At 70.5% G+C, this 54571-nt stretch carries 55 protein-coding genes (1 of these 55 cut by a window edge); 30 read left to right on the top strand and 25 right to left on the bottom strand.

Annotated features, from left to right (window positions below; all coding sequences use genetic code 11):
• Both ychF and LADH09A_RS10305 read left to right on the top strand, forming a co-directional pair.
• Positions 1–797, top strand: the 3' portion of a protein-coding gene (ychF, locus tag LADH09A_RS10310; protein WP_238644657.1) for a redox-regulated ATPase YchF. The gene continues 289 nt to the left of window position 1, outside the view; 797 of the gene's 1086 nt are visible here — the last part of the coding sequence; its start codon lies beyond the left edge, outside the window; it ends in the stop codon at positions 795–797.
• A 35-nt stretch (positions 798–832) separates the two neighbouring features.
• Entirely contained in the window at positions 833–1459 is a 627-nt protein-coding gene (locus LADH09A_RS10305; RefSeq protein ID WP_238644656.1) for a hypothetical protein, read from the top strand.
• Between the two features lie 56 nt (positions 1460–1515).
• Here LADH09A_RS10305 and LADH09A_RS10300 read toward each other — a convergent pair whose 3' ends face one another.
• Positions 1516–2019 (bottom strand): hypothetical protein, encoded by a 504-nt coding sequence (locus LADH09A_RS10300; protein ID WP_238644655.1) that lies wholly within the window; start codon positions 2017–2019, stop codon positions 1516–1518.
• A 210-nt stretch (positions 2020–2229) separates the two neighbouring features.
• Here LADH09A_RS10300 and LADH09A_RS10295 point away from each other — a divergent pair, with 210 nt between their 5' ends.
• Complete coding sequence (locus LADH09A_RS10295; protein WP_238644654.1) at positions 2230–2625, top strand: hypothetical protein; 396 nt, start codon at positions 2230–2232, stop codon at positions 2623–2625.
• 173 nt (positions 2626–2798) lie between these two features.
• Positions 2799–3029 (top strand): hypothetical protein, encoded by a 231-nt coding sequence (locus LADH09A_RS10290; protein WP_238644653.1) that lies wholly within the window; start codon positions 2799–2801, stop codon positions 3027–3029.
• 282 nt (positions 3030–3311) lie between these two features.
• On the opposite strand, the gene LADH09A_RS10285 is transcribed toward LADH09A_RS10290, so the two are convergent.
• The 3 genes from LADH09A_RS10285 to LADH09A_RS10275 are packed head-to-tail and all read right to left on the bottom strand — an operon-like array spanning position 3312 to position 5149.
• Positions 3312–4118, bottom strand: coding sequence for a nucleotidyltransferase domain-containing protein (locus tag LADH09A_RS10285; RefSeq protein WP_238644652.1), 807 nt, complete (start codon positions 4116–4118; stop codon positions 3312–3314).
• 39 nt (positions 4119–4157) lie between these two features.
• A complete protein-coding gene (locus LADH09A_RS10280) occupies positions 4158–4760 on the bottom strand; it encodes an NAD(P)H-dependent oxidoreductase (protein ID WP_238644651.1) in 603 nt (200 codons plus the stop codon).
• 14 nt (positions 4761–4774) lie between these two features.
• Positions 4775–5149, bottom strand: coding sequence for a VOC family protein (locus LADH09A_RS10275; protein ID WP_238644650.1), 375 nt, complete (start codon positions 5147–5149; stop codon positions 4775–4777).
• A 115-nt stretch (positions 5150–5264) separates the two neighbouring features.
• Here LADH09A_RS10275 and LADH09A_RS10270 point away from each other — a divergent pair, with 115 nt between their 5' ends.
• Genes LADH09A_RS10270 through LADH09A_RS10260 form a run of 3 tightly spaced genes read left to right on the top strand, consistent with a single transcriptional unit; the run spans position 5265 to position 6516 of the window.
• A complete protein-coding gene (locus tag LADH09A_RS10270) occupies positions 5265–5723 on the top strand; it encodes an SRPBCC domain-containing protein (protein WP_238644649.1) in 459 nt (152 codons plus the stop codon).
• On the top strand, positions 5720–6070 hold the full coding sequence (locus LADH09A_RS10265; protein WP_308194523.1) for an ArsR/SmtB family transcription factor: 351 nt from the start codon (positions 5720–5722) through the stop codon (positions 6068–6070). The genes LADH09A_RS10270 and LADH09A_RS10265 overlap by 4 nt, the downstream gene beginning before the upstream one ends.
• 2 nt (positions 6071–6072) lie before the next feature.
• Complete coding sequence (locus LADH09A_RS10260) at positions 6073–6516, top strand: SRPBCC family protein (protein WP_238644648.1); 444 nt, start codon at positions 6073–6075, stop codon at positions 6514–6516.
• Here LADH09A_RS10260 and LADH09A_RS10255 read toward each other — a convergent pair.
• From LADH09A_RS10255 to LADH09A_RS10230, 6 genes are all read right to left on the bottom strand, one after another.
• Positions 6500–7780: an MFS transporter gene (locus tag LADH09A_RS10255; RefSeq protein ID WP_238644647.1), complete on the bottom strand. Its 1281-nt coding sequence runs from the start codon at positions 7778–7780 to the stop codon at positions 6500–6502. The genes LADH09A_RS10260 and LADH09A_RS10255 overlap by 17 nt on opposite strands.
• Before the next feature lie 81 nt (positions 7781–7861).
• Positions 7862–8146, bottom strand: a complete 285-nt coding sequence (locus tag LADH09A_RS10250) for a hypothetical protein (RefSeq protein ID WP_238644646.1) — start codon at positions 8144–8146, stop codon at positions 7862–7864.
• A 113-nt stretch (positions 8147–8259) separates the two neighbouring features.
• Positions 8260–8991: a class I SAM-dependent methyltransferase gene (locus tag LADH09A_RS10245; protein ID WP_238644645.1), complete on the bottom strand. Its 732-nt coding sequence runs from the start codon at positions 8989–8991 to the stop codon at positions 8260–8262.
• 228 nt (positions 8992–9219) lie between these two features.
• On the bottom strand, positions 9220–9582 hold the full coding sequence (locus tag LADH09A_RS10240; protein WP_030337500.1) for a PH domain-containing protein: 363 nt from the start codon (positions 9580–9582) through the stop codon (positions 9220–9222).
• Positions 9583–9592: 10 nt separating this feature from the next.
• Positions 9593–10348, bottom strand: a complete 756-nt coding sequence (locus LADH09A_RS10235) for a class I SAM-dependent methyltransferase (protein WP_238644644.1) — start codon at positions 10346–10348, stop codon at positions 9593–9595.
• On the bottom strand, positions 10345–11229 hold the full coding sequence (locus tag LADH09A_RS10230) for a LysR family transcriptional regulator (RefSeq protein ID WP_238644753.1): 885 nt from the start codon (positions 11227–11229) through the stop codon (positions 10345–10347). The genes LADH09A_RS10235 and LADH09A_RS10230 overlap by 4 nt, the downstream gene beginning before the upstream one ends.
• A gap of 115 nt (positions 11230–11344) precedes the next feature.
• Between LADH09A_RS10230 and LADH09A_RS10225 the strand changes: the two genes are divergently transcribed.
• The gene (locus tag LADH09A_RS10225) at positions 11345–11794 is read left to right on the top strand and encodes a VOC family protein (RefSeq protein WP_238644643.1); all 450 of its coding nucleotides are present in this window, start codon (positions 11345–11347) and stop codon (positions 11792–11794) included.
• Here the strand turns inward: LADH09A_RS10225 and LADH09A_RS10220 are convergent.
• Positions 11781–12089 (bottom strand): 4a-hydroxytetrahydrobiopterin dehydratase, encoded by a 309-nt coding sequence (locus LADH09A_RS10220; RefSeq protein WP_238644642.1) that lies wholly within the window; start codon positions 12087–12089, stop codon positions 11781–11783. The genes LADH09A_RS10225 and LADH09A_RS10220 overlap by 14 nt on opposite strands.
• Before the next feature lie 183 nt (positions 12090–12272).
• On the opposite strand from LADH09A_RS10220, the gene LADH09A_RS10215 reads away from it, so the two are divergent.
• Positions 12273–12719, top strand: a complete 447-nt coding sequence (locus LADH09A_RS10215; protein ID WP_238644641.1) for a (deoxy)nucleoside triphosphate pyrophosphohydrolase — start codon at positions 12273–12275, stop codon at positions 12717–12719.
• A 196-nt stretch (positions 12720–12915) separates the two neighbouring features.
• Here the strand turns inward: LADH09A_RS10215 and LADH09A_RS10210 are convergent, their stop codons facing one another.
• The 5 genes from LADH09A_RS10210 to LADH09A_RS10190 all read right to left on the bottom strand — a co-directional run bounded on the left by LADH09A_RS10210 (position 12916) and on the right by LADH09A_RS10190 (position 19920).
• Entirely contained in the window at positions 12916–13980 is a 1065-nt protein-coding gene (locus tag LADH09A_RS10210; protein WP_238644640.1) for a succinate dehydrogenase/fumarate reductase iron-sulfur subunit, read from the bottom strand.
• A complete protein-coding gene (locus LADH09A_RS10205) occupies positions 13977–15905 on the bottom strand; it encodes a fumarate reductase/succinate dehydrogenase flavoprotein subunit (protein WP_238644639.1) in 1929 nt (642 codons plus the stop codon). Before LADH09A_RS10205 ends, LADH09A_RS10210 begins: the two co-directional genes overlap by 4 nt.
• Before the next feature lie 12 nt (positions 15906–15917).
• Positions 15918–16724, bottom strand: coding sequence for a succinate dehydrogenase subunit SdhC (gene sdhC / locus LADH09A_RS10200; protein WP_238644638.1), 807 nt, complete (start codon positions 16722–16724; stop codon positions 15918–15920).
• Positions 16725–16967: 243 nt separating this feature from the next.
• Positions 16968–18365 carry a TldD/PmbA family protein gene (locus LADH09A_RS10195; RefSeq protein WP_238644637.1) on the bottom strand — a complete coding sequence of 466 codons (1398 nt, stop codon included), beginning with the start codon at positions 18363–18365 and terminating at the stop codon, positions 16968–16970.
• Between the two features lie 118 nt (positions 18366–18483).
• Positions 18484–19920, bottom strand: a complete 1437-nt coding sequence (locus LADH09A_RS10190; protein WP_238644636.1) for a TldD/PmbA family protein — start codon at positions 19918–19920, stop codon at positions 18484–18486.
• Positions 19921–20516: 596 nt separating this feature from the next.
• On the opposite strand from LADH09A_RS10190, the gene LADH09A_RS10185 reads away from it, so the two are divergent.
• The 5 genes from LADH09A_RS10185 to LADH09A_RS10165 all read left to right on the top strand — a co-directional run bounded on the left by LADH09A_RS10185 (position 20517) and on the right by LADH09A_RS10165 (position 26550).
• On the top strand, positions 20517–21572 hold the full coding sequence (locus LADH09A_RS10185) for an ABC transporter ATP-binding protein (protein WP_238644752.1): 1056 nt from the start codon (positions 20517–20519) through the stop codon (positions 21570–21572).
• A complete protein-coding gene (locus LADH09A_RS10180) occupies positions 21569–22660 on the top strand; it encodes an ABC transporter ATP-binding protein (RefSeq protein ID WP_238644635.1) in 1092 nt (363 codons plus the stop codon). Before LADH09A_RS10185 ends, LADH09A_RS10180 begins: the two co-directional genes overlap by 4 nt.
• Positions 22657–23664, top strand: coding sequence for an ABC transporter permease (locus LADH09A_RS10175; protein WP_238644634.1), 1008 nt, complete (start codon positions 22657–22659; stop codon positions 23662–23664). Before LADH09A_RS10180 ends, LADH09A_RS10175 begins: the two co-directional genes overlap by 4 nt.
• A 10-nt stretch (positions 23665–23674) precedes the next feature.
• Positions 23675–24661, top strand: coding sequence for an ABC transporter permease (locus tag LADH09A_RS10170; RefSeq protein ID WP_238644633.1), 987 nt, complete (start codon positions 23675–23677; stop codon positions 24659–24661).
• Positions 24662–24807: 146 nt separating this feature from the next.
• Positions 24808–26550 carry an ABC transporter substrate-binding protein gene (locus tag LADH09A_RS10165; protein WP_238644632.1) on the top strand — a complete coding sequence of 581 codons (1743 nt, stop codon included), beginning with the start codon at positions 24808–24810 and terminating at the stop codon, positions 26548–26550.
• 190 nt (positions 26551–26740) lie between these two features.
• Here LADH09A_RS10165 and LADH09A_RS10160 read toward each other — a convergent pair whose 3' ends face one another.
• Entirely contained in the window at positions 26741–28285 is a 1545-nt protein-coding gene (locus LADH09A_RS10160) for a laminin G domain-containing protein (RefSeq protein WP_238644631.1), read from the bottom strand.
• Positions 28286–28629: 344 nt separating this feature from the next.
• Here LADH09A_RS10160 and LADH09A_RS10155 point away from each other — a divergent pair, with 344 nt between their 5' ends.
• Positions 28630–29448: a hypothetical protein gene (locus tag LADH09A_RS10155; RefSeq protein WP_238644630.1), complete on the top strand. Its 819-nt coding sequence runs from the start codon at positions 28630–28632 to the stop codon at positions 29446–29448.
• A gap of 199 nt (positions 29449–29647) precedes the next feature.
• Here LADH09A_RS10155 and LADH09A_RS10150 read toward each other — a convergent pair whose 3' ends face one another.
• Positions 29648–29947 carry a hypothetical protein gene (locus tag LADH09A_RS10150; protein ID WP_238644629.1) on the bottom strand — a complete coding sequence of 100 codons (300 nt, stop codon included), beginning with the start codon at positions 29945–29947 and terminating at the stop codon, positions 29648–29650.
• Positions 29948–30007: 60 nt separating this feature from the next.
• Here LADH09A_RS10150 and LADH09A_RS10145 point away from each other — a divergent pair, with 60 nt between their 5' ends.
• The gene (locus LADH09A_RS10145) at positions 30008–30931 is read left to right on the top strand and encodes a M20/M25/M40 family metallo-hydrolase (RefSeq protein WP_238644628.1); all 924 of its coding nucleotides are present in this window, start codon (positions 30008–30010) and stop codon (positions 30929–30931) included.
• A gap of 31 nt (positions 30932–30962) precedes the next feature.
• On the opposite strand, the gene LADH09A_RS10140 is transcribed toward LADH09A_RS10145, so the two are convergent.
• Together LADH09A_RS10140 and LADH09A_RS10135 are read right to left on the bottom strand one after the other, a co-directional pair.
• Positions 30963–31949, bottom strand: coding sequence for a MerR family transcriptional regulator (locus LADH09A_RS10140; protein ID WP_238644627.1), 987 nt, complete (start codon positions 31947–31949; stop codon positions 30963–30965).
• 18 nt (positions 31950–31967) lie between these two features.
• Positions 31968–32201, bottom strand: a complete 234-nt coding sequence (locus LADH09A_RS10135) for a DUF1737 domain-containing protein (RefSeq protein WP_238644626.1) — start codon at positions 32199–32201, stop codon at positions 31968–31970.
• Positions 32202–32318: 117 nt separating this feature from the next.
• On the opposite strand from LADH09A_RS10135, the gene LADH09A_RS10130 reads away from it, so the two are divergent.
• The gene (locus tag LADH09A_RS10130; RefSeq protein ID WP_238644625.1) at positions 32319–32786 is read left to right on the top strand and encodes a hypothetical protein; all 468 of its coding nucleotides are present in this window, start codon (positions 32319–32321) and stop codon (positions 32784–32786) included.
• Positions 32787–32852: 66 nt separating this feature from the next.
• On the opposite strand, the gene LADH09A_RS10125 is transcribed toward LADH09A_RS10130, so the two are convergent.
• The gene (locus LADH09A_RS10125; RefSeq protein ID WP_238644624.1) at positions 32853–33773 is read right to left on the bottom strand and encodes an alpha/beta fold hydrolase; all 921 of its coding nucleotides are present in this window, start codon (positions 33771–33773) and stop codon (positions 32853–32855) included.
• A gap of 125 nt (positions 33774–33898) precedes the next feature.
• Entirely contained in the window at positions 33899–36043 is a 2145-nt protein-coding gene (locus LADH09A_RS10120) for a S9 family peptidase (protein WP_238644623.1), read from the bottom strand.
• Positions 36044–36130: 87 nt separating this feature from the next.
• Here LADH09A_RS10120 and mshB point away from each other — a divergent pair, with 87 nt between their 5' ends.
• The 3 genes from mshB to LADH09A_RS10105 all read left to right on the top strand — a co-directional run bounded on the left by mshB (position 36131) and on the right by LADH09A_RS10105 (position 38188).
• Positions 36131–37192, top strand: coding sequence for an N-acetyl-1-D-myo-inositol-2-amino-2-deoxy-alpha-D-glucopyranoside deacetylase (gene mshB, locus LADH09A_RS10115; protein ID WP_238644622.1), 1062 nt, complete (start codon positions 36131–36133; stop codon positions 37190–37192).
• A 14-nt stretch (positions 37193–37206) separates the two neighbouring features.
• Entirely contained in the window at positions 37207–37641 is a 435-nt protein-coding gene (locus LADH09A_RS10110) for a hypothetical protein (protein WP_238644621.1), read from the top strand.
• An 82-nt stretch (positions 37642–37723) separates the two neighbouring features.
• Positions 37724–38188, top strand: coding sequence for a hypothetical protein (locus LADH09A_RS10105; RefSeq protein WP_238644620.1), 465 nt, complete (start codon positions 37724–37726; stop codon positions 38186–38188).
• Between the two features lie 654 nt (positions 38189–38842).
• On the opposite strand, the gene LADH09A_RS10100 is transcribed toward LADH09A_RS10105, so the two are convergent.
• The gene (locus tag LADH09A_RS10100; protein ID WP_238644619.1) at positions 38843–39958 is read right to left on the bottom strand and encodes a GNAT family N-acetyltransferase; all 1116 of its coding nucleotides are present in this window, start codon (positions 39956–39958) and stop codon (positions 38843–38845) included.
• A gap of 79 nt (positions 39959–40037) precedes the next feature.
• On the opposite strand from LADH09A_RS10100, the gene fdxA reads away from it, so the two are divergent.
• From fdxA to LADH09A_RS10075, 5 genes are read left to right on the top strand one after another with little or no spacing between them, the layout of a single operon-like run.
• A complete protein-coding gene (fdxA, locus tag LADH09A_RS10095; RefSeq protein ID WP_007464872.1) occupies positions 40038–40364 on the top strand; it encodes a ferredoxin in 327 nt (108 codons plus the stop codon).
• The gene (gene dapC, locus LADH09A_RS10090; protein WP_274529318.1) at positions 40361–41467 is read left to right on the top strand and encodes a succinyldiaminopimelate transaminase; all 1107 of its coding nucleotides are present in this window, start codon (positions 40361–40363) and stop codon (positions 41465–41467) included. Before fdxA ends, dapC begins: the two co-directional genes overlap by 4 nt.
• A 15-nt stretch (positions 41468–41482) precedes the next feature.
• Complete coding sequence (locus tag LADH09A_RS10085) at positions 41483–42511, top strand: prephenate dehydrogenase (RefSeq protein WP_238644618.1); 1029 nt, start codon at positions 41483–41485, stop codon at positions 42509–42511.
• A 10-nt stretch (positions 42512–42521) separates the two neighbouring features.
• A complete protein-coding gene (locus LADH09A_RS10080; protein ID WP_238644617.1) occupies positions 42522–43172 on the top strand; it encodes an SIMPL domain-containing protein in 651 nt (216 codons plus the stop codon).
• Positions 43172–43819, top strand: coding sequence for a nucleoside/nucleotide kinase family protein (locus tag LADH09A_RS10075; protein ID WP_238644616.1), 648 nt, complete (start codon positions 43172–43174; stop codon positions 43817–43819). Before LADH09A_RS10080 ends, LADH09A_RS10075 begins: the two co-directional genes overlap by 1 nt.
• A gap of 39 nt (positions 43820–43858) precedes the next feature.
• Here the strand turns inward: LADH09A_RS10075 and LADH09A_RS10070 are convergent, their stop codons facing one another.
• Positions 43859–44416, bottom strand: a complete 558-nt coding sequence (locus LADH09A_RS10070; RefSeq protein ID WP_238644615.1) for a sugar O-acetyltransferase — start codon at positions 44414–44416, stop codon at positions 43859–43861.
• Between the two features lie 160 nt (positions 44417–44576).
• Between LADH09A_RS10070 and LADH09A_RS10065 the strand changes: the two genes are divergently transcribed.
• A complete protein-coding gene (locus LADH09A_RS10065; protein WP_238644614.1) occupies positions 44577–47870 on the top strand; it encodes a S8 family serine peptidase in 3294 nt (1097 codons plus the stop codon).
• A gap of 51 nt (positions 47871–47921) precedes the next feature.
• On the opposite strand, the gene dapD is transcribed toward LADH09A_RS10065, so the two are convergent.
• On the bottom strand, positions 47922–48881 hold the full coding sequence (gene dapD, locus LADH09A_RS10060) for a 2,3,4,5-tetrahydropyridine-2,6-dicarboxylate N-succinyltransferase (RefSeq protein ID WP_238644613.1): 960 nt from the start codon (positions 48879–48881) through the stop codon (positions 47922–47924).
• Between the two features lie 78 nt (positions 48882–48959).
• Here dapD and dapE point away from each other — a divergent pair, with 78 nt between their 5' ends.
• The 4 genes from dapE to LADH09A_RS10035 all read left to right on the top strand — a co-directional run.
• Positions 48960–50033, top strand: a complete 1074-nt coding sequence (gene dapE / locus LADH09A_RS10055; protein WP_088950069.1) for a succinyl-diaminopimelate desuccinylase — start codon at positions 48960–48962, stop codon at positions 50031–50033.
• 369 nt (positions 50034–50402) lie between these two features.
• On the top strand, positions 50403–51266 hold the full coding sequence (locus LADH09A_RS10050; RefSeq protein WP_238644612.1) for an LOG family protein: 864 nt from the start codon (positions 50403–50405) through the stop codon (positions 51264–51266).
• Positions 51266–51811 (top strand): LOG family protein, encoded by a 546-nt coding sequence (locus tag LADH09A_RS10045; protein WP_238644611.1) that lies wholly within the window; start codon positions 51266–51268, stop codon positions 51809–51811. Before LADH09A_RS10050 ends, LADH09A_RS10045 begins: the two co-directional genes overlap by 1 nt.
• A 228-nt stretch (positions 51812–52039) precedes the next feature.
• On the top strand, positions 52040–54571 hold a 2532-nt coding region (locus LADH09A_RS10035), incomplete at its 3' end, for an ATP-dependent helicase (protein ID WP_238644610.1).

Here is a 54571-nt window from a genome sequence, read left to right as displayed (position 1 = left end):
CCTCGGCGATCTGCCAGGTCGTGCGGGCCTTCTCCGACCCGAACGTGGTGCACGTCGACGGCAAGATCTCCCCGGCCGACGACATCGAGACGATCAACACCGAGCTGATCCTCGCCGACCTGCAGACCCTGGACAAGGCGCTGCCCCGGTTGGAGAAGGAGGCCAAGCTCCGCAAGGACCGGCTCGCAGCGGTCGCCGCCGCGAAGGCCGCGATCGAGGTGCTCGACGGCGGCACCACCCTCTACTCCGGGGCCGCCGCCGCCAAGATCGAGCTGGAGCACCTTCGCGAGCTGCACCTGCTCACCACCAAGCCCTTCCTGTACGTCTTCAACGTCGACGAGGCCGAACTGGCCAACGAGTCGTTCCTCGACGAGCTGCGCGCCCTGGTCGCCCCCGCCGAGGCCGTCTTCATGGACGCCAAGATCGAATCTGAGCTGGTGGACCTGCCCGAGGAGGAGGCCCGCGAGCTGCTGGAGTCGATCGGGCAGAACGAGCCCGGCCTCAACCAGCTCGTCCGGGTCGGCTTCCGCACGCTCGGCCTCCAGACGTACCTCACGGCCGGCCCCAAGGAGGCGCGCGCCTGGACCGTCCCGGTCGGCGCCACCGCGCCGGAGGCCGCGGGTGTCATCCACAGCGACTTCCAGCGCGGCTTCATCAAGGCCGAGGTGGTCTCCTACCGCGACCTGGTCGAGTTCGGCTCGATGTCGGCGGCCAAGGCGGCGGGCAAGGTCCGCATCGAGGGCAAGGAGTACGTCATGCAGGACGGCGACGTGGTGGAGTTCCGCTTCAACGTCTAGTTCCGGCTCAACGTCTGCCGCCTAAGCTTCGCCTCGTGGTGAAGCTGAGGGCGGTGATGGTGCGCTGGCAGTCGGACGATTTTCCCGGTTGGGTCGAGGTCTCCGTGCGGGATGCGCGCGGACGGGATCATCGGATCATCGAGAAGGTGCCCGTCCTGACGTCACTGCCCGTGACGGCCGATTCGCGCTTTCCCATGCCGTTCTGGATCGATGCGGAAGCCGAAAGCATCGACGGTGATGAGATCGTCGTAGTGCTGCCGGAGGGGACGGTAACGATCGAGGGCAATGGGAGCCTGGTGGTCGTCTCGGCCAAGGCCGATCAGGAGCGCTACCGCCATGATCGCGGATGGCTGGATCACGCAATTCACGAACTTCCGACAGGGGTGCTCTGGGGCGTCGACGGCGCAACAGCCGCGCAGTGCGCCGAGATGCTGCACGGCTTGGACGGGTTCGCGCTCGTGTGCGCCCGCCTCGGGCTCGACGATCACTCGGAGTTCATCGACGCCTGCCGGTGGCACTTCGACCACTACCCGCACTACCTGAGCCGCCGTCGATATTTCGCGGACTACGCGACGTACATCTGTGATCGGCGGGGACCGTTGCAGGTCTCACCACCCCCGAGCCCGTACTGGCTGCGGCGTCCCCGGCCGCAGGCCTCCTGACGTTGTTCGACGGCGCAACGCGGTGGGTTTCCGCTTCGACGTCTGAACCCAGCCTGTTACCGCAGGTCAGACGGTTGATTTGTGGACAGGGAGTACGGCGTCCATGGCTGATCGGCGAACTGAACAGGTCTCCCGATCGGCGAATGGGTCTCCTGGATTCCTTTGCTCTCGGTGACAAGAGGACTCGGCGACGTAAGGGCGAGGTGGTACTCCGCCCAGTAGACCGCGCTGGCTACGACGTAGTCCTCGATCGAACTCGGCCTCAACAGGTAGACATTCGTGTTTCGGGTCGGTCCGATCCTTGCCTCGATGGCGGCCTGTTCGTCGTCGGTGGGGTGTCGCAGATGGATCGGCCCCACAGCGGACCAGCAAGAGATCCGGTCGATGTTCATGAAGCAGATGTCGAGCACCCGGAACTCGCTGTCGCCGTAGCTATCCTCGATCTCCACAGGGGAGGGAAAGCCACGGAACAACGCGTACCCGTGGCCGCCATACCGATAGCCGATGAGGCTGAAGGACCTGGCATCGGTGAATCCCAGCTTGCCGCGTTCAAGGGTCAACGGTAGACCGTCCTTCTGCCCGATTTCACGCCACGCTATCTGACGGGTCGCGCAGGTCCCGATACCGATGGGAGACGCGAGTCCCGAGACCGGACACCGGACTGCCGCGCTGGACTATCCCGCCGGCCGTCGACCCGGGCGAGCCGAGCACACCACCGCCCGGCCCGCCAGCGTCCGCACGTGATCAGTCGCTATGGCAGTATCGCGGCCGTGACCGAAGCCGAGCAGGTTCCGCATCGCGATGATCGTGCGTGGCCGCGTGGAGCGGGGCCGATGTCCCTAGCAGTTGGCCTGGTCGCGATCGCTTTCGGAGTCGCAGTGACCGCAAGGTCCGCACAGGCCCTTACATCAGCGCTGTGTCTGCTTGCGGGTCTGCTGATCGGGTCGTCATTGATAGTCGTCGGAATGCGGCGATGGCTTTCCGGCAAGGGGATTCCAGCAGGGCTCGGCATCACTTCGGCAGTGGTTGCCGTGGCCGCCTGGATCTTTTTCAAGGTGACCGGCATGACTGGCGGGGGAGGCGCACTCTTTGCTGGACTAGTGGGCGGCCTTCTTTTCGCCAACGTCTGGGCCATCCAGGCCGCGAAGGCGAACCGTCTACGGTGACGGCTCCCACGCGACCGGGCCCAACGGGATGCTGGTCGTGAGCCTGCCGGGCGGAGACCTGGCGGTATGGGCATCTCGACCCTGACCGTGTCGGCCGGGCCAGGCCGAAGGTCACGCGCCAGGCGAGCGGCTCGCTGGTGCCGAAGCACCGCGTCAGTGGCAAACTGCCTCGGATGGGACGGGGCAAGAATCCATGGTGGCAGACAACGAAGACGCCAAAGGGTGGGTTCATCCTGGGAGGCATCTGGATCTTCCTTGGCGTGGCGCGCGCTGTAGCTGCCATCGGTGAGCCGATCGGCTGGTCTTTGATCATCGGGCTCCTGACGGCACTGCTCGGCGCTGCCTATCTGATATCGGCCTTGCTGCTGCGTCGGCGGCAGCGTTCGCAAGCCGATGGAGGGTGACTGACCGCCAACCCTGACGGCAGAGTCAGGCGGACCGCCGTCCCCGGTTGGATGGCACCGCTCGGTTCAGCGTGATGCCTGTGAGTCATCAAGATGACTCACAGGCATCACGCTCAAGAGAGCGGATGACCCCGGTCGAGATGAAGTCAGACGCCCGGCCCCGCCCCGCCCCGCCCGGCCCCGTCGTGTTGGCCGACCGACGCGGCAGCAGCGGCCGCTCGCGGACGGCATCCGACGTTGGTGCCGCCGAAGTTCGTGCCTTCCCCGGGGCCTGCTGCGACGTCAGGGACGGACGGCCTTCAAGCCATGTACGGCGGCGTACTCCGCTGCAAGCCATGGCCCCAGGTCGTCGAGGAGTTCGCGTAGGACAGCCGGATCCGCCGACGGTGCACGGCCGATCCGGGCAGCCCCGAGCATCTGCTCGGCGCGTGCTGGGTAGTAGATACCAAACGCCTCGGCGCACTCGGTGAGGTCGCTCGTCCAACCTCCCCAACGAGGCATGACCAGAGTGAATCCCGTCCTGACGATGCGACGAGCGGCGAGCCTGCTGAGGCTTTTGCGTTTGTTGTCAGTGGTCGCCCTGGCTGCCTGCCTGCCCCACTCCGGGAGCGCCAATGACAGGTCGCCGTTCGTCTCCCGGGCGAGCAGAGCAGTGGGCCGGTAACGGGGGAGTTCGTCGGCGAGGTCGTCGCCGAGCAGTGGAGTGCAAAGGCAGGCGACGAAGAAGCCGAGATCATGGCGTTCGAGCTCGCTGAGCAATGTGCGTCTGCTGAACAGCAGGATGCCCACGCCGTCGATCTGGTCGAAGGCCTGGTCGAGTGCCTGCTCGATCCTCGCCGCATCCAGCCGGTCGGCCTCGGTCGGTTCGGTGTGCAGGGCAAGCAGCAGGTCGAGATCGGAAATCCCGAGCCTGGCGGTGCCGCGCGGGATGCTGCCGTAGACGTAGGCACTGTGCAGCCGACCGTCACCGAAAGCATCGACTGTCCGCGCACGTGCTGCGGCAACGACGCCAGCGAACGCGTCTGGGACGCGACTCAGCGCACCTTCGCGGGCGATCGTCCCGTCGACGTCCAATCCCTTCCCGACCATGCGGCCACTCTGCCGGAGCACCTGATTCCCGCGAACCGGTTAACGGGCGTCGAGTGGTACGGAGATGGCGTTTCTGACCATGGCTACGGCTTGGTCGACCTCTCGCGCTGTGGCAGAGAAGTCGTCCTGCTCGGACTCGTGCACGAAGGCGGTGACACCTCGGCGGCTGCCGCAGTAGTCCACGATCCCGTGTTCGATCTGCGTCCGCAGCGCCTGCCCGTACCCGTGGCGTTCGTAGAGGCCGGCGTCGTCGCCGGCGATGGGGAGCAGGTGGGTGGTAAGCCGTTGCAGCCTCGGTCGGATGCCGGTGGAGGGGGCGTAGTCGAAGGCCCATCCGTTGATGAAGACACGGTCGATCCATCCCTTGAGCAGCGCCGGCATCGACCACCAGTAGACCGGGAAGACCAGCACGAGGTCGGTGGCGCGATCGAGGCGCTGCTGCTCGCGGCGGACGTCGGGCGGAGGCTCGCCACGCTGCTGGTATGCCCGACGGTCGGCCACACCGAACCTCGGGTCGAATTCCTCCTTTGCCAGGTCGGCGACCTCGACCGAGCCCGGGCGCAGCGCCGCCGCAAGCTGCCGAACCGTGTGGTGCGTGAGGGACCCGGGCTCCGGATGCACGGTTACCAACAGGGTGTGCACGGGCGCGCGTCCCCTTATTGCTCGGCCCAGACGCCCAGCTCGTTGCCGCTGGGGTCGGTGAAGTGGAACCGGCGGCCACCGGGGAACTCGTACGGACCGTTCACCACCTGCCCGCCGGCCTCCTTGACGGCCTGGACGGAGCGGTCGAGGTCGGCCGAGTAGAGCAGCACCAGTGGGCCGCCCGCCCGGACGTCCTGATCCTCGCGGAGACCGCCGACCTCGGCCGCGGAGTCGGCGTGCGGGCTGCGGATGCCGGCGTACGCCGGCCCGTAGTCGTTGAACTCCCAGCCGAACGCGTCGGCGTAGAAGCGCTTGGCCTCGGCGAGGTTGGTCACGGTGAACTCGACGTAGTCGATGGCGTGGTGCCGGTGCGGCGATGGCTCAGACATGCACCGCATTGTGCGCCCCGGGTACGACGCGACCGCGACATGCAACTAAAGGTTGCGCGAAGGCGCGGGCTGTCGTAGGTTGAGTGCAACCAAAGGTTGCGAAAGGTTGAGGCTCATGGAGCAGGGAACCATCGAACGCGACATCCACGTCGACGCGTCACCCGAGGTGGTCTTCGAGGTGGTCAGCCAGCCCGAGCACATGCGGGAGTGGTGGCCCGACGACGCGCGGTTCGAGTCGGTCGCAGGCGCACCCGGCGACCTGGTGTGGCGCAACGCCGACACCGGCGAGACGACGACCGTCGCGCTCGCCGTCGTCGAGGTCGACCCGCCAAAGCGATTCTCCTTCCGGTGGTCCTTCACCGAGCCGGACCGCGGTGGGCAGGCGCTGCTCGTCACCTTCGACCTGGTCCCCGACGCCACGGGGACGCAGATCCGGATGACCGAGACCGGGTTCCGCGAGATGGGCTGGGAGGTCGCCGTGCTGGAGGCGCAGTACCAGGACCACGAGAACGGGTGGGACCACTACATGCCCAGGCTGGGCGCGTACGTCGCGCGGCTGGTCTCCACCCCGTGAGTACGGCGGTCGACGACGAGCTGTGGTCCGCGATCGGTGACCCCACCCGTCGTACGATGATCGATCTTCTGCTCTCCGACGGGCCGGGCACCGCGACGTCGCTGAGCAGGCGGCTGCCCGTCACCCGGCAGGCCGTCTCCAAGCACCTGGCCGTCCTGGACCGGGTCGGGCTGATCCATGCCGAGTCGGCCGGTCGCGAGCGTCACTACCAGGTCGACGAGGCGCAGCTCGCCCGCGCCGTCGCGCAGTTGTCGGCGGTGGGCTCCACCTGGGACGCCCGACTCCGCCGGATCAAGCGGATCGCCGAGGCGATCGAGCGCAACCGCCACACCAACGAAGGAGAATGACAATGGTCAGCATCCTGCACCAGGTCGGCGTCGTCGCTCCGCTCGACGATGCCTACCGAGCGGTGGCAACTCCCGAGGGCGTCGCCGGCTGGTGGTCGGTCGACACGACCGGCAAGAGCGAGGTCGGCGGACGGTTGGCCGTCCGGTTCGGCGACGACGGCGGGTTCGACCTGGACATCCTGGAGCTGGACCCGGCCGGCCGGGTGCGGTGGCGGGTCACCGACGGCCCCGCCGAATGGGTCGGCACCGAGATCGACTGGCGTCTCGAACGGCGTGGCAGGTACACGATCGTCCAGTTCACCCACGAGGGCTGGCGCGAGCCGACCGAGCTCATGCACCAGTGCGGCACCAAGTGGGCGACGTTCCTGATGAGTCTCAAGGCGCTGGTGGAGACGGGGCGTGGCCGGCCGGCGCCGGACGACGTCCAGATCAGCGACGGGCACTGACCTCGGTGACGGCCTGATCGTCGCGGGTTCGCGTGCTCCGTCGCGTGAGCGCGAACCCCCCGGCGATCAGGCCGAGGGCCACGATCGCCACGGCGCAGAGCAGCAGCGTCGGTCGGGGGCCGACGGCCCCCACCAGCGGGCCGCCCAGCATGGTGCCCAGTGGCACCGCCAGCACGAGGATGGCACCGTTCGTGGCGAGCACCGCGGGCAGCTGGGCGGTCGACGTGCTGCGCTGGAACAGCGCCATCGACGTGGACATGTACGGCGCCCAGATGAGGCCCGCCAGGGCGAACGCCGGCAACGACACCCCGACGGGTACGCCCAGGCCGAGCGGCAGCATGGCGACGCCGAACGCGACGACGATGCCGATGGTGGTGGCTCGCAGTGGCCAGCGGCGTAGGTGACCGGCGACCAGACCTCCGACGAGACCGCCGATGCCGAACGCGGTGTAGTAGGCGCCGAGCAGCGTCGCGGAGGCGTGCAGGTCGTCGGTGATGTGGATCGGCACCGCCACGTACACCGGTCCGAAGAGGAAGAAGAACCCGAGACTCAGCACCAGAAGGCCGAACAGGGCGGGGTTCTGACGGATGACCGCGAAGCCTGCCGTTCGCGAAGCGCCGCGCTCCGATCGCGCGGGTCCGCCTTGGGCGGGAAGGGCGAGACGGTACGTGAGAGCCAGCGCGGCGAAGGTGGCGGCGTCGATGGCGATCACCCACACCGGCCCCGCCCAGCCGATCAGGATGCCCGCCAGTGGCGGGCCGACGATGGTGGCGAACCCTCCGATGGTGCTGAGCACGGCATTCGCCGGCAGATGGTGCTGCTGCGGCAACAGCTCGGCGATCAGGGTGAACCGGCCGGCGGAACCCCACGAGTGCAGCAACGCCGACGCGGCCAGCAGGGCGACGTACAGCCCGACGGTGAGCACACCGGAGAGGTGGGCGAGGGGGATCGCCGCGAGCGCGCAGGCCCGCAGGATCGCGTCCCAACCGGCGAGCTGTGCGCCGCCGCGCCCGCGCAGCAGCCTGCCGAAGATGACCGTCCCGGCCGCGCTGGGCAGGGTGTACGCCGCCATGGCCGCCGCGATCCAGATGCCGCGCTGACCGTGCGGGGCGAGTTGGATGGCGAGCCAGGTCACCGCGACCACCGCCATGCCGTCGCCCAAAGCGGACACGGCGAGCCCGGGCAGGACGCGCCGGAGCTGGGGGTGACTGACCACCGGCCAGTACGGCGAGGAGCGTGGAAAACGGACGGCGTTCGTTGGCATGCTGCCAGCTCACCCGGCGCGGGTCCGGCGCACTAGGTGAGACTGCTGGCAGCAGAATCAGCCGAACGCGAAACGACCGGACTACCGGTCCGGGTGGGCGTCCTCGGCGCGAGGCCCGGCAGGGCGCTCGTCTGCTGCGGGCGCGGTGTCGCCGCCGAGCAGTGCCGCACGTAGGCGGTTGTTCTCGCGCTTGGCGCGGCGAGCCGGGCCGATACCGGCGATGATGCCGCAGATGTAGCCGAGGGGCACCAGCACCCGGCCGACCGTTTCGGCCGTGCCGTGCGCGTCCTCCCGCAGGATGTAGCCGACGATCAGCAGGCCGAGCGCCAGCGCCAGGACGGCCAGATCGGCTCGTTTGAACATCATGGGCACTCGCTCTCGCTGGCGGAGATCGACCCCGGCCCCTCGTGGCAGGGCGTCGTGCCCACAGTGACACATCCACGCCCATGCCCTCGGGGACCGGAGTCGATCAGCCGCCGTTACTCCGCCCGGTAGACGGAGATGTGCGACGGGCTGTCGGCACGGAACGGTCGCCGCTGCCAGTCGGCGTACCGCTCGGTGAGCTTGAGCCCCGCCTGCTGCGCCATCGCGTCGATCTGGTGTGGCCAGGCGTACCGCATGGCGAACGGCTTCAGGTGCACACCGTCACTGTCGAAGGTGATGGTCTGCCGGATGAACCGCTGCGCCGGCCGGTCGTACCTGTGCAGCCGGATCGTCGCGGAGTCCTCGGTCACGGCCCGCACCTGCACCTGCTCGTCGGAGTCGAAGGAGCGCGGGTCGGGCACGAACGTCTCGATGACGAACGCGCCGCCGGGCGACAGCACGCGGGCGACGTTGCGGAAGCAGTCCGCCTGCCGCTCGGCGTCCACCAGGTTGAACAGCGTGTTGAAGACCAGGTACGCGAGCCGGAACTCGCCCTTGACCGGTACGTCCGCCATGTCGGCGACGACGACCGGGATCTGGTCTCCGCCCGGCTTGGCCCGCAACTGCGCCAGCATCTCCTCGGACGCCTCGACACCGTGCACGGTGAGACCGCGCGCGGCCAGCGGCAGTGCGACCCGGCCGGTGCCGATCGCCAGTTCGAGAACCGGACCCCCGTCGGCCAGATCGGCCAGGAAGTCCACCGCCGGCGCCGGGTCGGGGTTGCCGGGGCCGTCGTAGTCGGCGGCCCAGAGCCGGCCGAAGAGGCCGGGATCGTCGAAGACCGACATCAGCGGCCTCCGGGGTTGGTGTCAGTGGCGCAAAGCGGCGCCGTGGTCGGGGCGACAGATCTGCTCACGAAGTCTCGATTCCTCGGTGCGATTGACGTCGGGTCGGAGGTACTTCGTCGTGTTGGGCATGGCGCTGCTCCCTTCGCGTGGCAGTCGACCGAGGACACCAGAGACGCCGCGGGCCCGGCAAGGCAATTACGCCGGCCGGGCCGACGGCGGGCCGAACGGTCAGGAGATGTGGTGCAGGATCACGTTGTGCACGTGGTGGCTCTTCTGCGCGCCACGGAACTCCACCTCGTAGGTGTGCGTGCCGACGTGGATCGCGATCGCACCGGTGGAGAAGAACGAGCCACCCCAGGACTTGTTGCTGACCACACTCACGCTGGTGATCTTCGAGTACGGGATGCTGGTGATCGCGAACCGCTTCCCGACGAAGGACCGGTCCTGGATGATCACGCGGCGGTCGGTCAGCCCGATGAACCCGGTGCCGGTGCCGACGGCGTCGTAGACGGCGATGATCTGCTCACCCTCGAGAAGGCCACTCTCAATCTGCTGGACCTGCTCTTTGCGGTCGTACGCGATGTTCGCCATGTGATCCAGGCTAGAAAACCGGTGCCAGCGACCCAGCGTGGGCGATGACCACGAACTCGCCGTCGCCGTGACCGACCGGTTCGTGACGCCAACCGCCGTAGACGCGGTCCACGACGAAGTCTGCCCTGGTCAGAGAGCTGCGCAGCTCGGCCTCGGTGCGGAAGCGCAGGGTCGCCGAGCTGACCAGATCCTCGCCGTCGGCGAAGTGGTAGTGGTGGGTGAAGTCGACCACTCCGTCGCGTACCCCGGTGACCCTGGTCCACGCGCGGACCTCGCCGCCGTCCGGCAGCGTGACCCGACGCTCCGAATCCACCGGGTTCCACCGCTCCCAGCGGCGGTCCGCGGGGTCGCGGGCGTCGAACACCAGCCGGCCGCCGGGCACGAGCGCCCGGCGCAGGTCGGCCAGGGTACGCGTCCACTCCGCGTCGTCGACGACGAACTGCGCGACGTGGCTGGTCAGCACCGCCACGTCGAACGCCCGACTCGGGAGCAGCGCCGAGGTGCCCTCGATCCAGGTCACCTGTTCGGCACCCGGTCTGGCACGGGCGGCGGCGAGGGACGCAGCGGCGGGGTCCACACCGGTGACGCGGTGGCCGGCTGAGGCGAGGGCGACGGTCAACCGGCCGGTGCCGCAGCCGAGGTCGAGAACCCGGGCAGCCGGGGTCTCGTCGACCACCGCCCGGAAGAAGTCGTCGTCCGGCCCCCACTGGCACTCCGCGTCGTACACCTGCACCAGCCGGTGGTGGCGGAACTCGCCGTGCCTCATCGGGCGTTCGCGTCGGTCGCGGCGCGGACGAACTCGCGTACCCGGGAGGTGGTGTTGCTGGGCAACCAGACCGGCCCGCGCTCGATCGGTGGCGCGTCGTGGATGGGCACGTACGCCACGTCGGGGCGGGGGTAGTAGCGCCGTGTGTGCTCGCCCACCGGCAGGACGCCCCGGCCCAGTGCGACCAGGGACAACATCTCGGAGAAGGTGTTCCCGGCGGGACCCTTCGGAATCGGCCGGCCGCTCGGGGTGCGCTCCGGTGTGCGGTCCCGTTTGAACTCCATCGAGGTCACTGCCGGGTACTGCACCACCGGGTGGTCGGCGAGCACCTCCAGCGACACCGAGCGTGCCCGGGTGAGCGGGTGACCCGCCGCGACCGCCAGCGCCCGCTCCTCGGCCAGCAGCGCCGGGCCGGTGGCCATCCCGTCGAAGGGGAACGAGGCGATGAGGACGTCGGTGGAGCCGTCCAGGAGGCCGGACCGGGTGTTGGCCAGCTGCGCCTCCCGCACCTCGACCTGGCAGTCGGGATGCCGCTCGGTGAACAGGGCCACGGCCCGCAGCAGCACCGGCGCGGTCCACTCGCCGAGGAACGCCACCCGTAGCGTCCCGGTGACGCCCCGGCCGGCGTCGACGGCGCGGCGGACGGCCTCGTCCATCCCGGCAACCAGTGGGGCCAGCTCGTCGGCGAGTTGCCGGCCGATCGGGGTGAGCCGGACGACCCGGCTGGTGCGGGCGAACAGCGGTGCGCCGACCCGGCGTTCCAGCTTCTTGATCACATGGCTGACCCGGCCGGTGCTGACGGTCAGCCGCTCGGCTGTGCGGCCGAAGTGCAGTTCCTCGGCGAGGGTCAGGAACGTCTCGACCTCGTACCGCTCCAGCACGTCCGCCCCCATCGTTGACCTGTGGGCAACGATCGTAGCCAGATCGGCTCTTGGTCGCGGGTTGCGGTCAGCGGATCGTGAACGCGGCAGGCAACACCGAGCGAAGGGCTGCGACATGAGTATCGACGAACACCGAACGGACGTCAGCGCGGTACGGGTGACCGGTTTCGACCACCTGGTGCTGACCGTCGCCGACGTGGAACGGGCACTGGACTTCTACTGCGGTCGGCTCGGCCTGGCACCGGTGCGGGTCGACGAGTGGCGCGCGGGCGCTGTCCCGTTCCCGTCCGTGCGGATCAGCCACGGCAGCATCATCGACCTCGTCCGGGGCGATCGGCAGGGCACGAACGTCGACCACTTCTGCCTGGTGGTGGCACCGCTGGACTGGGCCCGGGTGGTCGACTCCGGAACCTTCACGGTGCTGACCGGGCCGGTCGGGCGGTTCGGCGCCCGGGGGTCGGCGACCTCCGTCTACGTGCAGGACCCGGACGGCAACTCGGTGGAGCTGCGCTGGTACCCGCAGGACGCGGAGGTCGTTTCCGAGGCGGACGTCAGGCCTCGGTGACCGCCCGGTACGCGTCCTCGATGCGGGCAGCCAACAGCACCTCACCCTCGGTCAGCGGCTCACCGTTGCCGTGCCCGACCCGGATCTGGGTGCTGTCGGACCGGCGGCTGATCTCGGGGCGAAGGTGCAGCGCATCCGCGACGACCTTGACCCGTTCAGTTAGTGCCGCGTGTTGGGTATCGTCGATCGCGAGCGTCCGTCGGATCTGCTCCCCCTCGCGTGTCCAACCAGACAGCAAGGTCAACGCGTCGGCAAGGTAGTCGTGCTTGGCTCTGCTGTTGAACAGCACGCGCATCACCGCACCCCCCAAGCGCCGTTGCCGGCTTGTGGCCAAATCGTCGCCATCCCGTGTCTTGTCGGTGTCCTCTAGTCTCTCGCCGCGCGGAAGGGGTGTCCACGCCCACACTTCCGTGTTCTGTTGGCCTAGCGGACGGCTACGGTACCCAAACCGCCGATTGATCTGGCACCCTGGACGCCCGTGCGGACCGAACGGGCGAATGGTGGCGGGCAGGTCGAACGACGGGACCTGAAGGTGATCGTCGGCGCGGCGATAATTCGGGACGGGCGGGTGCTCGCCTGTGCGCGATCCGCCCCGCCCGAAGTGGCGGGAATGTGGGAGTTTCCCGGCGGAAAGGTCGAGCCCGGAGAGGCCGAGGTCGACGCGCTGGTCCGGGAGTGCGCCGAGGAGCTGGCCGTACGCGTCGAGATCGGCGACCGGGTCGGCCGGGACGTACGGATGGCACACGGCCGTTCGGTGCTCAAGGTGTACGCGGCCCGCCTGCTCGACCACGACGAGCCCCAGGCCCTGGAACACGAGGCGCTGCGCTGGCTCACCGCCGACGAACTGGACTCGGTCACCTGGCTCCCCGCCGACGCCCCCATCGTCACAGCCCTCCGCCCCCTCCTGAAAACCCCGGGCCGCTAGCGCCTCCCGCGCCACCTGTCGGCCCTAGCCCTCGGTGATCAAGAGGTTTCGGTCACGATCACGCCTTCTGATGACCGAAACCTCTTGATCACCGGGGGCGGGCGTGGGTGGGGCAGGGTGGGGCAGGGCAGGGTGGGTGGGGGTATGCGGACGGGGGCCGTGGCTTTCGCCGCGGCCCCCGTTGTCGTTGTCGGTTCTAGTGCTTGTCGTCCTGGTCCGGGTGCGCGAAGTTGAGGTGCTCCGGAGGCAGCGGGAAGGTCACGTCGTCACCGAACGGCGACGGCGCGGCGGCCCGGTCGAAGGTGAGCTCGGTCAGCGGAAGCCTGCCCCGGTCGTCCACCGCCGGAGCGGTCGGGTGGGGCACCTCCCGGTGCCAGTTGACGCCGCTCTGCGCCTGCGCCTCAGCCTGCGGGTCGTGGGAGCCACCCGCATGCGAGTGCACCCCACCACGGGCTGAGCCCGGCGTCGCCGAGCCCTGACGGGCGGTGGTCACGCTGGTCTGGGGCGTCTCGCCCCGACGGAAGATCTTGCTACCAAGCCACACAAGGGGATCGTACCTGCGGTCGACGACTCGTTCCTTCATGGGGATGATCCCGTTGTCAGTGATCTTGATGTGCTCGGGGCAGACCTCGGTGCAGCACTTGGTGATGTTGCAGAAACCGAGGCCCTGTTCGGCCTGTGCGTACTCCTTGCGGTCCGTCCGAGCGTCCAGCGGGTGCATGTCCAGCTCGGCCGCCCGGATGAAGTACCGCGGGCCGGAGAACGCCTGCTTGTTCTCCTCGTGGTCGCGGATCACGTGGCAGACCGTCTGGCACAGGAAGCACTCGATGCACTTGCGGAACTCCTGCGAGCGCTCGACGTCGACCTGCTGCATCCGGTAGTCACCCGGGGCGACGTCCGCCGGTGGGGCGAACGCCGGCGTCTCCCGCGCCTTCTCGTAGTTGAACGAGACGTCGGTGACCAGGTCCCGGATGACCGGGAAGGTCCGCAGCGGGGTGACCGTGACGGTCTCCTCGTCGCCGAAGGTCGACATCCGGGTCATGCAACCCAGCCGCGGCTTGCCGTTGATCTCCATGGAGCAGGAGCCGCACTTGCCGGCCTTGCAGTTCCACCGGCAGGCCAGGTCGGGCGCGTCGGTGGCCTGCAGGCGGTGGATGACGTCGAGGACCACCTCGCCCTCGTTCACCTCCACCATGTAGTCCTGCAGGTCCCCGCCGGTCTCGTCGCCCCGCCAGATCCGGAACTGACGCTTCGCGCTCATCGGTTGTCCGCCTCTCCGGCGTCGGCGACGAGGGCGTCGAAGTCGGCCAGCTCCTCGTCGGTGAGGTATTTGCCCAGCTCGGCGCGGTCGAAGAGGCCGATCAGCTCCGGCCGCATCTTCGGCAGCGGCTTACGGGTCAGCCGTACGTTGTCGCCGTCCAGCGAGCAGACCAGGTTGACCTGGCGCCACTTCGGCTCCATCGCCGGGTAGTCCTCCCGGGTGTGCCCGCCGCGCGACTCCTGCCGCTCCAGCGCCGCCTTCGCGGTGCACTCCGAGACCACCAGCATGTTGCGCAGGTCCAGGGCCAGGTGCCAGCCCGGGTTGTAGCGCCGGCCGCCGAACGCGCTCACCTTGGCGACCCGCTCACGCAGCTCGGCCAGTCGCACCAGGGCGTCGGCCAGTTCGCCTTCCCGCCGGATGATGCCGACCAGGTCGCCCATGACCGCCTGGAGGTCCTGCTGAAGGGTGTACGGGTTCTCGCCGGTGTCGCGCTGGAGCGGGGCGAGCGCGGTCTCCACGGCAGCCTCGACCGCGTCCACTGCCACCTTCGGCCGAGCGGCGAGCCCGTCGGCGTAGCTGGCCGCGTGACCGCCCGCCCGCTTGCCGAAGACCAGCAGGTCGGACAGGGAGTTGCCGCCCAGTCGGTTGGAGCCGTGCATGCCGCCGGAGACCTCACCGGCGGCGAACAGCCCGCGTACGTGGCCGAAGGCGGCACCCGAATCCGGGTCCACCTCGACACCACCCATCACGTAGTGGCAGGTCGGCCCGACCTCCATCGGCTCGGCGGTGATGTCGACGTCGGCCAGCTCCTTGAACTGGTGGTACATCGACGGCAGCCGGCGGCGGATCTCTTCGGACGAGCGGCGGCTCGCGATGTCCAGGAAGACACCACCGGCGGGGGAGCCCCGGCCGGCCTTGACCTCGCTGTTGATCGCGCGGGCCACCTCGTCGCGGGGCAGCAGCTCCGGCGGACGCCGGTTGTTGTCCGGGTCGGTGTACCAGCGATCCGCCTCCTCCTCGGTCTCCGCGTACTGCTTGCGGAAGACGTCGGGGACGTAGTCGAACATGAACCGCTTGCCGTCGGAGTTCTTCAGGACGCCACCGTCACCACGTACCGACTCGGTGACCAGGATGCCCTTCACCGAGGGCGGCCAGACCATGCCGGTCGGGTGGAACTGGAGGAACTCCATGTTGATCAGCGTCGCCCCGGCGCGCAGCGCCAACGCGTGCCCGTCCCCGGTGTACTCCCAGGAGTTCGAGGTGACCTTGTAGGAGCGTCCGACACCGCCGGTGGCCAGCACGACGGCCGGTGCCTCGAAGAGGATGAACTCGCCCGACTCGCGGTAGTAGCCGAACGCGCCGGCCACCCGGTCACCGTCGAGCAGCAGCTCGGTGATCGTGGTCTCGGAGAACACCTTGATCCGGGCGTCGTACGAGCCGAACTCCCGCTGGTCCTCCTGCTGGAGCGACACGATCTTCTGCTGGAGGGTGCGGATCAGCTCCAGGCCCGTCCGGTCGCCCACGTGCGCCAGGCGCGGGTACTCGTGGCCACCGAAGTTGCGCTGCGAGATCTTGCCGTCCTTGGTGCGGTCGAAGAGCGCACCGTACGTCTCCAACTCCCAGATCCGCTGCGGCGACTCCTTCGCGTGCAGCTCGGCCATCCGGAAGTTGTTCAGGAACTTGCCGCCGCGCATGGTGTCGCGGAAGTGCACCTGCCAGTTGTCCCGGCTGTTCACGTTGCCCATCGCGGCGGCCGCGCCGCCCTCGGCCATCACCGTGTGCGCCTTGCCGAAGAGCGACTTGGAGATGATCGCGGTCTTCTTGCCGGCGAGCCGGGCCTCGATCGCCGCGCGCAGACCGGCGCCGCCGGCCCCGATGACGACGACGTCGTAGTGGTGTCGTTCGATGCGAGTGGTTGTGGTCATGTCAGGGGCCCTTTAGTTGATGAACCGCAGGTCGGAGAACCAGTCGGCCGCGAGCGCCATGATGTAGAAGTCGGCCAGCGCCAGGGTGCCGAGGGTGATCCAGGCGAGCTGCATGTGGCGGACGTTCAGGGCCGAGACGAACGTCCAGGCCTTGTACCGCACCGGGTGCTTGGAGAAGTGCTTGAGCCGGCCGCCGATGATGTGCCGGCAGGAGTGGCAGGAGATCGTGTACGCCCACAGCATCACCACGTTGAGCAGCAGGATGATGTTGCCGAGCCCGAAGCCGAAGCCCTTGGGCGAGTGGAAGGCGAGGATCGCGTCCCAGGTGTTGATCAGCGAGATGATCGCGGCGGCGTAGAAGAAGTAGCGGTGCAGGTTCTGACCGAGAAGCGGGAAGCGGGTCTCACCGCCGTACTCCTTGTGGCCGTCCGGGACGGCGCAGGCCGGCGGCGACAGCCAGAACGACCGGTAGTAGGCCTTGCGGTAGTAGTAGCAGGTCAGCCGGAACAGCAGCAGGAACGGCAGGGTCAGCGCCGCGTCCGGGATGATCCACCAGCCGGGCAGGAACCGGCCGAAGTGCGAGGCGCCCTCGATGCACCGCTCGGTGACACAGGGCGAGTAGAACGGGGTCAGGTAGTGGTAATCCGCGACCCAGTAGAAGTCGTGCATGAAGACCCGGACCGTCGCGTACGCGACCCAGGCGCTGAGCCCGATCACGGTGATCAGCGGGGCGAACCACCAGCGGTCGGTACGCAACGTCTTCGCCGCGATCGCGGCGCGCGCCCGCGCTCCCCGCGGCCTCGTTGCCGTTGAAGTCATTCGAGTCGTCTCCTCGACGGGCCCGTACGGGCGGGCGGATCTTCCTCCGGTCGGCACGCGGACCGGCGAACCCGCACCCGCTGCCACGTCATGCGCACACCAACGACCACGCCGGATCGACCGACGCAGCTAAGTGACACACGTTACGCCGATCTCTGCGAGCCGTCCGCGCAAGGGAGTGTCCCGAGTGTCTGGCCTGCGGAAATACCCCGACACGACGGATCGTCGCGCACATCGCCGCCGTCAGCCCGAGGCGCCCCCGGTGAAGTGCCAGGACGCCAGCCGCACCGAGGGCGCCGACCACCATGCACCGTCCACCCGATCCGGTTGACGCACCGCCCGCGCTCCCAGCCCGAGTACGGCCCCGGGCCCCAACGCCCGCGGGTACGACTCGGTGAACCGCAGGTCGCGGACCGCCCGCACGACAACGCCGTCCTCGATGAGCCAGACACCGTTGCGGGTCAACCCGGTGACGACCAGGCTCTTCGGGTCGAGCACCCGGGTGTACCAGAGGTCGCTGACCAGCAGCCCCCGGCGTACGCCGGTGACGAGTGCGGCGGTGTCCGCGTCGACGACCGCTCCGGCCGCCGCTCCGGTGGTGCTCCGGCCGGTCGCACTGGCCGGGCCGGCGGTCGCGCCGGACAGCCGCAGGTTGCGGGCCATCGGGCCCCAGGTGGCGCCACCGGCGACCGCGTGCCCGGTGGACTGGGTACCCGCGTCGGCCGCCGTCCGACGATCGTGGGCTACCGCTCGGGTGGTGCCCGCCTCGATGAGGGTCAGCGCCCCTCGCGCGGTGCCCTCCGCGTCGAACGGCAGGCCGGACGCGCCCAGCGGGTCGTCCACCAGGGTCACCGCCCGGTCGAACTGGGCCGCCCCCGGCTCGGCGAAGGACTGCCGCTCGGCGTACCGCTTGCCGTTGAAGCCGTAGAAGGACAGGTTCTGCAACAGGTCCGCCACGGCGGCCGGCTCGAACACCACCTCGTAGCGCCCCGGCGGCAGCTCGACCGGGTCGGCCGCCGCCTGCGCCTTGGCCGCGGCGTGCGCGCCCAGCTCGGCACCGTCGAGGTCGGAGAGCCGGTCGGCGGCGAACCGGGCCACCCCGTCCGCGCCCCCGCTGCGTGCGATGCCGTCCATCGCCGCCTCCGCCGAACTGCCGTACGCCGAGTGCCCGGCCGAGTTGGCGAACGCCGACGAGCGGTGCGCGGTGCGGCAGTAGCCAGCGGTGCTGAGGCCACCGGCGGCGGCCACGAACGCGCCAACCCGGTCGGCCCGCTGGTCCGGCTCGGCGTACGCGGTCGCCTCGTCCACGGGTGGCGCGGCCGGCACGGGCGTCGGCGCGGTCAGGCCCGGCCAGCCCGGATCCGGCGGGCAGAGACGCGCTGCCGCCAGGGTGCGTTCCACCAGCGCGCGCAGCCCGTCGGCGGCGACCACGCTGCCGCTGCCGGCGGCGGTCCGACCGTCGATGTGCAACCGCAGCCGAACCCCGACGGTCGACTCCGCGACGTTCTGGTGGATCGCCGAGTTGGCGAAGCGGGTCAGCGCCAGGTCCGCCCGGGTCACCACCACGTCGGCCTGCGCGCCCGGACCACCGAGGCGCCGAACCAGCTCGACGACCTGCCCGGCCAGCTCCAACTCGGTCATGCTGAGCCACCCTTCGTTCGCGACTGCGGGGCTCGCAAACCCGGCTCACTCCTCGCGCTCACTGAGCCGCCTTCCGTTCGCGACTGCGGGGCTCGCAAACCCGGCTCACTCCTCGCGCTCACGCTGAAACTCCCACCCGGACGTTGCGGAACCGGGCCGGCGCGGCCGGGTGACCGGTGTGGCCGATCTGGCCGGGCTGGCCCTTGCCGCAGTTGGGCGTGCCCCAGGAGACCGTCTCGCCGGAGAGCATGTCCATCGAGCGCCAGAACAGCGGGCCGATCCCGGTGTACGTGGGGTTGCGCAGCATCCGCCCCCGCCGCCCCTTCTTGATCTCCCAGCCGACCTCGCAGCCGAACTGGAAGTTGAGCCGCTTGTCGTCGATCGACCAGGACCGGTTGAGGTCCATCAGCACGCCGTCGTCGGTGGCCGCGATGATCTCCTCAAGGGTGTGCGGGCCGGGTTCCAGACCGACGTTGGTCATCCGCACCATCGGCAGTCGCGCCCACCCGTCGGCCCGTACGCTGCCGCCGTAGTCGAGGCTGGCCATGGCGGCGGAGTCCCGGCCCGCGAGCACCCCCACCCAGCGACCGTCACGGACCGCGTCCCGCTTGACCGCCGGGGAGCCCTCGTCGTCGAAGCCGAAGCTGCCCAGTGCGCCGGGGATCGTGGGGTCGATGGTGATGTTCATCAGCTCGGAGCCGTAGCGCAGCGAGCCGAGCTGCGCCAGATCCAGCCAGGACGTGCCGGCGAACGCCGCCTCCCAGCCGAGGATCCGGTCCAACTCGATGGCGTGCCCGACCGACTCGTGGATCTGGAGGGCCAACTGCTCGCCGCCGAGGATCAGATCCGTCTCGCCGGAGGGGCAGAGCGGCGCGGTGAGCAGCGCCCGGGACTCCTCGGCGATCTGCGCGGCGTGCGCGGCCAGGTCGAGCGACTCGACCAGCTCCCATCCGGTGGTGCCGTACTGCCCCCGGTAGCTCGGCCAGGACCGGCGCTGCGTCTCGCCGTCGCCAATCGAGGTGGCGGAGATACCACCGCCGCACTCGCGGATCCGCTGGTCGATCCGGTGGCCCTCACTGGAGACGAACCACTTCGAGGTGTCCCAGATCTGGTACAGCCCCTCGGCCAGGTCAGCGCCGTGCTCGGCCATCGTGCGGGTCGCGTCGACCAGCAGGTCGCCCTTGTTCGACAGGGGCACCCCGAGCGGGTCGATCTGGCAGCCGGAGGCCCAGCTCGCGGTGACCGCCTCGGCCGGAACCAGGTCGACCGGTGGGCCCGGCACACGCCCGCTCGCCATGGCGGTCCGCGTCGCGCGCCGGCCGGCGTCGCGGGCGGCGGTGTCCGAGAGATCGGGTACGGCGTAGAAGCCCCAACTCGCACCGACGAGCGCCCGGACGCCGATGCCGATGCTCTCGTCCTGGGTCAGCTCCTCCACGTCGCCGTTTCGCGCGGTCATCGACTCGTAGCGGCGGTGCATCACCCGCGCGTCGGCGTACCGGGCGCCCGCGTCGAGGGCGGCCTGGACGGCGGCGGTGGCCGCGTCGAACTCGGTCATGCGACCGACCCTAGGCCAGCAGCCCGACACCCGTCAGGGGACGAGGTCCTCCGGCCGAATGAGACTCCGTCGCCGCTCCCGCTCCGGCCTCGTCCCGCCGCGCTGCCCGCTTCGCTGGCCGCAAGATCACGCAACATCCTGGTTGTAGTGGCATCGGCGCGTCGGTGATGCCACTACATCCTGGTTCGAGCGTGACCTTGCCGGCGGTGGGCGCTCAACCCCGCTCCCGGTCTCTGGCGGACGGTGTCCGTCGTCAAGATCCGCGCAACATCGGGGATGTTGCTGTCTCTCGCATGTCGGAGGCAGCAACTTCGGGGAAGTTGCGTAGATCTGGGCGCGGGGCGCGGGGCGCGGGGCGCGGGGCGCGGGGCGCGGGGCGCGGGGCACGGGGCGCGAGATGAATGGGCGTGGATGGCGAGGTGACGGGGGTGCGGTGCCGATGCCGACTCGTTACGCTCGGGCCCGCTGACACGTGCCGACTTTGTAGCTTATTTTCACCCTCGGGACTTTCCTGTAAGTTCCCTTCGTCACTGAGGGAGGTGGCCGTGGACAGCTCGGAACCGTTGCCGTCCGGCGAACCGGACGACCGTCCCGCCGTGCCGGCACAGCGCTCCGACCAGGACGCCTACCTGCGGGTGCGTGACCTGCGGGTCCGGTTCGATACCGAGGACGGCGTGGTGCGCGCGGTCGACGGGGTGTCGTTCGCCGTCGAGCGGGGCCGCACCCTCGGCATCGTGGGTGAGTCCGGTTCCGGCAAGAGCGTCACCTCGCTGGCCATCCTCGGCCTGCACGACCCGAAGCGGACCACCATCACCGGAGAGATCTCCGTCGGCGGCCGGCAGGTGGTCGGCCTCGCCGACGAGGAGGTACGCCGGCTGCGCGGCCGGGACATGGCGATGATCTTCCAGGACCCACTGTCGGCGCTGCACCCCTACTACACGGTGGGCCGGCAGATCGCCGAGGCGTACCGGGTGCACCACCCGAAGGCCAACCGGCGCGAGGCCCGCCAGCGGGCGGTCGACATGCTGGACCGGGTCGGCATTCCGCAGCCGGCGCGCCGCTTCGACCAGTATCCGCACGAGTTCTCCGGTGGTATGCGCCAGCGGGCGATGATCGCGATGTCCCTGGTCAACGACCCGGCGCTGCTGATCGCCGACGAGCCGACCACCGCGCTGGACGTCACCGTGCAGGCGCAGATCCTGGACCTGCTCGCCGACCTCCAGGCCGAGTTCCACTCCGCGATCATCCTGATCACCCACGATCTCGGCGTGGTCGGCCAGGTCGCCGATGACGTGCTGGTCATGTACGGGGGTCGGGCCGTCGAGCGGGGCAGCGTCGAGCAGGTGCTCCGCTCGCCGCAGCACCCGTACACCTGGGGGTTGCTCTCCAGCGTGCCGTCGCTGCACGGCGACGCGGACGCGGACCTGGTGCCGATCCCCGGCAACCCGCCCAGCCTGATCAACCTGCCGCCCGGCTGCGCGTTCCACCCACGCTGCCGGTACGCGGACCGCGTCGGCAGCCGGTCGCGTACCGAGGTGCCGGAACTGCGGGCCGCCGGCGCGGACGGCCACCTGGTCGCGTGCCACCTGAGCGCCGAGGAACGCGCCGAGCGTTATGCCGAGGACGTCGCATCCGTGGGGGTGGCCCGATGACCGACGAACCGCTGTTGCGGGTACGCGGGCTGACCAAGCACTTCCCGGTCCGTCAGGGACTGCGCGCCACTGGCCTGGTGCGGGCGGTCGATGGTCTCGACTTCGACGTGCGCCCGGGCGAGACGCTCGGGTTGGTGGGGGAGTCGGGCTGCGGCAAGACCACCACCGGTCGGATGCTGGTGCGGCTGCTGGAGCCGACGAGCGGCAGCATCGAGTTCGCCGGGCGGGACATCACGCACGCCGGCCGCCGGGAGCTGCGTCCCCTGCGTCAGGAACTCCAGATCATCTTCCAGGACCCGTACGCCTCGTTGAACCCCCGGCACACCGTCGGGCGGATCGTGGCGATGCCGTTGCAGGTCAACGGAATCAAGCCGCCGGGTGGCGTGAAGGCCCGGGTGCAGGAGCTGCTGGAGCTGGTCGGGTTGAACCCGGAGCACTACAACCGCTACCCGCACGAGTTCTCCGGCGGTCAACGTCAGCGCATCGGCATCGCCCGCGCGCTGGCCCTGCGGCCCAAGCTGATCGTCGCCGACGAGCCGGTCTCCGCTCTGGACGTCTCGATCCAGGCGCAGGTCGTCAACCTGCTGCGCAACCTGCAACGGGAGCTGGGCCTGGCGTTCGTGTTCATCGCGCACGACCTGGCGGTGATCCGGCACTTCAGCCAGCGGGTGGCGGTCATGTACCTGGGTCGGATCGTGGAGATCGGCGACCGGGCGGACATCTACGAACGCCCCCAGCACCCGTACACCCGGGCGCTGCTCTCGGCGATCCCGGACGTCACCCAGCTCGGCCCGGCGGGTCGGATCCGGCTGACCGGTGACGTGCCGACCCCGCTCGACCCGCCGTCGGGCTGCCGGTTCCGTACCCGCTGCTGGAAGGCGCAGGACGTCTGCGCCACCGAGGAGCCCGCGCTGGTTCCGCGCGACGGTGGTCGGCAGGCCACCGCGTGTCACTTCCCCGAAGGGGAAGCGGCCAGCACGAGCCCCGAACGGGAAGAGCCCAGCACGGGCCCCGAAGGGGAAGCGGCCAGCACGAGCCCGGAGGTCGCGGGGCCGATCACCCAGCTCGTCGAGGAGGTGCCGTCGTGAGCCTGTCCCCGGTGGAGGGTGTGGCGCTGGACGAGATCGAGTCCGACCCGGACGCGACCACGCCTGCGGCGAAGGGCGTCGTCGGCCGCTCACCCGGTCAGCTCGCCTGGCTGCGACTGCGTCGTGACCGGACGGCCGTGGTCAGCGGCGTACTCCTGGTCTTCTTCCTGCTGTTGGGCCTGTCTGCCCCGCTGATCGAGATGGCCTACGGGATCGGGCCGCGTGAGCAGTTCCAGAACCTGCTGGACGGCTTCGGAATGCCACTGGGCTATGCCGGTGGGGTCAGCGGGGAGCACTGGTTCGGTCTGGAGCCGGGGCTGGGCCGGGACATCTTCATCCGGTTGATCTACGGGTTGCGGACGTCGCTGTTCATCGCGTTCGCGGCGGCCCTGATCACCGCGACGATCGGGGTCGTGCTGGGCGCGCTCGCCGGCTACCTCGGCGGCTGGCTCGACGCGGTGATCAACTGGATCACCGACCTGACCCTGGCCATGCCCTTCCTGATCATCGCGCTGGCGCTCACCCCCACCATCACGCTGCGCTTCTACGGTGAGCGGGGGCAGGTGTCGTCGGCCTTCGGGGTGGGCGTGCTGATCGCCGTCTTCGCCATCTTCGGCTGGACCAGCACGGCCCGCCTGGTGCGAGGGCAGGTGATCGCGCTGCGCGAGCGGGAGTTCGTGGAGGCGGCCAGGGCCAGCGGTGCCGGGCTGGGGCACATGCTCTTCCGGCAACTGCTGCCGAACATCTGGGCGCCGATCCTGGTGTCGTTCTCCCTGGCGGTGCCGCAGTTCATCACCAGCGAGGCGGCGCTGTCGTTCATCGGCGTCGGCCTCAGCGACGAGACGCCCAGCTTCGGCCGAATGATCTACCGCAGTCTGGACTTCCTCCAGACCGACCCGGCGTACGTGTTCTTCCCGGGCATCATGATCTTCGCGCTGGTGTTCGCCTTCAACCTCTTCGGCGACGCGTTGCGGGACGCGCTCGACCCGAAGTCGTCCCGGTAGGGGTCAAATCATGGCGCGATTTCTGATCAAGCGGCTCTTCTCGGCCACGCTGACCCTGTTCGCGGTGAGTGTGCTGACCTTCCTGATGTTCTTCGCCCTGCCGCGCGACCCGGTGAGCAGCATCTGCTCGAAGAACTGCAACCCGGAGCGGCTGGAGCGGGTCCGCGACGACCTGGGTCTCAACGACCCCCTGATCAGCCAGTACGCCGGTTACATGAAGGGCATCGTCACCGGTCGCGACCTGGGCAGCGCCCAGGGTGGCCGGTGTGACGCGCCCTGCCTGGGCTGGTCGTACGTCACCAACGAGGCCGTCTCGGACACCATCGCCCGGGTGCTGCCGGTGACGCTGAGCATCGTGATCCCGGCGGCGATCCTCTGGTTGCTGCTCGGGGTCGGCCTCGGCATGGTCTCCGCGTTGCGTCGCGGCACCTGGCTGGACCGCCTGGCCATCGGCTTCTCGCTGACCGGCGCGTCGTTGCAGCTCTACTTCGTGGGCGCGGTGCTGCTGCTCGTCTTCGTCTACAACCTGCGGTTGCTGCCGGTGCCGAGCTACACGTCCCTCTTCGACAATCCGGCGAAGTGGGCCAGTGGGCTGGTGCTCGCCTGGGTGGCGCTGGCCTTCCTCTTCTCGGCGATCTACGCCCGGCTGTCGCGCGCGCAGATGCTGGAGACGCTGTCCGAGGACTTCGTCCGGACCGCGCGGGCCAAGGGCCTGGCCAAACCCAAGGTGTACGGGAGACACGCGCTGCGCGCGGCGATCACCCCGGTGGTGACCATCGCGGGGCTGGACGTGGGCGGTGCGCTGGGAGGCACGGTGATCACCGAGACGACGTTCGGCATCCAGGGGTTGGGGCGTACGGCGGTGGACGCGGTGCGTGCGGGTGACCTGCCCACGATCATGGCCACGGTGCTGATTGCGGCGGTCTTCGTGGTGCTGGCGAACGTGCTGGTGGACCTGCTCTACGCGGCCATCGACCCGCGGGTGCGGTTGCGCTGAGCCGGGCCGCCGTACAGCGCGTGGCCGGTGGCGAAATTTATCGACAACTGTTACACAACTCGTAGGTTTTCTTCCTTACGATCCTCGGGACGTCGGCGGTTCTCGCCCCGACGAAACGCACGGCACATGGGTGAAGGGGGTACTTCATGAGACCACGCGTGGTGGCTGCCGCAGGCGGCGCGATCGCTCTGGTTGTGGCACTGGGTGCGTGCTCGAAGAACACGGGCGAGGGCACCGCGGTGGACACCGACCGGAAGCAGACCGGGGTCATCGCGACCGACCCCAAGGACTCGCAGGGCCCGGCGGCCGAGGTGAGCGGTGCGGTGAAGGGCGGCACCTTCACCATCATCCGGGAGTCGCCGATCTCCCACCTCGACCCGCAGCGGACGTACTCGTTCGCCGGTCTGATGACCAACCCGCTCTTCGCGCGCTACCTGACCACCTGGAAGGACGACGGCAAGGGCGGCCTGGTCCTCGTCGGTGACCTGGCCGAGACGCCGGGCAAGAACGTCAACAACGACTGCAAGGTCTGGGAATTCACCGTCAAGGACGGGGTCAAGTTCGAGGACGGCCGGCCGATCACCTCCAAGGAGATCGCGTACGGCATCGCCCGTTCCTTCGACCCGGACCTCTCCGGTGGCCCGACCTACATCCAGGAGTGGTTGGCCGACACCCCGCAGTTCGACACCAAGTGGGACTTCAAGAAGAACAAGACGTCGCTGCCGCCCGGCCTCTCCACGCCGGACGCCAAGACGCTGCGCTTCGAGTTCGCCAAGCCCCGCTGTGACCTGCCGTTCGCGGTCTCGCTGCCGACCACCGCGCCGTTGCCCGCCGACAAGGACACCGGCGTCGACCTGGACAAGCAGCCGTTCTCGTCCGGGCCGTACAAGGTCGCCAAGAACCAGGTCGGCGTGCAGATCACCCTGGACCGCAACACCAACTGGGACCCGAACACCGACCCGGTCCGGCACCAGTACCCGGACCAGTTCGTGTGGAGCTTCGGCCCGACCGCGGACGCCGCCAACAACCGGGTGATCGCCGACAACGGCGCCGACCAGAGCGCGCTCGCCTTCAACACCGTGCCCGCCTCGCTGGTCGCCAAGGTCGCCGGGGACGCCGCCCTCAAGTCGCGGACGATCCTCTCGCCGACCCCGAGCGCCAACCAGCTCGTCATCAACAACCAGCGGGTCACGGACCTGAAGGTCCGCCAGGCGTTGAACTACGCCATCGACCGTGAGGGCTTCATCAAGGCGATGGGCGGGCAGACCGTCGCCGCACCGCTGACCACCCTGATGCCGTCGGCCACCATCGGCTACAAGGCGTACGACGCGTACCCGGCGGGCGCCAACGGCAACCTGGACAAGGCCAAGGAGCTGCTCGGCGGAAAGACGCCGGAGCTGGTCCTCGGTGTCGCCGACAACTCGACCGAGCAGCAGCAGGGCGCCCAGCTCAAGGCCAACCTGGAGCGGGCCGGCTTCAAGATCACGCTGCGGAACATCTCCGACGACGCGAAGCTCGACGAGATCAAGAAGAAGGACAACCCCTGGGACCTGTACATCGGTAACTGGGCGGCGGACTGGCCCAGCGGGGCGTCGATCCTGCCGGTGCTCTACGACGGCCGCACCATCAAGGCCGAGGGCAACAGCAACCAGTCCTACTTCAACGACCCGACGATCAACGCCGAGATGGACCGCATCCAGGCCATGCCCGCCGCCGACCAGGGCCCGGAGTGGGCCAAGCTCGACGAGCGGATCATGAAGGAGCACGCGCCGGTGGTGCCGCTCTTCGTGGACGTGGCCTACAACGTGCACGGGTCCAAGGCCGGCGGGGTGTTCATCTCCAGCGTCTTCGGCTACCCGTCGTTCGTGAACGCGTACGCCAAGCCGTAGTTCGCGCCGTAAGCCAGAAGGGTCCCCTCCCGACAACGTCGTCGGGAGGGGACCCTTCCGCTTCTGCGGAGCAGCTCACTGGTCGAGCGTGCATTGCGGCAGACGTGCACAGCGGTCATGGTCTTGGCGCAACACTCGCCCGAAGGGGGCATCGCGCCAGGCCCGATGCTTCGTCGGATGCCTATTTCTGCTAGTTGCCAAAGAGGTGCTGTACGTCTGCATCGCTCAGCAGACCCTGGTACGCACCGACGTCGTCGACCCGCCCGTAGAGCCATTCGGCCGGTCCTTCTGGCGTGGTCGAACGGCCGACGAGCAGGGAGCCACTCGCCTGTCGGGGCTGCCAGGCCTCGTTCAGTCCGACCGCCGCGGCGAGCGACCCGTCCAGGTAGAGCCGCGCCTGGCGGTTCGTGGCGTCGACGGCGGCGACGAGGTGGTGCCAGCCGTCGACGGCGGTCGCGGGCGTGGTCGCGTAGGTGGTCGCGGCGGCGTCGGCCCCGGCGGCGACTGCGAACTCCCACTGGCCGCCGTTGTCCGGCTCGTACGCCAGCCGGAAGGCGCTGCGGTCCCCGTCGTCCTGCGAAACGACCGTCTGCGCGCCCTCCGCCGGGTCGAGCCGCACCCAGGTCGACACGGTGAACGATTGGTCGGTGCGGAGGACCGGTCCGTCCTGCCACACCGGGTTCCCCGGCTCGCCCAGGTTGGTCTGACTACGGGCGTACTCCCGGGTCGCCTCGCCGTAGTGCGGATCCGACGGGTCGTCGATCCAGTGGGTGTCGTCAAGCGCCAGAGCGTTGTTTCCCCGACGGGGGTCGAACACGACGTCGGTGCCCTTGGTGAGTGTGAGCTGGCGGTCGAAGGCGGTCGAGTCCGGTGCCGAACAGAGTGTCAGGTCGAGGAGGTTTTCCTCGTAGCACAGGATTGCATTGTCGAAGCTCCAGTCACCGACTCGCCGTGCATCCAGCAGGCCCGACATATTGAAGCCGCCGGACGCCGGATCGGAGGCCAGCCAGCCGGTGAAGTCCTGGTCGACCAACACCCGGTCGTACACGTGGACGCTGGCCAGGTTGCCCTGCCACCAGGTGGTGTCACCGCGGCCCAGCCGGACCGGTCCGGACGAATCGTTGACCGCGGCCACATTTCCCGCCGTCGCCTCGGCGACTCCGTTCACAAAGATGGTCACGGTCCGTGTGGTCGCGTCGCGCACAACCGCCAGGTGCGTCCAGAGTCCGATCTGAGGCGCTGACGTCGAACGGGCGACCGACCACTTTGCGCCCTTGCCGATCTTCGATGGCATCTGGACCTGCCACCGATTGCTGGCCCTGTCGTAGCCGACCGAGAGGGAAGCCCGACCGGAGGCGCCGGCCTTGCTAACGAAAGTCCGGCTGGTAGAGGTGTCGGTGAGCCTCACCCAGGCGGCGAGAGAGAAGGTGTCGGCCGTGTTCAGGGCCGATGGCGACGCGGACAGATGCGACGATGTCCCGTCGAAGGCCACCGTTTGGCCGCCGACCATCAGGGCGTCGTCCTGCCAGGAGATGTCGGAGCCGACCAACGGGGTGTCGCCGCCGAGCGCGGGCTGCTGGTCGGCCAGCCCCTGCGCCTGGCTTATCCCCGGGAACGCCTCCAGCCCCCACATCGCCGTTGCCCCTCGGGGTGGGTTGACATTGGTGGAGAGAGGTGGCTTCGCGCTCGCCGCGGTGGCACCGGCAAGGGACAGCGACGCGGCGACGCACGCCACGCCTAGGCGCAGCACGGCTTTACGGGCGGATCCCCGGGCCGGGACTGTCGAGAGACTGTTGGTAGTCATTGAACCTTCCCCGTGAGAACTGTCAGGCGGGACCGGCGAGGGAACTCACACCAATTCGCCTGATCGCCGGGACAGTGTCACAGGGTGATGGAGACGCCGCGACCCCAAGATCGTCGCTGGGCACTGACCCGCTGGATTGCACCGTGGTACCTGGCTCCCCGGTAGTAGCCGGAGGGATCGGTTTGCTCCACCCGAGGCCGCCGAGTTGCCCGTCCGCGCCGAAGCCATCGAGCGGGCACACTTGTGAGGGCACGACGGCGTCAGAGGGGGCTTGGATGCGCTGCGGCAAGTGGAAGGGCGCCGTTCTGGGCACGGTGGCGGTCCTGGCCGCGATGCTGTTCACCGGCTGCGAAGCGGGCGGTCAAACAAAGCCGAAGCCGGTGGACGGGTCGATGAAGGAGGTGCTCAAGGAGTACCAGCCCCACTTCGAGCAGCGGCGCGCGGCACTCACCGCAGCGGCAGCGAAAGTGCCCGAGAAGGGCATTGGCAAGGCATCGTGTGCCCGGACGCTGGACCCGCGGCCGGAGTTCACCTGGTTCGACCACACCTACCGGGCTCTGGACAGCTACAACAGCCCGGACAAGGGCGGAAACGTCGACATCGTGGCGACGACCGAGGCCGGTGTGCCAGAGCAGACAGTGGACAATCCCGGGTCGACCCTCGACAGGTTCGCCGTGCCGCCGGGCTGGCTCGTCCGCGGCCTGTGGATCACCGGCCCGCAGGGACCACTCGGCACCAACGAATTCAAGGTGACCAGCCAGTACGGCTACGAGCCATATCTCGGGGTCGAGAAGGACCCGGTCCAGCGGCTCCGGAAGATCCTCGACCTCGGGCTGCACAAGCGCTACATGCTGCTGTACCGCGTAACGACCTTCACCTTCCCCGACGCCGAGGGCCAGGACATTGTTCGGGCCGACGTGTTCCTCGCCGACCTGGAGAAGGGTGACCTGCCCTGCCAGTTGATCGCCGACGGCTCTCGCTACGGCACGAGCGGTGGACCGGTGGGCTGGGCCTCACTCACCCCGTACGAAGACATGCAGACCAGCTTTCAGATCGACGTCAGCGACAAGCTCAGGGCCATGACCCGCCCCTGACTCCCGACGCGGCTGACCAGGCGGCTCCGGCCGCCGGCAAGCACGCGCCGGTGGTGCCGCTCTTCGTCGACGTTTCCCCGGCAGCGCCTCAAACGGTAGGGGTGACCGCATGGCCGAGATGGGGGCCAGCGTCAGTGCGTTCCAACCCTGAGCAGGACAGGCTCGAGGCTGATCGCATTCGTGTCTGGAGGAACTCATGTCAGGTGCAGAGGGCTTTGTCAGTCGACGCGCTGTGCTTCGTGGCGCTGCCGTCGGCGTAGTGGGAGCCGGGCTGGCGTCGGCCCAGGCGGCGTACGCCGGCAACAAGTCGGTTGCTGGCCCGCTGGGCGCGGATGCGGTGGACGCCGTGGCCTCTGGGCTGGACCGTGACCTGATCGAGTTGCGCCGTGACATCCACCGGCACCCGGAGGCCCCGGGCCAGGAGCAGCGGACCGCTGAGGTGGTGGCCCAGCGACTTCGCGCGGCCGGCCTCGACGTCACCACGGGTGTCGGCGGCCATGGGGTCGTGGGAGTCCTCAGTGGTGCCCGTCGTGGCCGGACGGTCGCCTACCGCTCGGACATGGACGCGGTACCGCCGAGCGATCAGGTGGGAGGTGGCACGCAGGCGGCTCACCTGTGTGGGCACGACATGCACACGGCTGTGGGCGTGGGTGTCGCGGAGGTGCTGGCGCGCCTGCGCAACCGGCTCGCGGGCAGGGTGGTGTTCGTTTTCCAGCCCGCCGAGGAGACGCTCACCGGTGCCGCCGCGATGCTCGACGATGGCGTGTTCGCCAGACTCCGTCCAGCAGAGATCCATGCCCTGCACTGCGGTCCTTTCCCGGTCGGCCAGTTCGTTGTCACGCCCGGGTTCGGACTTCCTGGCCAGGACCGCGGCGTCATCACGCTTGCGGGGCGTGATGCGACGGCGCGGGCGCGACGGCTCGCCGCCGAGATCGGCGGGCTCAGCACCGTGTCCCGCCCAGCGACCTCCGAGGACCTCGAACGGCTCGTGGCCGACATCCAGACACCTGACGGGCCGTTGGCCGAGTTCGTCTTCATGCAGGCCCAGGTAACCGAAGGCGAAGGCCGGGCTGAGGTGCGGTTGTCGTACCGTTGCTGGCCGGAGGACCGGCACACTGCCATCCGCGAGGACATCCGTCGGCTCGCTAGCTCCGACGGCCAGGCATCGGTGGCGTTCCCGAACGACCCGTTTCCCGCCATGGTCTGTCCCGAGCGGGAGGGCCAGGCCCTGAAGCGGTACCTCCGACAGGCAGCAGGGCGCGACCGGGTGCGGACGTTGCACGCCGCGATCCCGTTCAGCGGCGAGGACTTCGCGCTGTTCCTGGACCGGCTTCCTGGCACGTACACCTTCCTCGGCGTGCGTGCGCCCGGCGCCGCCATCGAAACGAGTTATCCGCACTTCGGCGCCTTCGACCCGGACGAGCGGGCCATCGGCCACGGTGTCCGCGCGATGGCGGGTTGGCTCGCTCGGCGCACCCGCTAGCCGGCGCACCGGCCGCGCCGTGAATCGGTAATCAGGAAGCCGGCACGGCGGACGCGCGCAGTGCCGCGGCCAGCCACTCGAACGGAAACCGCTCCGGCGGCACGTCGTTCACGGTGGAGACCAGCTCCATGTACCGGTCGAACGGTCCCTCCGGCGGCGTGCGGTCCCACTCCGCGCCCCTCAGCATGTGGTCGGCCGCCTGGATCCGAAACTCGGGCGTGTCCGGGATCCCGGGGCTGTCCGGTGTCGCGAAGATGCCGGTCAGCCACCCGATCCACTGGTCGGCGATCTCCCGGCCCCGGGGCGAGTCCGGCGGCACCTGCTCGCACGCCGCGTCCATCACCGGTCGACCGATCGCCGCGCCCGCTTCCAGGGTGTCCAGCATCGGCGACGAGGTCATCAGTGGACCGGCCCCGGTGGTGCACGCCTCGTGCAACTCACGGCGTACGGCCTGCCGGACCTCGGTGTCCCGGACCAGCTCGGCCAGCTCGATCCACGCCTCCAACTGGGCCGCGGTGGGATGGTCGGGCAGCTCCGGCCGGGCCGCCCGCCACCACTCGACCATCCGCTCCGGCGGCTCCCAGCCGGCGGAAACCTCGGTCCAGAACTCGTCGATCAGCCGGTCGCGTTCCTCATCCGACAGGCCAACCAGCTTGTGCATCAGCGTGACCTGCTCGGCGGTGGAGTCCTGCCGCAGGATGGCCGACAGCACCGCACGACGGCTGCGCAGCCGTGCCTCCTGCCGTTCCAGCAGGGCCAGGTGGGTGGCGGCCAGCTCGTGCAGTGTCGCCTCGCCGGCCAGTACCCGCCGGATCTCGTCCAGGCCGGCGTCGAGTTCCCGCAGCGTCCGGACCAGTTCCAGCCGGGCGATTGCCGACACGTCGTACAGGCGGTGGCCGGCCGGGGTGCTGGCGGCCGGCGTGACGACACCGGCGTCCGCGTAGTACCGCACGGCGCTGACGCTCAGGCCGGTCCGCCGGGCGACGTCCCCGATGGCGTACAACTCGTTTCTGTCCACGACGCCCACTATGCGATCTCAAGCGGCTTGAGATACAAGCCCCTCGGCGCTGCCCGTGGCCGCGTCGGAGCCGGCAGAGCGCGGCAGAACCACCGCCTGTGCGGCGATGACGCGGTCGCCGTCGAAGGTCAGGGCCGGCGACCCGTACAGCTGATAGCCCTGATCGAGAAGCGCGCTGACGCGGGCGCAGAATTCGGCGTCATCCGGTCCGGTGATGAGGCGGTAGCCGAGCGGCTCAGAGAAATCCGACATCGCAGCATTGTCCGTGCCGCGGTGCCGTAAGTCACGTGACGACCACCACCGTTCCTGAGCGGGGATTGCGCAGGAACGGGGCGTCGTCGTGGTCACTCGCTTCGATACGATGCGGCGGTGGGCATTGACACGATTCGCCGCCGGCCGCTAGACCGTCTCGCCGAACTACCGTGGGCCCTCTGGTTCGGCCTCCACGTTCTGCTCTACCTCGGGGTGTGGCTGGCGGGATATGTCGTCTACGCGTTCATCGATGTGACTCCGGGCGTGGGTATCGCCGAAAACCTGCTGTTGATAACCATCGGCGTCATGTTCCTTTTCCCGCTGTGGGCGCTCCTGAGCGTCGCCGGCACCGTATGCCTGGGAGTGCTGCGTCTGCTGTCCGACGTTCGCTGGTACTGGTTCAGGCTGGCCGCGATCCTGCTCTTCGCCGTGCCGTTTCCGCTGTTCGTGTTCAGCACCTACGGTCTGCGGATGGCTCTGCCCGTAGCGGGTGCCCAGCTGGTGACGGCACTGCTCATTGTGCAGCCCCGGAATAATCCAGGCGGATGGGCAAACCGGAATCCCGCCACGGCGGACCACCTCTGACAGCAGATCGGGCCGGCTCGCGCTCCTCGACGATCGGGCGGCGGACCTGCCGAGCCGCCCCTGCGTTCAGGAACGGCCGATGGAGCGGTCGAGGAAGTCGTGGATCATCGGCGCGGCGACGTCGAGTTTGTCTTCCAGCAGGAAGTGGCCGGTGTCGAGCAGGTGGAACTCTGCCGATGGCAGGTCGCGCCGGTAGGGGTGGGCACCATCGGGCGGAAAGACGATGTCGTTCTGGCCCCAGATGACCAGCGTCGGTGGCTGGTGGTCCCGGAAGAACGCCTGGAATTCCGGGTACAACGCGACGTTGCTGCCGTAGTCGTAGAACAGATCCAGTTGGATGTCCGCGTTGCCGGGGCGGGCGAGCTGCGTGTCGTCGTGGGTCCACGTGTCGGGGTCGAGCCGGGTGAGGTCGTGCACCCCCTGCGTGTACTGCAACTTCACCGTTTCGGGCTTGAGGATGAACGCGATGGCCTGGCGGCGCTCGTCGGTCTTCTCCGCCCAGTAGGCCTTGATCGGGTCCCAGAAGTCGCTCAGACCCTCCTCGTACGCGTTGCCGTTCTGCACGATGAGCGCGCTGACCCGCTCGGGCCCCTTGAGGGCCAGCCGATATCCGGTCGGTGCCCCGTAGTCGAAGCAGTAGAGCGCGTAGCGATCCACGCCGAGCTGGCCCATCAGGCCGTCCATCAGGTCGGCGAAGTTGGCGAAGGTGTAGTCGAACGTCGAGCGGTCCGGGCTGGCGCTGTGGCCGAAACCCGGAAAGTCCGGTGCGATCACCCGGTAGCGGTCCGCGAGTAGAGGGATCAGATGGCGAAACTGCGAGGACGACGTGGGAAATCCGTGCAGCAGCAGGACCACCGGGCCATCGGCCGGTCCGGCCTCACGGTAGAAGATGTCGATCCCGTTCACCGTCGCCGTGCGGAAGTGCGTGACCGGAAGTTCCCCTTCCTGGACGGCTGCGGCCGCAGGCTTCTGCGCGATGCCAACCATGCTGGAGTCCTTTCGGCATGAGGGAAAGCGGTGCCGCGCCGAGGAATCGCGCTGCCGGTCCCGCCTCGGTCAGCATGGCATTCGGCAAAGTGCCCGGTGTGCCGAACTCACTTATCGAATCCCGCTTACAGCAAATGGGTACGCAGGAAATCCAGCTCCAGCGGGAGCAGCCGCTCGGCGGTGCCGTTCGCCGCCATGTGGGTGGCACCCGTCAGCGGCAGCACGGCGTGCGGGCGGCCGGTGCTCAGCAGGGCCGCGGAAAGCCGCAGCGTGTGCGCCGCCACCACGTTGTCGTCGGCCATACCGTGCACCAGCAGCAAGGGGCGGGCCTGGTCCGGGCCGGTGACCGGTTCGGCCGCCAACTCGACCAGCGAATGGTGCGCGTAGACGTCCGTGCCGTCCTCCGGCAACCCCAGATAACGCTCGGTGTACGCGGTGTCGTACAGCGCCCAGTCGGTCACCGGGGCACCCGCGATCCCGCAGCGGAACAGCTCCGGGTGACGCAGCACCGCCAACCCGGCCAGCCACCCCCCGAACGACCAGCCGCGCACACCCACCCGACCCAGGTCCAGGTCGGGGTGCTTACCGGCGAGTGCGGTCAACGCGTCGATCTGGTCGGTCAGGATCACGTCGGCCACCCGACGGTGGATCGCCTTCTCGAACGACGGGGCCACTCCCGGCGTACCCCGGTTGTCGATGGTGACCACCGCGAACCCGGCGTCGGCCCACCACTGCCGCTCCAACCACGCGGCCCGCGCCGCCACGACCTCCTGGTGCCCCGGGCCGCCGTAGATGTCCAGCAGCACCGGCAGCCGCCGGCCCGTCACGTGGTTGTCCGGGTAGAGGACCGCCGCCGGCAGCCGCCGGTCGGTCACCCGTTCCAGCAGCGGCAGCGGAGAGTACGGCGGAGTCGCGGCGAACGACCGCAGCTCGGCGATCTCCTGGTCGCCGCGACGCACCGTCCAGCGCACCCCGGCATGGTCCAGCGACGCGACACCGATCGCCAGCACGTCCCCGCCGACGGCCGCGGTGTACCAGCCGGAGTCGGTGGTGAGCCGGCGCGCGTCCACCCCGCCGCCGATGGTCGTGCGGACCCGGAACAGGTGCCGCTCGCTGGGCTCGCCGTCGCTCGCCTCCACCAGCAGGTCCGCCGGGCCGCTGACCGCCGGCAGCCGACCCACCACCCGCCGTACGTACAGCGACGGCGGGGTGAGCAGGGTGCCGTCGGCGAACAGGCACCGTGCGTCGTACCCGTCGTGCGCCAACTCCCCGCCGACCAGCACGCGGCCGTCCGGCAGGTGCGCCGGGGTGCCGGCGATCGGCTCCACCCAGCGCGGGTCGGCCAGCTCCGCGTGCACCTGCGTCTCGCCCGTGCGGGGATCCACCGCCAGCACCAGCCCGTGCTGCTGCGAGCGGCGCAGCACGGTGATCAACGGGCTGCCCTCGACCCAGCTGACCGCGGTCAGGTACGGGTAGGTCTCCCGGTCCCAGTGCACGTCGACCCAGCCGTCGTCCAGGTCCAGCAGGTGCAGGCTGACCTCGGCGTTCGGCCCACCGGCCCGGGGGTACGCGACGGCGGTCGGGAGACTGGCCGGCTGGGCCGGGTCGTGCAGGTGCCAGCGTTCCAGGCGGGACTCGTCGACCCGGGCGGCGAGCACCATGCGCCCGTCCGGAGACCACCAGTAGCCCCGGAACCGGCCGAACTCCTCCGCCGCGATGTGCTCGGCCAACCCCCAGCTCACCCCGGCGTCCTCGCCGGCCAGCAGGGTGTCGGTGCCGTCCTCGTCGATCACCCGCAACTCGCCCCGGCGCACACCCTCGGCCGCGTCGGTCACGTATGCCAGGCGCTGCCCGCCCGGGTCCGGACGAGGGTCGAGCACCGGGCCGACGGTGGCCACCTCCACCACGTCGCCGTGCACCAGATCGGCCCGGAACAACCGCCCCGCCAGCGCGAAGACCGCAATCCGGCCGGGGGCGTCCAACGCGTACGAGCCGATGCCCGCGGCGCTGAGCCGCAGCCGCTCCCGCAGCGCGCGCTCACCGGGGGAGAGTGACCGGACGTCGCCGCCCTCACCGAGCAGCGTTGCCGGATCGGCGACCAGGCGCTCCTCGGCGGTGGCCACGTCCAGCAGCCAGAGCGCGTCCGCCGGGTCCTCCGGCCCGGCGGAGCGCAGAAAGATCACTCGGGAGCCGTCGTCAGCCACGGAGACAGCGCGTGGTGCGCCGTGGCTGAACCGGCGGGTGCGGGCGGCCAGCTCCGGAAAGTCCACAGACCAAATCGTAGAGCCGGACCGGAGGTGATGTGGCCGACCTGGGCGGACGCGTCCGCGTCGGTCGGAGCAGAACCGCCGGTTAGAGTGACCGTCGTGACGATGCTGCCCGACCGCCGCCTGCTGCTGGTCCACGCGCACCCCGACGACGAGTCGATCGGCACCGGCTCGACGATGGCCCACTACGCCGCGACCGGCGCCCACGTCACGCTGGTGACCTGCACCCTCGGCGAGGAGGGCGAGATCCACACGCCCGCGCTGGCCCAGCTCGCCGCCGCCGAGGCTGACCAGCTCGGCGGGTACCGGATCGTCGAGCTGGCCGCCGCGTGCGCCGCGCTCGGCGTCAGCGACCACCGCTTCCTCGGCGGTGCCGGCCGCTACCGCGACTCGGGAATGATGGGGCTCGCGACGAACGAGCACCCCCGCGCCTTCTGGCAGGCCGACCTCGACGAGGCCGCCGGGCATCTCGTGGAGATCATGCGAGAGGTACGCCCGCAGGTGCTCGTCACGTACGACCCGAACGGCTTCTACGGCCACCCCGACCACATCCAGGCGCACCGGGTGTCGATGCGTGCCGTCGAACTGGCCGCCGCCGAGGGCTGCGCCCCGCTCAAGGTCTACTGGACGGCCATGCCGCTCAGCGTGCTGGAGGCCGGCATGGCGCACTTCGCCGAGTCCGCCGACAACCCGTTCGGCGGCATCGAGGACATCGCCGACCTGCCCTTCGGCACCCCGGACGCCCAGATCGCCGCCCGGATCGACGGCACCGACCAGCACCTGGCGAAGGAAACCGCGATGCGGGCGCACGCCACCCAGATCCCGGCCAACTCCTGGCTCTACTCGATCGCCGGCAACTTCGGCGGTGAGTTCATGGGCGTGGAATTCTTCACCCTCGCGGTCGGCGAGAAGGGCCCGGGCGCCGGCCCGTACGGCTGGGAGGACGACCTCTTCGCCGGGCTGCCCGAGGAAACCGTCCCGGGCCGGTCCGCGGTCGGGGCTGGCTCGGATCGGTCTGCGGTCGGGGCTGGCTCGGATCGGTCTGCGGTCGGGGCTGGCCCGGATCGGTCTGCGGTCGGGGCTGGATCTGACCGGTCCTCGGTCGGAGCCGCGCCGGACCGGTCCTCGGTCGCGGCGGCTGGTCTTCGGTGACCCTGCCCGCGTCGATGACGGTTCTGGACGATCAGGCCACCCCGCCTCCGGCGGGGCCGCCGCCGCGACTGCTGGACCTCGGCCTGCGGGTGGTCGGCGCGATCGTCGTGGTGCTCGCCGGAGTGCTGACCGGGGTGCTGGAGTTGCTGCTCGCCACCGTCCGCGTCGGTGGGCAGCTGATCGGCGTGTCGGCCGTCCTCGCCGTCGGCGCCAACATCGTGCTGAGCTGGTTCGCGTACGAGGCGGTCGGCCGCAGGTGGGCGGTGGCGCTACCGGCGGTGCCCTGGTTCGCGCTGATGGCGGTGGCCGCCATCCGGACCACCGAAGGTGACCTCCTGCTGTCCGGCGACAACTGGGTCGGTCTGGCGATGATCGTCGCCGGGGCCATGACCTTCGCGGTGATGGGCTTCCGGCAGATCCTCGCCCCGCCCGCCACGCTCGGCGACTGATGACGCCACCCAGGTAAGGGTGGTAGATATTCCTGCCAGGGAAGCGGGCCCCGCGACGGGGCGTACGGCAGGAGGTCCTTCCATGGACAGACGGTGGCGTGACGTCGGGGTGCTCGTTGCAGCACTGTTCGCGGTCAACGTGGTCGCCCGGCTGATCATCCGGTTCGGTTTCGAGGGTGACGACACCGCCGCAGACCGGGTGTCACTGGCGATGTTCGCGGTGATCGGGTTGATCGTGGCCGTGGCCGCCTTCCGCTGGGCTCGTCGTCGACCACTGGCGGACTGGGGAGCCGACATGGCCCTCGTCGTACTGGTGGCGATGCTGTTGACCGTGCTGGTCGGACCCCTGCTGATCGGTCACAACCCGTTCGCCGGCGGCGCGGCGACGTTCTTCGCCCAGATCTGGCTCTACCTGCTTGCCGCCGGCGCCGGGGTGCTGGTCGGCTACCTGCTGCTCACCGCGCTCGGACGGGACTACCGCTCGCAGCAGCTCAAGCGGTACGCCGAGGTCAAGGCCGCGAAGCCCCGCCGCGTCGTACGCCGCTGACCCTGCCGCCTCGCGCGCCAGGCCGGGCGTACGCCTGCCCGACCTGCTTGGCCGGCCCAGGTTTGGGCCTTGATCGACTCGCGCTGGCCAGGCGGCGTGCGCCTGCTCGGCCGGCCCAGGTGTGGGCCTTGATCGACTCGTGCTGGCCAGGTGGCCTGCGCCTGCTCGGCCGGCCCGGTGCGCACCTTGATCGACTCGGGTTTCGCGAAAGTCGCGGTGTCCGGGCTTTGATCGACTCGGGTTTCCGGAAGTCGTGGTCTCCGAGGCATGCGGATGCCGCGATTTCCTGAAAGCCGAGTGGATCAGCGCGGCGGCCAGTGCAGGCGAGCGCGGCGGCCAGTGCAGGCGAGCGCGGCGGCCAGTGCAGGTCCGAGCTGGTCCCCGCAGCGGTTGGTGCCGGCCAGTGACGCTGGCACCAGTCGGGCTGCTGGTCAGAGGTGCATCCTGGCCGAGTTGTGGAGCTGTGCGCGCCTTGATCGACTCGGGTTTCGCGAAAGTCGCGGTGTCCGGGCCTTGATCGACTCGGGTTTCCGGAAGTCGTGGTCTCCGAGGCGTGCGGATGCCGCGATTTCCTGAAAGCCGAGTCGATCAGCGCCTCCGCCGACCCGTCGACCCGCCGACCCGCCGACCCGCCGACCCGTCGACCCGTTGGGGTCAGTGCGGGGCGACCCTTGTCAGGTAGGTGTGGTGGGTGACGAAGCCGAGCCGCTGGTAGAGCGCGACCGCCGCCGTGTTGTGCTGCTCGACCTGGAGGAACGCCCGGGTCGCGCCCGCGGACACGCCCCAGGCGACCAGCTCGTGGATCACCTGGCGGGCCAGCCCATGCCGGCGGGCCACCGGTGACACCTCGATCAGGCTGAGGCCCAACCAGCGGCCCTGGCCGGTCACCGTGCCCCGGCCGACCGCCACCAGCGTGCCGTTGACGTACCCGTGGGCGAAGCGGACCTGGTCCACGGCGGTGAGCACGTGCCGGGCGGCGTCCGGCAGGCCGCCCTTGCGGCCGGCGGCGACGGCCAGCCACCCCTCGCTCGGCGCGGTCGCCAGCTCAACGACCGCACCGTCCCACCGACCAGCCTGCCCGCCAGCGTTGCCGGGCTGCCCACCGGCAGCGCCGGGCTGCGCGGTCGCCAGCTCAACGACCGCACCGAGGGCAGGACCACCCGGTTTGCTGGTCGGGTCGGCGCCACCGATGGCCTCGGTGGGGATCGGGCCGACGGGTCCGGCAGGGGCTTCGACGGACGACGGCAGGGGGAGTGGCGCGGTCTGCACCAGTGTCGGCGGGCGGGCGGTCCAGCCGCGGGCGTCCAGTTCGGTGCCGACCGGTGCGGCCAGCGGGAGCGGCGTGTTGATCATCGCGGGCTGGCCCTGCTCGGCGTACCAGCGCTCGACCTCGTCCACGGCGGCGGCCAGCGGGCGGTCCGGGTCGCCGATCGGCAGCGCGGAGTTGGCTCGTCCGGTCCAGCCGTCGGCCGAGCGGAGCAGCCAGTCGCCGATGCGGCCCCGCGTCGGTGCCGGCCAGGCCTCGTCGGCGGCCCGTTCCAGCGCCACCACGGCCGCCGCGGTGGGTCGACGGGTCGGTGGGACCCGCTTGGCGCGGTGGACCTGTGTCACCGGAACCCGCAGCGGACCGTGCGCCGTGGCCAGCGTGAGATGAGTCTCGCTCAGCTCCACCAGCTCACCGAGAGCATCGGAGAATAGCGGGCGACCTTCGCGAATCCCCACAATCCGGCGAACCACGATCCGGTGTCCCACATCCTGCTGTCGGAGCACGATCGACCCCCTCCCCGGCGAGATACTAGGCTCTTACCGTCGCGGGAGATCGCGACGTGTCTTGCGGAGGAGAAGACCGGTGACCTACATCATCGCCGAGCCGTGCGTGGATGTGCTCGACAAGGCATGCATCGAGGAGTGCCCGGTCGACTGCATTTACGAGGGCAATCGGATGCTCTACATCCACCCCGACGAGTGCGTCGACTGTGGTGCCTGTGAGCCCGTCTGCCCGGTGGAGGCGATCTTCTACGAGGACGACGTCCCGGAGCAGTGGAAGGACTACACCGGCGCCAACTACGAGTTCTTCGAGGACCTGGGCTCGCCCGGTGGCGCCTCGAAGATCGGCAAGGTGGAGAAGGACGCCACCTTCGTCGCCGCGCAGCCGCCGCGCGGCGAGGGCCACTGAACCGGCCCGCGCCGGTCTCGTCGCGGCTGCCCGAGTTCACCTGGGACACCCTGGACGCCGCGGCCACTCTGGCCGCGGCGCATCCGGAGGGCCTGATCAACCTCTCCATGGGTACGCCGGTCGACTCGGTGCCCGAGGTGATCCGCCGGGCGTTGGCTGACGCGTCCGATGCTCCCGGTTACCCGCTGACCGCCGGCACCCCGACGTTGCGGGCCGCTATCGCGGCGTGGGTGTCGCGGGCCTGTGGCGCTGGCGTCGACGGTCTCGGCGTGCTGCCGACCATCGGCTCGAAGGAGCTGGTCGCCTGGCTGCCCACCCTGCTCGGCATCGGCCCGGGTGACGTGGTGGTGGTGCCGTCGATCGCGTACCCGACCTACGAGGACGGGGCTCGGCTGGCTGGTGCCACCGTCGTTCGTACCGACTCGCTCACCTCGGTCGGGCCGACCTCGCGGGTCCGGTTGGTCTGGGTCAACTCGCCCGGCAACCCGACCGGCCGGGTGCTGCCCGCGGCGCACCTCAAGAAGGTGGTCGACTGGGCGCGGGAACGCGGCGCGGTGGTCGCCAGCGACGAGTGCTACCTGCCGCTGGGCTGGTCGGCCGAGCCGGTCTCGGTGCTGTCCCCGCAGGTCAGCGGCGGCAGTTACGCCGGTGTGCTCGCTGTGCACTCCCTGTCCAAGCGTTCCAACCTGGCCGGCTACCGGGCCGGCTTGGTCGCCGGTGACCCGGCGCTCGTCGCGGAGCTGCTGAAGGTCCGCAAGCACGCCGGCATGATCGTGCCCGCGCCCGTGCAGGCGGCCATGGTGGCCGCACTGGAGGACGAGCGACACGCCGAGGAACAGCGGGAGCGCTACCGCGCCCGGCGGGAGGTGCTCGCGGCCGCGTTCACCGGCGCCGGGTTCACCGTCGAGCACTCCGAGGCGGGTCTCTACCTCTGGCTCACCCGAGGTGAAGACTGCTGGGAGACGGTCGACTGGCTGGCTCGGCGGGGCATCCTGGTCGCCGCCGGCGTCTTCTACGGCCCCACCGCCGGGCAGCACGTCCGGGTTGCGCTGACCGAGTCCGACGAGCGCGTCGCGGCGGTCGCCGGCCGGCTGCGGGCCTGACCCAGGGCGGCGGCGATGACCGACGGCACGACCGGGCGGTACGCCGGGGTGCGGGCGGCCGTGATCGGTACGGGTCTGATCGGCGGTTCGGTGCTGCTCCGCCTGGCCGAGGCCGGCGTGGACGTCGTCGGATGGGATCCGGACCCGGTGACCCGGGAGCGGGCCCAGCACCGGGGAGTGGTCTCCCCGGCCACGATCGAGCAGGCCGTGGCCGGTCGGGACGTCGTCTTCCTCTGCGGCCCGCTGCCGACTCTCGCCCGCACCCTGGCCCTGGTGGCCGAGCTGACCGCGCCCGGCTGCGTGCTCACCGACGTCGGTAGCACCAAGGTCGAGGTGGCCGAGGCAGCCCACCGACTCGGGCTCGCGGCCCGGTTCGTCCCCGGTCACCCGATGGCCGGTGCGGAGTCCGCCGGCCTGACCGCCGCCTCGCCGACCCTGCTGGCGGGTGCCGCCTGGGTGCTCTGCCCGGGCCCGGGCACCGCGACCGACGCCTTCCGCTGGCTGACCGGGCTGCTGGTGGAGCTGTTCGAGGCCCGGGTCGTGCCGATGTCCGCGTCGGCGCACGACTCGGTGGCCGCGCTCGCCTCGCACGTGCCGCACCTGCTGGCCGGTGCGCTGGCCGGGGCGACGCAGCGGGCGCCGCTGCGCGACGCGGTGCTGACGCTGGCGGCGGGCAGTTTCTCCGACGGCACCCGGGTCGCCGGTACACCTGCGGAGCGGACCGCGAACATGCTGCTCGGCAACCGTGACCGGGTCCTGCACGAGCTGGACGAGGTCCGCGCCTTCCTGGACGGGCTGGCCGCCGCCCTGCGGGCCGACGACGCGCCGGCGCTCATCGCCGGGTACGCGGAGGCGAGGGCGGCCCGGTCGGCGTTGTTGGGTCGCCGGTTCGCCGGTCAGAGCCGGGAGTTCGCGGTCGGCGGCGACCATGACGCCGAGGTGACCTGGCTGCGCGGGCTGGGCGACGTCGGCGGGCACCTGACCGGGTGTCAGGTCGACCGGGACGCGGTTTCCTACACCGCGTGGCTTCCCGTGGCTGACTAGGCTGACAGGCATGGCGATGGACGGCCCGGTGGTGCAGGTGCGCGGCGAGGTGACCCGGGAGGTGCCGCCCGAGCTGGCCCGGTTCGCGGTCACGGTGACGGCCCGTGGTCGGGATCGGGAGGCGACGTTGACCCAGCTCGCCGAGCGGGCCGCCGCCGTTCGGGTGCTGTTGGACGGTTCCGAGCCGGCGGTCGCCCGGCGGGAGACCGGTGACCTGTGGGTCCGGCCGCAGACCAAGCGCTCGGGCGAGCGGGTGGTGGGATGGCTCGGCAGCGTCACCACGACGGTCACGGTCACCGACTTCACCGCGCTCGGTGAGCTGATGCTCCGGCTGGCCGACCAGGACCAGGTCTCGGTGAGCGGCCCCTGGTGGGAGCTTCGTCCGGACAGCCCCACGCACCGCGAGGCGCGACACGCCGCGATCCGCGACGCGCTGCTGCGGGCCCGGGAGTACGCGGAGGCGCTCGGCGCCCGGGTCACCGCGCTGATCGAGCTGGCCGACACCGGCCCGGCCGACGGGCCGATGTTCGCCCGGGCGGCACTCGCCCGGGGCGGCGGGGCGGGTGGCGGCCCGCCGGAGCTTGAGCTGGACCCGCAGCCGCAGACGGTGCGGGCGGCGGTGCAGGCGCGGTTCACCATCAGCGATCCGGTCCTCGACTGATGCCACCGGCCCAGGTGCGGTCCGTCGACGAGTTGGTGGGACGGGCGTTGGTGCTGGCCGAGGCCGGGCCGCGACAACTGCTCGGCATCGCCGGCGCGCCGGGTGCCGGAAAGTCCACGCTGGCCGAGCTGATCGTGGCGGAGGTGGGGCCGACCGCCCGCCTGGTGCCGATGGACGGCTTCCACCTGGCCCAGTCGCAGCTGGTCCGGCTGGGCCGCGCCGAACGCAAGGGCGCGGTGGACACGTTCGACGCCAACGGCTTTGTCTCGATGTTGCGCCGGTTACGTCGCCTGGAGCCGACCTCGGTCTACGCCCCGGAGTTCCGGCGGGACCTGGAGGAGCCGGTGGCCGGGGCGATCGAGGTGCCGCCGTCGGTGCGGCTGGTGGTGACCGAGGGCAACTACCTGCTGCTGCCGGATGACCCGTGGCAGGAGATCCGGCCCCTGCTGCACGAGGCGTGGTTCCTGGATCTGGACGCCGAGCTGCGCCAGCGTCGGTTGACCGCCCGGCACGAGGCGTACGGTCGGTCGCCGGAGCAGGCGCGGGCCTGGGCGTTGGGCAGCGACGAGTCGAACGCGGCCCTGATCACACCCACGGCTGACCGGGCCGATCTCGTGGTCCGCCTCCCCGAGCCGTCGGCGGTCTGAGCGGCCTGCACGGCCTGAGCCGGCCGGGGTCGACGGTAGTCAGTCCAGTTCGCGGACCGGCCGGGCGGGGTTGCCGACGGCCACCACGTTGGCGGGCAGGTCCCGGGTGACCACCGCGCCCGCGCCGACCACGGTGTTCGCGCCGATCGTCACGCCTGCCAGCACGATCGCGCCGCCGCCGAGCCAGACGTTGTCGCCGATGGTGATCGGTTTGGCGGCCTCCCACTTGTCGCGGCGTGGACCGGGTTCCACCGGATGCGTCGGGGTCAGCAGTTGGACGTTCGGTCCGATCTGGACGTCGGCACCGATGGTGATCGGGGCGACGTCGAGGAAGACGGACTGGTAGTTGACGAAGCTGCGCGGCCCGATGCGGATCTGCCAGCCGTAGTCGCAGTAGAACGGTGGGCGGATCCAGGTGCCCTCGCCCAGCTCGCCCAGCAGGTCGCGTAGTGCCGCGAGGCGGGCCTGGGGGTCGGCCGCGGCGCTGGTGTTGAAGCGTTCCATCAGTCGGGCGGCGCGGTCCAGGTCGGCGATGATCTCGGGATCGTCAGCGATGTACGGCTCGCCGGCGAGCATCCGGTCCTTCATGGAGGTCATCCGATCGATGATGCCCGCCAAGCCCGCCGGGGGTTGGCAGGTCCGTCATATTTTCGACCCCTTTCCTGCATACCCGGTATGTAATACTGGCGGCGGTCAATGTACTCGTCATCGGTATCAACGCTCCACCGAGGAGGATCCGTTGCATCGACGCAGCAGAATGACCACCGCGATCACCGCGGTAGCAGCCCTCGTCCTGGGCACTCCATCGCTCGCCGTGGCCAGTCCACCCACCACAGCCCCCGACGCCGCCCCGCGTACCGCGACCGGCGTCGCCACCACGAAGACGGTCACCCTGCTCACCGGGGACCGGGTCACCGTCACCGCGTCCGGCTCCGCTGCCGTCCGTCCCGGGCCCGGGCGTGGCCATCTGCACTTCGTCACCACCCGCGACCGTGGTCAGCTCACCGTGCTGCCGCAGGACGCGGCGCCACTGGTCCGGTCCGGCCGGATCGACCGACGGCTGTTCAACGTGACCGAGCTGATCGCCGCCGGTTACGACGACGCCCGGCGGGACAGCCTGCCCGTGCTGGTCGCCGGCGACGCGGGCAGTCAACGGCGCGCCGCAGCGCCCACCGGGTTGACCGTCACCGCGCAGCTGCCCGCGATCGGTGGGGTGGCCGCAACCGCCGACAAGAAGCAGGCCGCATCGGTCTGGGCAGCGCTCACCGGCGCGAACGCCCGGGTCGGCACGGCGGGGGGTGCCGACCGGATCTGGCTCGACGGACGTCGACGCGTCACCCTGGACCACAGCGTGCCGCAGATCGGCGCGCCAGCCGCGCACCAGGCCGGCTTCACCGGCAAGGGCGTACGCGTCGCCGTGCTGGACACCGGCATCGACGCCGAGCACCCGGACTTCACGGGGAGAGTCGCGGTATCGCAGAACTTCAGCGAGGCCACCGATGCCGGTGACACCGTCGGCCACGGCACCCACGTCGCCTCGATCATCGCCGGCAGCGGCGCTGCCTCGGCTGGCAAGTACCGGGGCGTCGCCCCGGACGCCACGCTGCTCAACGGCAAGGTCTGTGAGGATCTGGGCTGCTCGGACTCGGCGATCCTGGCCGGTATGCAGTGGGCTGCGGTCGACCAGCAGGCCGACGTGATCAACATGAGTCTGGGCGGTTACGACACACCCGATGTCGACCCGCTGGAGGCGGCCGTCGAGTCGCTGACCGCGCAGACCGGCGCGCTCTTCGTGATCTCCTCCGGCAACGACGGAACCGACGGCTCGGTCAGCTCGCCGAGCACGGCCGAGTCCGCGCTGTCGGTGGGCGCGGTAGACCGCGAGGACGCCCTCGCCGACTTCTCCAGTCGCGGGCCCCGGGTCGGCGACGGCGGACTGAAGCCGGACATCACCGCTCCCGGCGTGGAGATCGTCGCCGCCCGCGGTGAGGGCACGGAACTCGGCATGCCGGTGGGCGAGGGGTACGTCACGCTCTCCGGCACCTCGATGGCCGCGCCGCACGTCACCGGCGCGGTGGCGCTGCTCGCCCAGCAGCACACCGGCTGGGCGGCAGCCCAGCTCAAGGCCACCCTGATGGCCTCGGCGAAGCCGCACCCGGAGCAGACCGCCTTCCAGCAGGGCGCCGGCCGCGTCGACGTGGCCCGGGCGATCACCCAGCGGGTCGTCAGCAGCCCGGTCAGCGTCTCCTTCGGGCAGCCGGCCTGGCCGCACGAGGACGACACCCCGATCGCCCGCAAGGTCGACTGGCGCAACGACGGTCCGGACCCGATCACCCTGGACCTGACCCTCGAGGTGACCGGACCCGACGGTCAGCCGGCACCGGCCGGCCTGTTCACCCTGGCGGCCAGCCAGGTCACCGTGCCCGCAGGTGGTGCCGCAGGCACCACGGTCACCGCGGACACCCGGCTCGGAACGGACGGCTACTGGACCGGACGGATCGTGGCGCGGTCCGGGACGACCGTCGCCGTCACCCCGGTGGCGGTCAACCGGGAAGTGGAGAGCTACCAGCTCACCGTCCGGCATCTCGACGCCACCGGCGCCCCCTCCGCCGACCACATCACCGCGCTGGTCAACCTGGAGACCTTCGCGTCCTACGACCTGTTCGACCCGGACGGCACCGTCGACGTCCGGGTACCGAAGGGCCGGTACGGGCTCGTCAGCCTCATCTTCGCCGAGGACCGGGCCGCCCAACTGGCCCAACCGGAGCTCGCCGTCGACGGCGACACGGCAGTGACCGTCGACGCCCGGACGGCGAAGCCGGTGCGCATGGCCGTTCCCGAGCCCTCGGCCGCACCGGCGCTGGTGGACATCGGGGTGGCCTTCCTCAGCGGCGACGGCTACTACGGTTTCGGCCTTCTCGCGTTCGACTTCACCGGGCTGACCACCGGCCAACTCGGCCGGCCGGTGTCCGGGAAGCGGTTCGTCGCGACGATCGGCAGTCAGTGGATCAAGCCAGAGGTGGAGGAGAGCCCCTACCTGTACGCGCTTGCCGAGAGCATCCCCGGCCGGATGCCGACGGGCTTCGACAGGACCTACCGCAACCGGGACCTGGCGAGCGTCACGCACCAGTTCCGGGGCGGCTACCCGGGGCTCGTGGCGGACCGGGTGGTCTTCCCGCACCTCGACCCAGACCTGGGCGGCTGGGCGGTCAACCTGCCCACCACCGTGCCGGGGCAGCGGGTCGAGCACTACAACACCAACGACGTGCGGTGGTCCTCCGAACTGATGTTCGGGGTCGTCACCGACGACGGATGGCTCGACGGAAAGGCGGTGCTGATCGCCGAACCGAAGGCGTACCGTCCCGGGCGGCACACCCGGGAGAGCTGGAACAGTGCGCCGTACGGGCCGTCCTTCCCGACGCCGCGCTGGCCCGGTCAGGGCGTCACCCGGTTTGGTGACGACATCCAGGTCGACGTCGGCCTCTACGGCGACGCCGACGGGCACGCCGGCGGATCGGTCGTCGACACCGCCCGGACCGCCCTCTACCGCGACGGCAAGCTGGTCGGGGAGTCGCCAGAGCCGGGATTCGGGCAGTTCACAGTGCCGCCCGGCAACGCCGGCTACCGGCTGGAGGTGTCAGCCACCCGGAGCTTCACCGACCTCAGCACCGAGGTCAGCACCGCGTGGACGTTCCGGTCCCGGCACGTCCCCGGTGACGACTTCCGTCAGCTGCCGGTGTCGGCCATCCGGTTCACACCGCCGCTGAGTGTGGACAACGCGGCTCCCGCCGGTCGGAGCCTGGTCATCCCGGTGCAGGTGCAGCGCCAGCCCGGCGCGGCCGGGTCACGGGTGACCAAGCTGACCGTCGACGTCTCCTACGACGGCGGCAAGACCTGGCAGGCCGCCAAGGTGCGCAACGGCGGGCACGGTTGGACGGCCACCGTCCGGCATCCCGCCGGGCCCGGCTACGCGTCCCTGCGGGCGAGTGCCCGGGACGCCGCCGGCAACACGGTGACCGAACGGATCATCCAGGCGTACCGGTTGCGCTGAGGCGTACCCCGTCCGGGTCCGCGGCCGAGCGCCGCGGACCCGGCGGGTCCGTCAGTCGTTGGCGTGCAGGGCGGCGTTCAGCTCGATGCCCCGGCCGGTCCGCGGCCGGGCCTCCAACGCGCCGTTCACCGAGTTGCGCCAGAACAGCAGGCCGTCGACGCCGGACAACTCCCGGGCCTTGACCACCCGGCCGTCCGGCAGGGTGATCTTCGAGGCGGCGGTGATGTAGCAGCCCGCCTCGACCACGCAGTCGTCGCCCAGGGAGATGCCGACACCCGCGTTCGCGCCGATCAGGCTGCGCTCGCCGATGCTCACCTTCTCGGTGCCGCCACCGGAGAGCGTGCCCATGATCGAGGCGCCGCCGCCGACGTCGGAGCCGTCGCCGACCAGCACGCCCTGCACGATGCGCCCCTCCACCATCGAGGTGCCCACGGTGCCGGCGTTGAAGTTGACGAAGCCCTCGTGCATCACGGTGGTGCCGGCGGCCAGGTGAGCGCCGAGGCGGACCCGGTCGGCGTCGGCGATCCGCACGCCGGAGGGCACCACGTAGTCGGTCATCCGGGGGAACTTGTCCACCCCGTACACCGCGAGGTGCCGGCCGGCCGCACGCTCGATCACCCGCAGCTCGTCCACCCGCTCCGGCGGGCACGGCCCGGCGGACGTCCAGGCCACGTTGGCCAGCTTGCCGAAGATGCCGTCGAGGTTGAGCTGGTTGGGCCGCACCAGGCGGTGCGAGAGCAGGTGCAACCGGAGGTACGCGTCCGAGGCGTCCTTGATCGGGTCGTCCAGCGAGCCGATCACGGTGACCACCTGGACGGTACGCAGACCGGGCAGCGACCGGTCACCGAGCGCGGCCGGCGGCAGGTCGAGCACGTCCGCCTTGTCCTCGCCGGCGACCAGCGGCAGCTCACCCAGGCCCAGCTTGCCGGTCGGGTACCAGGTGTCGAGCACCTGCTCGTCGGCGGTGACCGTGGCCAGGCCGATGCCCCAGGCCGAATCTGCGGACGTCACTGTTACACCTCTCGGTCGCGGCCGAGCTGACCTCGGCTCGCTCCTCGCGCTGACAGACCTGAAGGTACCGTGCGATCCATGGAGAACCCGCTGACCCCCGAGGTCCTCGCCGATCCGGTGCAGCTGACCCGCGCTCTGGTCGACATAGAGTCCGTGTCCCTCAACGAGAAGGCGATCGCCGACTGTGTCGAAGAGGTGCTGCGGGGCGTACCGCACCTGACCACCCACCGACACGGCAACACGGTGATGGCGCGCACCGACCTGGGTCGGTCACAGCGTGTCGTGTTGGCCGGGCATCTCGACACGGTGCCCCTGAACAACAACTTCCCGTCGACCATGCGCGGCGACCTGATGTACGGCTGCGGCACCTCCGACATGAAGTCCGGCACCGCGTACGCGCTGCACCTGGCGGTGACGCTGCCCAACCCGCGCTACGACGTGACGTACTTCTTCTACGAGGCCGAGGAGATCGAGTCGCGGTACAACGGGCTCAACCTCGTCGCCCAGGCGTTCCCGGAGTGGCTGGAGGCGGACTTCGCGGTGCTGCTGGAACCGACGTACGGCATCGTCGAGGCGGGCTGCCAGGGCACCATGCGCTCGGTGGTCACCACGACCGGGGTACGCGCCCACTCGGCGCGCTCCTGGCACGGGGTGAACGCCATCCACGCCGCCGGTGAGGTGCTGCGGCGTCTCCAGACGTACGAGGCGCGCCGGGTCACCATCGACGGCTGCGACTACCGCGAGGGCATGAACGCGGTACGGATCAACGGTGGGGTCGCCGGCAACGTGGTCCCCGACCACTGTGAGGTCGAGGTCAACTACCGGTTCGCGCCGGACCGCAGCCCGGCCGAGGCGGAGGCGCACCTGCGGGAGGTGTTCGCCGGCTTCGAGGTGGTGGTGACCGACACCGCGCCGGGCGCCGCCCCCGGGCTGGAGGCGGCCCCGGCGAAGGAGTTCCTGGCGGCGGTCGGTGCCGCGCCGATCGGCAAGCTGGGCTGGACGGACGTGGCCCGGTTCGCGGCCATGGGCATCCCCGCGCTGAACTTCGGCCCCGGCGACCCGAACCTCGCCCACCACCCCGACGAGCACGTCGAGATCAGCAAGATCCGCGACGGCGCGGCAACCCTGCACCGCTGGCTGGCCCCAGCCTGACCCGGCCGGGCCCCCGGGCTGGGGCCCCGGTGATCAAGAGGTTTGCGTCAGCCTGGCCCGTTGTCGGCGACGCAAACCTCTTGATCAGCTCCGGGTGGTGCGGGGGAGACGGCGGTTGGGTCCTGATCGCGGGTGCGGCGGCGCTCGGCCACCACGTCTCGGATCCGTCGCTGCATCTGGCGACGGATCCGGATCATCTCGTTGTTGCTGATCACGCTGTCTCCTCCCCCGAAGGCGCGCGCCCGGGCATACCCGGTATGTGAATAGTAAGACGTACGGGGAAGCCGAATAGTTGCCCATGATCCCGAACTATTTCTCGGCGTCCCCGCCCCGCACACCCGGCCGGTGCCGCTCCACTACGGTTGCCTGATGAGCCAGAACAACGGGCGGGAGGCCGGTCGCGGTCCGGGACAGGAGCGGCACCGGGGCGCTGTCACGCTGCGCAGAGGGGCGATTCCGAGCAGCACCGCCGACCAGCGGCTGCTGGATTCACGTGGGCGGGGCGACTGGAAGACCAAGGACGCCTGGCGCGCGCTGCGCATCCTCTCCGAGTTCGTCGAAGGTTTCGACACCCTCGCCGACCTGCCGCCGGCGGTCAGCGTGTTCGGCTCCGCCCGCAGCGGACCGGACAGCGCGGAGTGCCAACTGGCCGAGCAGTTGGGTGGCGCGCTCGCCCGGGCCGGCTACGCGGTGATCACCGGGGGTGGGCCGGGGGTGATGGAGGCCGCCAACCGCGGTGCCAGCGAGGCCGGCGGGCTCTCCGTCGGGCTCGGCATCGAGCTCCCGTTCGAGCAGGGCATCAACGAGTGGGTCGACCTGGCCATCGACTTCCGCTACTTCTTCGCCCGCAAGACCATGTTCGTCAAGTACGCGCAGGCGTTCGTCGTGCTGCCCGGTGGTTTCGGCACCATGGACGAGCTGTTCGAGTCGCTCACGCTGGTGCAGACCGGCAAGGTGACCCGGTTCCCGGTCGTGCTGATGGGCGTCGCGTACTGGCAGGGGCTGCTCGACTGGATGCGCGACACGATGGCCGCCGACGGCAAGATCGGCCCGGTCGACCTGGAACTGATCTGTCTCACCGACGACGTCAACGCCGCCGTCCGGCACATCGTCGAGGCGGAGGCCGCGCTCTCCGCCGAGCAGGAGGCGGTCCGCGACGAGGCCGTCGCCCGTACCGGGGCCGACCAGCAGGCCGCTGCCGAGCAGGCCGCCGATCAGCCACGGGACAAGTGATGGCAGCGATCTGCGTCTTCTGCGCCTCGTCCCGCACCCTGGACCAGCGCTGGTTGGACCTGGCCGCCGAGACCGGCGCGGAGCTGGCCCGGCGCGGGCACACGCTGGTCAGCGGTGGCGGCTGCGTCGGCATGATGGGCGCGCTGGCGGACGGCGCCCGGTCTGCCGGTGGGCGCACCGTCGGCGTCATCCCCCAGTCGCTGGTCGACCTGGAGGTCGCCGACCTGGCCTCGGACGAGCTGCTGGTCACCGACTCGATGGCCAGCCGCAAGACGCTGATGATCGAGAAGTCGGACGCCTTCCTCACCCTGCCCGGCGGGCTGGGCACCCTGGACGAGCTGTTCGAGGTCTGGACCACCGCGACCCTTGCCCTGCACACCAAGCCGATGGTGCTGATCGACACGGACGGGTTCTACCGCCCCCTGCTGGACTGGCTCGACAGCCTGGCCGACCAGCACTTCCTCAAGACCGCCGGCCGCAACCTCCTGACCGTGACCACAACGGTCCCCGAAGCCCTGAAAGCCCTAGAGTCCCGCCTAACCTGACCCCCACCCCCACCCCCACCCCGGTCCCCGCCCCCCCCGGCGCTCCCCGCCCTCACCTCGGTGATCATGAAGTTAGCGTCACCGCCGTCGGCGTGTCGCGCCGCTAACTTCATGATCGACGGAGGTGGATGGGGTGGGGTTGGGCGGTTGGGGTTGGGGTTGGGGTTGGGGTTGGGCTTGGTTGGGTGGGTTGGGGTGGATGTCGTATGGGTCTGATGGGATGAGCTGATGCAGGCGTACCGGTTGGTGCGGCGGTCCGGGGGGCCGGCGCGGGGGGACGGGGCAGCGCCTTCCGGTGCTTCCGTGCCCGCCGGCAGCGCGCCCATGGGTGGTGCCGGCGAGTCCGGTGGGCCGGAGCGCACCGGTGGGCCCGAGCGCGGGGCGCGGCCTGAGCTGGTCGCCGGAGCCGGAGGCAGGGTCGGGGCCGCAGGCGTGGGTGGTGCCCCAGGTGTGGCCGGTTCTGAGCTGGCGGTCGGGCGTGAGCTGGTGGCCGGCAGCGGTTGGCGGGTCGATCCGGTGCAGGCCGAGGTGGTCGGGCACACCGACGGGCCGATGCTGGTGCTCGGCGGCCCGGGCACCGGCAAGACCAGCACCCTCGTCGAGGCGGTCGCCGCCCGGGTGGCCGAGGGGGTCGACCCCGAACGCATCCTGGTGCTGACCTTCGGCCGTCGAGGTGCGACCGCACTACGCCAGCGCATCGAGGCGCGGATCGCGCAGCACGGCCACCGGGTGCTGCGCGAGCCCCTGGTGCGCACCTTCCCGGCGTACGCCTTCGGGTTGCTCCGCCGGGCCGCCGCCGAACGAGGCGAGCCCTCACCCCGGCTGCTCACCGGTCCGGAGCAGGATCTGATCATCCGCGAGCTGCTGAACGTGGTGGGTGAGGAACCCGAGGACGACCCGGTCGGTTGGCCGACCGACCTGCGCCCGGCCCTGCGTACCCGGGCCTTCGCCGGTCAGTTGCGCGACCTGCTCATGCGCGCGGCCGAGCGGGGCGTGGGCCCGGTCGACCTGGCCCGGCTGGGCGAGAAGCTCGGCCGCGAGGACTGGCCGGCCGCCGCCCGCTTCCTCCGGGAGTACGTGGCCGTGCTCGCGCTGCGCGACGTCAGCAACCGGGGCTCCATCGCGTACGACCCGGCCGAGCTGGTGCGGGCGGCCACCGGGCTGCTGCGCGACGACGAGGAGCTGCTGGCCGCCGAGCGTCGCCGGCTCACCCACGTGTACCTGGACGAGCTGGCGGACACCGACCCCGCCCAGGTGGAGCTGCTCTCGGTCATCGCGGGCGGAGGCAAGTCGCTGGTCGCGTTCGCCGATCCGGATTCCTCCACGTACGCCTTCCGGGGCGCCGACCCGGCCGTGGTGGCCGCCTTCCCGCACCGCTTCCGGACCGCCTCCGGGGCGCCGGCCGCACAGGTGCTGCTGACCACGTCGTACCGGGCCGGGCCGGGTCTGCTCGCGGCGACCGCCCGGCTGGGTCGACGGCTGCGAGGCCCGGCGGCGCACCGCCGGCTGCACCCGCTGCCCGACGCGCCGCCCGGGGTGGTCGAGGTGCACACGTTCCGCTCGGCAACCAGCGAGGCCGCCTGGCTGGCGCACGCGCTGCGCTCGGCCCACCTGCTCGACGGCGTGCCCTGGTCGCGGATGGCGGTGCTGGTGCGGTCCACCGCTCTGCAACTGCCCGCCCTGCGGCGGGCGCTGCACGCTGCCGGCGTACCCACCGTGGTGCACGGCGAGGACCTGCCCCTGCACCTGCAACCGGCGGTCGCGCCGCTGCTGCTCCTGCTGCGCTGCGCGCTCGAACCCGAGCGCCTGGACGAGGAGGCGGCGGTCGCGCTGCTGCACTCGCCGCTGGGCGGCGCCGACCCGCTGGCCGAGCGGCGGCTGCGGCAGGGCCTGCGCGCGCTCGCGCTGGCCGGCGGTGACCGTCGCCCCTCCGGTGAGTTGATCGTCGAGGCGTTGCGCGATCCGACGGAGCTGGCCGACATCGACCGGCGCTGGGCGGAGCCGGCGCAGGCGGTGGCCGGCCTGCTGGCCACCGCACGGGACGCCGCCGCCCAACCAGGGGCGACCGCCGAGGACGTGCTCTGGGCGGTCTGGGACGCCAGTGGTCTCGCCGAGCGTTGGGCGGGCGCGATCATCCAGGGGCGGCCGGCGGCCGGCGAGGGGGACCTGGCCCGGCGGCGGCGGGCCGAGGCGGCCGACCGCGACCTGGACGCCGTGCTGGTGCTCTTCGACGCGGCGGCCCGGTTCACCGACCGACTGCCCGGTGCCCGCACCGAGGTCTTCCTCGATCACGTGCTCGCCCAGGACCTGCCGGCCGACACCATCGCGCCCACCGCCGACCGGGGCGCGGCGGTTCGTCTGCTCACCGCACACGCCGCGAAGGGCCTGGAGTGGGACCTGGTCGCGGTGGCCGGCGTGCAGGAGGGCATCTGGCCGGACCTGCGACTGCGCGGCAGCCTGCTCGGCTCGGAGCGCCTCGTCGACGTGTTGGCGGGTCGGTCGGCCGGCAGCGGGACCGTGGCGAACGTGGTGGGTCAGACCTCGGCGTTACTGGACGAGGAACGCCGGCTCTTCCACGTGGCCATCAGCCGGGCCCGGCACCGACTGCTGGTCAGCGCCGTGGCATCGGCCGCCGTCGGCGGTGACGACCACGAGGAACAGCCGAGCCGGTTCCTGCACGAGCTGGGCCCGACCACCCCGCCGCCCGGCCCGACCACGCCGCCGCCCGGCCCGACCGCGGCGCCGCCCGGCCCGACCGCG

Origin of the sequence: Micromonospora cabrerizensis (genome assembly GCF_022230955.1) — a bacterium.
In the GTDB taxonomy this organism is placed as follows: domain Bacteria; phylum Actinomycetota; class Actinomycetes; order Mycobacteriales; family Micromonosporaceae; genus Micromonospora; species Micromonospora cabrerizensis.
The sequence above is the reverse complement of the archived record's forward strand: the minus strand, read 5'-3'. Positions and strand labels throughout refer to the sequence as shown.

What these genes read in the sequence shown, in the direction of transcription:
- LADH09A_RS10125 (WP_238644624.1), bottom strand. Translation starts at nt 33,773, where the DNA reads ATGGTTGGCATCGCGCAGAAGCCTGCGGCCGCAGCCGTCCAGGAAGGG.
- LADH09A_RS10270 (WP_238644649.1), top strand. Translation starts at nt 5,265, where the DNA reads ATGGAGCAGGGAACCATCGAACGCGACATCCACGTCGACGCGTCACCC.
- LADH09A_RS10150 (WP_238644629.1), bottom strand. Translation starts at nt 29,947, where the DNA reads ATGGCCGCCGACACCCGTGGTGACGTCGAGGCCGGCCGCGCGAAGTCG.
- LADH09A_RS10085 (WP_238644618.1), top strand. Translation starts at nt 41,483, where the DNA reads ATGACCGACGGCACGACCGGGCGGTACGCCGGGGTGCGGGCGGCCGTG.
- sdhC (WP_238644638.1), bottom strand. Translation starts at nt 16,724, where the DNA reads ATGACTTCAACGGCAACGAGGCCGCGGGGAGCGCGGGCGCGCGCCGCG.
- LADH09A_RS10245 (WP_238644645.1), bottom strand. Translation starts at nt 8,991, where the DNA reads ATGTCGGTCTTCGACGATCCCGGCCTCTTCGGCCGGCTCTGGGCCGCC.
- LADH09A_RS10210 (WP_238644640.1), bottom strand. Translation starts at nt 13,980, where the DNA reads ATGAGCGCGAAGCGTCAGTTCCGGATCTGGCGGGGCGACGAGACCGGC.
- LADH09A_RS10110 (WP_238644621.1), top strand. Translation starts at nt 37,207, where the DNA reads ATGACGGTTCTGGACGATCAGGCCACCCCGCCTCCGGCGGGGCCGCCG.
- LADH09A_RS10105 (WP_238644620.1), top strand. Translation starts at nt 37,724, where the DNA reads ATGGACAGACGGTGGCGTGACGTCGGGGTGCTCGTTGCAGCACTGTTC.
- LADH09A_RS10070 (WP_238644615.1), bottom strand. Translation starts at nt 44,416, where the DNA reads ATGACCTCCATGAAGGACCGGATGCTCGCCGGCGAGCCGTACATCGCT.
- LADH09A_RS10045 (WP_238644611.1), top strand. Translation starts at nt 51,266, where the DNA reads ATGGCAGCGATCTGCGTCTTCTGCGCCTCGTCCCGCACCCTGGACCAG.
- LADH09A_RS10195 (WP_238644637.1), bottom strand. Translation starts at nt 18,365, where the DNA reads ATGACCGAGTTGGAGCTGGCCGGGCAGGTCGTCGAGCTGGTTCGGCGC.
- LADH09A_RS10250 (WP_238644646.1), bottom strand. Translation starts at nt 8,146, where the DNA reads ATGATGTTCAAACGAGCCGATCTGGCCGTCCTGGCGCTGGCGCTCGGC.
- dapE (WP_088950069.1), top strand. Translation starts at nt 48,960, where the DNA reads ATGGAGAACCCGCTGACCCCCGAGGTCCTCGCCGATCCGGTGCAGCTG.
- LADH09A_RS10255 (WP_238644647.1), bottom strand. Translation starts at nt 7,780, where the DNA reads ATGCCAACGAACGCCGTCCGTTTTCCACGCTCCTCGCCGTACTGGCCG.
- LADH09A_RS10290 (WP_238644653.1), top strand. Translation starts at nt 2,799, where the DNA reads ATGGGACGGGGCAAGAATCCATGGTGGCAGACAACGAAGACGCCAAAG.
- LADH09A_RS10145 (WP_238644628.1), top strand. Translation starts at nt 30,008, where the DNA reads ATGGACGCGGTACCGCCGAGCGATCAGGTGGGAGGTGGCACGCAGGCG.
- LADH09A_RS10285 (WP_238644652.1), bottom strand. Translation starts at nt 4,118, where the DNA reads ATGGTCGGGAAGGGATTGGACGTCGACGGGACGATCGCCCGCGAAGGT.
- LADH09A_RS10180 (WP_238644635.1), top strand. Translation starts at nt 21,569, where the DNA reads ATGACCGACGAACCGCTGTTGCGGGTACGCGGGCTGACCAAGCACTTC.
- LADH09A_RS10065 (WP_238644614.1), top strand. Translation starts at nt 44,577, where the DNA reads ATGACCACCGCGATCACCGCGGTAGCAGCCCTCGTCCTGGGCACTCCA.
- LADH09A_RS10275 (WP_238644650.1), bottom strand. Translation starts at nt 5,149, where the DNA reads ATGTCTGAGCCATCGCCGCACCGGCACCACGCCATCGACTACGTCGAG.
- LADH09A_RS10075 (WP_238644616.1), top strand. Translation starts at nt 43,172, where the DNA reads ATGCCACCGGCCCAGGTGCGGTCCGTCGACGAGTTGGTGGGACGGGCG.
- LADH09A_RS10190 (WP_238644636.1), bottom strand. Translation starts at nt 19,920, where the DNA reads ATGACCGAGTTCGACGCGGCCACCGCCGCCGTCCAGGCCGCCCTCGAC.
- LADH09A_RS10240 (WP_030337500.1), bottom strand. Translation starts at nt 9,582, where the DNA reads ATGGCGAACATCGCGTACGACCGCAAAGAGCAGGTCCAGCAGATTGAG.
- LADH09A_RS10225 (WP_238644643.1), top strand. Translation starts at nt 11,345, where the DNA reads ATGAGTATCGACGAACACCGAACGGACGTCAGCGCGGTACGGGTGACC.
- LADH09A_RS10135 (WP_238644626.1), bottom strand. Translation starts at nt 32,201, where the DNA reads ATGTCGGATTTCTCTGAGCCGCTCGGCTACCGCCTCATCACCGGACCG.
- LADH09A_RS10080 (WP_238644617.1), top strand. Translation starts at nt 42,522, where the DNA reads ATGGCGATGGACGGCCCGGTGGTGCAGGTGCGCGGCGAGGTGACCCGG.
- LADH09A_RS10165 (WP_238644632.1), top strand. Translation starts at nt 24,808, where the DNA reads ATGAGACCACGCGTGGTGGCTGCCGCAGGCGGCGCGATCGCTCTGGTT.
- LADH09A_RS10050 (WP_238644612.1), top strand. Translation starts at nt 50,403, where the DNA reads ATGAGCCAGAACAACGGGCGGGAGGCCGGTCGCGGTCCGGGACAGGAG.
- LADH09A_RS10220 (WP_238644642.1), bottom strand. Translation starts at nt 12,089, where the DNA reads ATGCGCGTGCTGTTCAACAGCAGAGCCAAGCACGACTACCTTGCCGAC.
- LADH09A_RS10235 (WP_238644644.1), bottom strand. Translation starts at nt 10,348, where the DNA reads ATGAGGCACGGCGAGTTCCGCCACCACCGGCTGGTGCAGGTGTACGAC.
- LADH09A_RS10260 (WP_238644648.1), top strand. Translation starts at nt 6,073, where the DNA reads ATGGTCAGCATCCTGCACCAGGTCGGCGTCGTCGCTCCGCTCGACGAT.
- LADH09A_RS10155 (WP_238644630.1), top strand. Translation starts at nt 28,630, where the DNA reads ATGCGCTGCGGCAAGTGGAAGGGCGCCGTTCTGGGCACGGTGGCGGTC.
- LADH09A_RS10205 (WP_238644639.1), bottom strand. Translation starts at nt 15,905, where the DNA reads ATGACCACAACCACTCGCATCGAACGACACCACTACGACGTCGTCGTC.
- LADH09A_RS10170 (WP_238644633.1), top strand. Translation starts at nt 23,675, where the DNA reads ATGGCGCGATTTCTGATCAAGCGGCTCTTCTCGGCCACGCTGACCCTG.